61 protein-coding genes and 1 pseudogene (1 of these 62 cut by a window edge) are annotated in these 55,114 nt (G+C 58.7%); 38 read left to right on the forward strand and 24 right to left on the reverse strand.

Annotated elements, in window-relative coordinates:
• The 8 genes from BK662_RS03815 to BK662_RS03855 all read left to right on the forward strand — a co-directional run.
• Nucleotides 1-96, forward strand: a 96-nt coding sequence (locus tag BK662_RS03815) for an NAD(P)(+) transhydrogenase (Re/Si-specific) subunit beta (RefSeq protein WP_148057908.1), incomplete at its 5' end; no start/stop codon positions are given.
• A gap of 188 nt (nt 97-284) precedes the next feature.
• On the forward strand, nt 285-1,778 hold the full coding sequence (gene scpC / locus BK662_RS03820; protein WP_123356853.1) for a succinyl-CoA:acetate CoA-transferase ScpC: 1,494 nt from the start codon (nt 285-287) through the stop codon (nt 1,776-1,778).
• A 319-nt stretch (nt 1,779-2,097) separates the two neighbouring features.
• Nucleotides 2,098-2,313 carry a DUF1127 domain-containing protein gene (locus BK662_RS03825; protein ID WP_030129620.1) on the forward strand — a complete coding sequence of 72 codons (216 nt, stop codon included), beginning with the start codon at nt 2,098-2,100 and terminating at the stop codon, nt 2,311-2,313.
• 261 nt (nt 2,314-2,574) lie between these two features.
• Complete coding sequence (locus tag BK662_RS03830; RefSeq protein ID WP_123356855.1) at nt 2,575-2,784, forward strand: DUF1127 domain-containing protein; 210 nt, start codon at nt 2,575-2,577, stop codon at nt 2,782-2,784.
• A gap of 136 nt (nt 2,785-2,920) precedes the next feature.
• The gene (locus BK662_RS03835) at nt 2,921-3,238 is read left to right on the forward strand and encodes a DUF2388 domain-containing protein (protein ID WP_123356857.1); all 318 of its coding nucleotides are present in this window, start codon (nt 2,921-2,923) and stop codon (nt 3,236-3,238) included.
• 222 nt (nt 3,239-3,460) lie between these two features.
• Nucleotides 3,461-3,778: a DUF2388 domain-containing protein gene (locus BK662_RS03845; protein ID WP_123356859.1), complete on the forward strand. Its 318-nt coding sequence runs from the start codon at nt 3,461-3,463 to the stop codon at nt 3,776-3,778.
• Between the two features lie 28 nt (nt 3,779-3,806).
• Nucleotides 3,807-4,127 (forward strand): DUF2388 domain-containing protein, encoded by a 321-nt coding sequence (locus tag BK662_RS03850; RefSeq protein ID WP_123356861.1) that lies wholly within the window; start codon nt 3,807-3,809, stop codon nt 4,125-4,127.
• Entirely contained in the window at nt 4,124-6,085 is a 1,962-nt protein-coding gene (locus BK662_RS03855; RefSeq protein ID WP_123356863.1) for a DUF7844 domain-containing protein, read from the forward strand. The genes BK662_RS03850 and BK662_RS03855 overlap by 4 nt, the downstream gene beginning before the upstream one ends.
• A 166-nt stretch (nt 6,086-6,251) precedes the next feature.
• Here BK662_RS03855 and BK662_RS35980 read toward each other — a convergent pair.
• The 3 genes and pseudogenes from BK662_RS35980 to trpB form a co-directional block, all read right to left on the reverse strand.
• Nucleotides 6,252-6,344: pseudogene (locus BK662_RS35980) on the reverse strand (anti-virulence regulator CigR family protein); the annotation flags it as partial.
• A 101-nt stretch (nt 6,345-6,445) separates the two neighbouring features.
• Nucleotides 6,446-7,258: a tryptophan synthase subunit alpha gene (gene trpA / locus BK662_RS03860; RefSeq protein WP_123356865.1), complete on the reverse strand. Its 813-nt coding sequence runs from the start codon at nt 7,256-7,258 to the stop codon at nt 6,446-6,448.
• Entirely contained in the window at nt 7,258-8,493 is a 1,236-nt protein-coding gene (gene trpB, locus BK662_RS03865) for a tryptophan synthase subunit beta (protein ID WP_007902766.1), read from the reverse strand. Before trpB ends, trpA begins: the two co-directional genes overlap by 1 nt.
• Before the next feature lie 112 nt (nt 8,494-8,605).
• Here trpB and BK662_RS03870 point away from each other — a divergent pair, with 112 nt between their 5' ends.
• Entirely contained in the window at nt 8,606-9,499 is an 894-nt protein-coding gene (locus BK662_RS03870) for a LysR family transcriptional regulator (protein ID WP_123356867.1), read from the forward strand.
• On the opposite strand, the gene BK662_RS03875 is transcribed toward BK662_RS03870, so the two are convergent.
• The gene (locus BK662_RS03875; RefSeq protein WP_007902771.1) at nt 9,496-9,822 is read right to left on the reverse strand and encodes an ElaB/YgaM/YqjD family protein; all 327 of its coding nucleotides are present in this window, start codon (nt 9,820-9,822) and stop codon (nt 9,496-9,498) included. The two genes, BK662_RS03870 and BK662_RS03875, sit on opposite strands and share 4 nt — an antisense overlap.
• Nucleotides 9,823-9,976: 154 nt before the next feature.
• Between BK662_RS03875 and BK662_RS03880 the strand changes: the two genes are divergently transcribed.
• On the forward strand, nt 9,977-10,192 hold the full coding sequence (locus BK662_RS03880; protein ID WP_007902773.1) for a dodecin: 216 nt from the start codon (nt 9,977-9,979) through the stop codon (nt 10,190-10,192).
• Between the two features lie 130 nt (nt 10,193-10,322).
• Nucleotides 10,323-10,547, forward strand: coding sequence for a DUF1161 domain-containing protein (locus BK662_RS03885; protein ID WP_123356869.1), 225 nt, complete (start codon nt 10,323-10,325; stop codon nt 10,545-10,547).
• Nucleotides 10,548-10,611: 64 nt separating this feature from the next.
• Here the strand turns inward: BK662_RS03885 and BK662_RS03890 are convergent, their stop codons facing one another.
• Nucleotides 10,612-11,613 carry an LLM class flavin-dependent oxidoreductase gene (locus tag BK662_RS03890; protein WP_123356870.1) on the reverse strand — a complete coding sequence of 334 codons (1,002 nt, stop codon included), beginning with the start codon at nt 11,611-11,613 and terminating at the stop codon, nt 10,612-10,614.
• Nucleotides 11,614-11,851: 238 nt separating this feature from the next.
• Between BK662_RS03890 and BK662_RS03895 the strand changes: the two genes are divergently transcribed.
• Nucleotides 11,852-12,283, forward strand: coding sequence for an OsmC family protein (locus BK662_RS03895; RefSeq protein ID WP_123356872.1), 432 nt, complete (start codon nt 11,852-11,854; stop codon nt 12,281-12,283).
• A 171-nt stretch (nt 12,284-12,454) separates the two neighbouring features.
• On the forward strand, nt 12,455-12,688 hold the full coding sequence (locus BK662_RS03900; protein ID WP_048397315.1) for a DUF1161 domain-containing protein: 234 nt from the start codon (nt 12,455-12,457) through the stop codon (nt 12,686-12,688).
• Nucleotides 12,689-12,694: 6 nt separating this feature from the next.
• Here BK662_RS03900 and BK662_RS03905 read toward each other — a convergent pair whose 3' ends face one another.
• Nucleotides 12,695-13,114: a PA0061/PA0062 family lipoprotein gene (locus BK662_RS03905; protein WP_123356874.1), complete on the reverse strand. Its 420-nt coding sequence runs from the start codon at nt 13,112-13,114 to the stop codon at nt 12,695-12,697.
• Nucleotides 13,115-13,154: 40 nt separating this feature from the next.
• Complete coding sequence (locus BK662_RS03910) at nt 13,155-13,571, reverse strand: PA0061/PA0062 family lipoprotein (protein WP_008008024.1); 417 nt, start codon at nt 13,569-13,571, stop codon at nt 13,155-13,157.
• Nucleotides 13,572-13,629: 58 nt separating this feature from the next.
• Between BK662_RS03910 and BK662_RS03915 the strand changes: the two genes are divergently transcribed.
• Nucleotides 13,630-14,721, forward strand: a complete 1,092-nt coding sequence (locus BK662_RS03915; RefSeq protein WP_123356876.1) for an aminopeptidase — start codon at nt 13,630-13,632, stop codon at nt 14,719-14,721.
• 90 nt (nt 14,722-14,811) lie between these two features.
• Here the strand turns inward: BK662_RS03915 and BK662_RS03920 are convergent, their stop codons facing one another.
• Both BK662_RS03920 and BK662_RS03925 read right to left on the reverse strand, forming a co-directional pair.
• Nucleotides 14,812-15,462 (reverse strand): HAD family hydrolase, encoded by a 651-nt coding sequence (locus BK662_RS03920; RefSeq protein ID WP_123356878.1) that lies wholly within the window; start codon nt 15,460-15,462, stop codon nt 14,812-14,814.
• A gap of 45 nt (nt 15,463-15,507) precedes the next feature.
• Nucleotides 15,508-16,053 (reverse strand): gamma carbonic anhydrase family protein, encoded by a 546-nt coding sequence (locus tag BK662_RS03925; RefSeq protein ID WP_007902790.1) that lies wholly within the window; start codon nt 16,051-16,053, stop codon nt 15,508-15,510.
• Between the two features lie 62 nt (nt 16,054-16,115).
• Here BK662_RS03925 and prlC point away from each other — a divergent pair, with 62 nt between their 5' ends.
• Both prlC and BK662_RS03935 read left to right on the forward strand, forming a co-directional pair.
• Nucleotides 16,116-18,206, forward strand: coding sequence for an oligopeptidase A (gene prlC / locus BK662_RS03930; protein WP_185047074.1), 2,091 nt, complete (start codon nt 16,116-16,118; stop codon nt 18,204-18,206).
• Complete coding sequence (locus tag BK662_RS03935; protein WP_007902793.1) at nt 18,203-18,490, forward strand: YheV family putative zinc ribbon protein; 288 nt, start codon at nt 18,203-18,205, stop codon at nt 18,488-18,490. Before prlC ends, BK662_RS03935 begins: the two co-directional genes overlap by 4 nt.
• Nucleotides 18,491-18,536: 46 nt before the next feature.
• Here the strand turns inward: BK662_RS03935 and BK662_RS03940 are convergent, their stop codons facing one another.
• Together BK662_RS03940 and BK662_RS03945 are read right to left on the reverse strand one after the other, a co-directional pair.
• On the reverse strand, nt 18,537-19,181 hold the full coding sequence (locus BK662_RS03940) for a dual specificity protein phosphatase family protein (protein WP_123356883.1): 645 nt from the start codon (nt 19,179-19,181) through the stop codon (nt 18,537-18,539).
• Nucleotides 19,182-19,384: 203 nt separating this feature from the next.
• Nucleotides 19,385-19,690 (reverse strand): hypothetical protein, encoded by a 306-nt coding sequence (locus BK662_RS03945; RefSeq protein WP_123356885.1) that lies wholly within the window; start codon nt 19,688-19,690, stop codon nt 19,385-19,387.
• A gap of 210 nt (nt 19,691-19,900) precedes the next feature.
• Here BK662_RS03945 and BK662_RS03950 point away from each other — a divergent pair, with 210 nt between their 5' ends.
• The 3 genes from BK662_RS03950 to BK662_RS03960 all read left to right on the forward strand — a co-directional run bounded on the left by BK662_RS03950 (nt 19,901) and on the right by BK662_RS03960 (nt 23,540).
• On the forward strand, nt 19,901-20,959 hold the full coding sequence (locus BK662_RS03950; protein WP_123356887.1) for a PA0069 family radical SAM protein: 1,059 nt from the start codon (nt 19,901-19,903) through the stop codon (nt 20,957-20,959).
• Between the two features lie 242 nt (nt 20,960-21,201).
• Entirely contained in the window at nt 21,202-21,933 is a 732-nt protein-coding gene (locus tag BK662_RS03955) for a carbonic anhydrase (RefSeq protein WP_123356889.1), read from the forward strand.
• 80 nt (nt 21,934-22,013) lie between these two features.
• Nucleotides 22,014-23,540, forward strand: a complete 1,527-nt coding sequence (locus BK662_RS03960; protein ID WP_123356891.1) for a SulP family inorganic anion transporter — start codon at nt 22,014-22,016, stop codon at nt 23,538-23,540.
• Between the two features lie 119 nt (nt 23,541-23,659).
• On the opposite strand, the gene BK662_RS03965 is transcribed toward BK662_RS03960, so the two are convergent.
• The gene (locus tag BK662_RS03965) at nt 23,660-24,310 is read right to left on the reverse strand and encodes a hypothetical protein (protein WP_123356893.1); all 651 of its coding nucleotides are present in this window, start codon (nt 24,308-24,310) and stop codon (nt 23,660-23,662) included.
• 371 nt (nt 24,311-24,681) lie between these two features.
• On the opposite strand from BK662_RS03965, the gene coxB reads away from it, so the two are divergent.
• The 4 genes from coxB (at nt 24,682) to BK662_RS03985 (ending at nt 29,128) form a co-directional block, all read left to right on the forward strand.
• Nucleotides 24,682-25,809, forward strand: a complete 1,128-nt coding sequence (gene coxB, locus BK662_RS03970; protein WP_123356895.1) for a cytochrome c oxidase subunit II — start codon at nt 24,682-24,684, stop codon at nt 25,807-25,809.
• Nucleotides 25,810-25,891: 82 nt separating this feature from the next.
• The gene (ctaD, locus tag BK662_RS03975; protein WP_123356897.1) at nt 25,892-27,484 is read left to right on the forward strand and encodes a cytochrome c oxidase subunit I; all 1,593 of its coding nucleotides are present in this window, start codon (nt 25,892-25,894) and stop codon (nt 27,482-27,484) included.
• Between the two features lie 165 nt (nt 27,485-27,649).
• Nucleotides 27,650-28,207: a cytochrome c oxidase assembly protein gene (locus BK662_RS03980; RefSeq protein ID WP_123356899.1), complete on the forward strand. Its 558-nt coding sequence runs from the start codon at nt 27,650-27,652 to the stop codon at nt 28,205-28,207.
• Nucleotides 28,208-28,240: 33 nt separating this feature from the next.
• Nucleotides 28,241-29,128, forward strand: coding sequence for a cytochrome c oxidase subunit 3 (locus BK662_RS03985; RefSeq protein WP_123356901.1), 888 nt, complete (start codon nt 28,241-28,243; stop codon nt 29,126-29,128).
• Nucleotides 29,129-29,144: 16 nt separating this feature from the next.
• Here BK662_RS03985 and BK662_RS03990 read toward each other — a convergent pair whose 3' ends face one another.
• Nucleotides 29,145-29,348, reverse strand: a complete 204-nt coding sequence (locus tag BK662_RS03990; protein ID WP_030129650.1) for a twin transmembrane helix small protein — start codon at nt 29,346-29,348, stop codon at nt 29,145-29,147.
• Nucleotides 29,349-29,418: 70 nt separating this feature from the next.
• Here BK662_RS03990 and BK662_RS03995 point away from each other — a divergent pair, with 70 nt between their 5' ends.
• Genes BK662_RS03995 through BK662_RS04015 form a run of 5 tightly spaced genes read left to right on the forward strand, consistent with a single transcriptional unit; the run spans nt 29,419 to nt 33,327 of the window.
• Nucleotides 29,419-30,159, forward strand: a complete 741-nt coding sequence (locus BK662_RS03995; RefSeq protein ID WP_123356904.1) for an SURF1 family protein — start codon at nt 29,419-29,421, stop codon at nt 30,157-30,159.
• Entirely contained in the window at nt 30,125-30,718 is a 594-nt protein-coding gene (locus BK662_RS04000; protein WP_123356906.1) for a PA_0111/PP_0108 family redox-active disulfide protein, read from the forward strand. The genes BK662_RS03995 and BK662_RS04000 overlap by 35 nt, the downstream gene beginning before the upstream one ends.
• Nucleotides 30,719-30,728: 10 nt before the next feature.
• Nucleotides 30,729-31,808 carry a COX15/CtaA family protein gene (locus tag BK662_RS04005; protein WP_123356908.1) on the forward strand — a complete coding sequence of 360 codons (1,080 nt, stop codon included), beginning with the start codon at nt 30,729-30,731 and terminating at the stop codon, nt 31,806-31,808.
• Nucleotides 31,796-32,695: a heme o synthase gene (gene cyoE / locus BK662_RS04010; RefSeq protein WP_123356910.1), complete on the forward strand. Its 900-nt coding sequence runs from the start codon at nt 31,796-31,798 to the stop codon at nt 32,693-32,695. The genes BK662_RS04005 and cyoE overlap by 13 nt, the downstream gene beginning before the upstream one ends.
• Nucleotides 32,692-33,327 (forward strand): SCO family protein, encoded by a 636-nt coding sequence (locus BK662_RS04015; protein WP_123356912.1) that lies wholly within the window; start codon nt 32,692-32,694, stop codon nt 33,325-33,327. Before cyoE ends, BK662_RS04015 begins: the two co-directional genes overlap by 4 nt.
• Before the next feature lie 172 nt (nt 33,328-33,499).
• Here the strand turns inward: BK662_RS04015 and BK662_RS04025 are convergent, their stop codons facing one another.
• Genes BK662_RS04025 through BK662_RS04035 form a run of 3 tightly spaced genes read right to left on the reverse strand, consistent with a single transcriptional unit; the run spans nt 33,500 to nt 36,015 of the window.
• Nucleotides 33,500-34,273, reverse strand: coding sequence for a MetQ/NlpA family ABC transporter substrate-binding protein (locus BK662_RS04025; RefSeq protein WP_123356916.1), 774 nt, complete (start codon nt 34,271-34,273; stop codon nt 33,500-33,502).
• Between the two features lie 60 nt (nt 34,274-34,333).
• Nucleotides 34,334-35,008 (reverse strand): methionine ABC transporter permease, encoded by a 675-nt coding sequence (locus BK662_RS04030; protein WP_052963571.1) that lies wholly within the window; start codon nt 35,006-35,008, stop codon nt 34,334-34,336.
• The gene (locus tag BK662_RS04035; RefSeq protein WP_123356918.1) at nt 35,008-36,015 is read right to left on the reverse strand and encodes a methionine ABC transporter ATP-binding protein; all 1,008 of its coding nucleotides are present in this window, start codon (nt 36,013-36,015) and stop codon (nt 35,008-35,010) included. Before BK662_RS04035 ends, BK662_RS04030 begins: the two co-directional genes overlap by 1 nt.
• A 264-nt stretch (nt 36,016-36,279) precedes the next feature.
• Here BK662_RS04035 and katE point away from each other — a divergent pair, with 264 nt between their 5' ends.
• A complete protein-coding gene (gene katE / locus BK662_RS04040) occupies nt 36,280-38,418 on the forward strand; it encodes a catalase HPII (protein ID WP_123356920.1) in 2,139 nt (712 codons plus the stop codon).
• A gap of 94 nt (nt 38,419-38,512) precedes the next feature.
• Here katE and BK662_RS04045 read toward each other — a convergent pair whose 3' ends face one another.
• Genes BK662_RS04045 through zur form a run of 4 tightly spaced genes read right to left on the reverse strand, consistent with a single transcriptional unit; the run spans nt 38,513 to nt 41,315 of the window.
• On the reverse strand, nt 38,513-39,229 hold the full coding sequence (locus BK662_RS04045) for a PA5502 family lipoprotein (RefSeq protein ID WP_123356922.1): 717 nt from the start codon (nt 39,227-39,229) through the stop codon (nt 38,513-38,515).
• 37 nt (nt 39,230-39,266) lie between these two features.
• Nucleotides 39,267-40,055, reverse strand: a complete 789-nt coding sequence (gene znuB / locus BK662_RS04050) for a zinc ABC transporter permease subunit ZnuB (protein WP_123356925.1) — start codon at nt 40,053-40,055, stop codon at nt 39,267-39,269.
• Nucleotides 40,048-40,833, reverse strand: a complete 786-nt coding sequence (znuC, locus tag BK662_RS04055) for a zinc ABC transporter ATP-binding protein ZnuC (RefSeq protein WP_123356927.1) — start codon at nt 40,831-40,833, stop codon at nt 40,048-40,050. The genes znuB and znuC overlap by 8 nt, the downstream gene beginning before the upstream one ends.
• Complete coding sequence (gene zur, locus BK662_RS04060; protein WP_123356929.1) at nt 40,833-41,315, reverse strand: zinc uptake transcriptional repressor Zur; 483 nt, start codon at nt 41,313-41,315, stop codon at nt 40,833-40,835. Before zur ends, znuC begins: the two co-directional genes overlap by 1 nt.
• A 66-nt stretch (nt 41,316-41,381) precedes the next feature.
• On the opposite strand from zur, the gene BK662_RS04065 reads away from it, so the two are divergent.
• Nucleotides 41,382-42,302 (forward strand): zinc ABC transporter substrate-binding protein, encoded by a 921-nt coding sequence (locus tag BK662_RS04065; RefSeq protein ID WP_123357279.1) that lies wholly within the window; start codon nt 41,382-41,384, stop codon nt 42,300-42,302.
• Between the two features lie 120 nt (nt 42,303-42,422).
• Here BK662_RS04065 and BK662_RS04070 read toward each other — a convergent pair whose 3' ends face one another.
• Both BK662_RS04070 and BK662_RS04075 read right to left on the reverse strand, forming a co-directional pair.
• The gene (locus BK662_RS04070) at nt 42,423-43,373 is read right to left on the reverse strand and encodes a homoserine kinase (protein WP_123356931.1); all 951 of its coding nucleotides are present in this window, start codon (nt 43,371-43,373) and stop codon (nt 42,423-42,425) included.
• 61 nt (nt 43,374-43,434) lie between these two features.
• The gene (locus BK662_RS04075) at nt 43,435-43,722 is read right to left on the reverse strand and encodes a DUF2782 domain-containing protein (RefSeq protein ID WP_123356933.1); all 288 of its coding nucleotides are present in this window, start codon (nt 43,720-43,722) and stop codon (nt 43,435-43,437) included.
• Nucleotides 43,723-43,796: 74 nt separating this feature from the next.
• On the opposite strand from BK662_RS04075, the gene polA reads away from it, so the two are divergent.
• On the forward strand, nt 43,797-46,565 hold the full coding sequence (gene polA / locus BK662_RS04080) for a DNA polymerase I (protein WP_123356935.1): 2,769 nt from the start codon (nt 43,797-43,799) through the stop codon (nt 46,563-46,565).
• Between the two features lie 414 nt (nt 46,566-46,979).
• Here polA and yihA read toward each other — a convergent pair whose 3' ends face one another.
• Nucleotides 46,980-47,624 (reverse strand): ribosome biogenesis GTP-binding protein YihA/YsxC, encoded by a 645-nt coding sequence (gene yihA, locus BK662_RS04085; protein WP_123356937.1) that lies wholly within the window; start codon nt 47,622-47,624, stop codon nt 46,980-46,982.
• A gap of 191 nt (nt 47,625-47,815) precedes the next feature.
• On the opposite strand from yihA, the gene BK662_RS04090 reads away from it, so the two are divergent.
• The 7 genes from BK662_RS04090 (at nt 47,816) to BK662_RS04120 (ending at nt 55,088) form a co-directional block, all read left to right on the forward strand.
• Nucleotides 47,816-48,106, forward strand: a complete 291-nt coding sequence (locus BK662_RS04090) for a c-type cytochrome (protein ID WP_123356939.1) — start codon at nt 47,816-47,818, stop codon at nt 48,104-48,106.
• Nucleotides 48,107-48,152: 46 nt separating this feature from the next.
• Entirely contained in the window at nt 48,153-48,764 is a 612-nt protein-coding gene (locus tag BK662_RS04095; RefSeq protein WP_123356941.1) for a c-type cytochrome, read from the forward strand.
• A gap of 198 nt (nt 48,765-48,962) precedes the next feature.
• Nucleotides 48,963-49,604: a thiol:disulfide interchange protein DsbA/DsbL gene (locus tag BK662_RS04100; protein ID WP_123356943.1), complete on the forward strand. Its 642-nt coding sequence runs from the start codon at nt 48,963-48,965 to the stop codon at nt 49,602-49,604.
• Between the two features lie 14 nt (nt 49,605-49,618).
• On the forward strand, nt 49,619-50,479 hold the full coding sequence (locus tag BK662_RS04105; protein ID WP_123356945.1) for an endonuclease/exonuclease/phosphatase family protein: 861 nt from the start codon (nt 49,619-49,621) through the stop codon (nt 50,477-50,479).
• The gene (locus BK662_RS04110) at nt 50,480-52,513 is read left to right on the forward strand and encodes a GGDEF domain-containing protein (RefSeq protein ID WP_123356947.1); all 2,034 of its coding nucleotides are present in this window, start codon (nt 50,480-50,482) and stop codon (nt 52,511-52,513) included. It begins immediately after the preceding gene.
• Nucleotides 52,514-52,618: 105 nt separating this feature from the next.
• Complete coding sequence (locus tag BK662_RS04115) at nt 52,619-53,398, forward strand: N-acetylmuramoyl-L-alanine amidase (RefSeq protein WP_123356949.1); 780 nt, start codon at nt 52,619-52,621, stop codon at nt 53,396-53,398.
• 73 nt (nt 53,399-53,471) lie between these two features.
• The gene (locus BK662_RS04120) at nt 53,472-55,088 is read left to right on the forward strand and encodes an EAL domain-containing protein (protein ID WP_123356951.1); all 1,617 of its coding nucleotides are present in this window, start codon (nt 53,472-53,474) and stop codon (nt 55,086-55,088) included.
• A gap of 12 nt (nt 55,089-55,100) precedes the next feature.
• Here the strand turns inward: BK662_RS04120 and BK662_RS04125 are convergent, their stop codons facing one another.
• A protein-coding gene (locus BK662_RS04125; protein WP_123356953.1) for an ATP-binding protein crosses the window boundary here: on the reverse strand, nt 55,101-55,114 show its 3' end. 1,777 nt of this gene lie beyond the right edge of the window; the window shows 14 of its 1,791 coding nt (coding positions 1,778-1,791); its start codon lies beyond the right edge, outside the window; it ends in the stop codon at nt 55,101-55,103.

The following is a 55,114-nucleotide window of genomic DNA, read 5'->3' on the forward strand; positions in this document are numbered from 1 at the left end:
GGTCTGGATAACGAGCTGTTCTACCTGGACAAGACCATGATGGTGTTTGGCGACGCCAAGAAAGTCATCGAAGACATGGTTAAAGCCGTCGAGTAACACCCTTCGGCAACCTGAACGCCCCGACTCGTCGGGGCGTTTTTGTTTGTGGCTGTTACCGATCCTGTAACGGTGTTTTGTCTGAAATACCCAGAATAGACGCCTCGAATGCGACCTTGGTAGCGGGACGCAGGCTCATCAAATTCACTAGACTGCGCACCTGCTTCCGTTGCCCCGAGAAAACAATTATGTACCGTGACCGTATTCGCTTGCCTTCATTGTTGGACAAGGTGATGAGCGCCGTCGACGCTGCCGCTCTGATTCAGGACGGCATGACCGTCGGCATGAGCGGCTTTACCCGAGCCGGCGAAGCCAAGGCTGTGCCTCATGCACTGGCCGAGCGCGCCAAGGTCACGCCGCTGAAAATCACCCTGATGACCGGTGCCAGCCTGGGCAACGACCTCGACAAACAATTGACTGAAGCCGGCGTACTGTCGCGACGCATGCCGTTCCAGGTGGACAGCACCCTGCGCAAGGCGATCAATGCCGGCGAAGTGATGTTCATCGACCAGCACCTGTCGGAAACCGTAGAGCTACTGCGTAACCAACAACTCAAGCTACCGGACATCGCGGTGATCGAAGCCGTGGCAATCACCGAGCAGGGCCATATCGTGCCGACCACCTCGGTAGGCAACTCGGCCAGCTTCGCGATTTTCGCCAAACACGTGATCGTCGAGATCAACCTGGCTCACAACCCGAATCTCGAAGGTCTGCACGACATCTATATCCCGACCTACCGGCCGACCCGCACACCTATTCCGCTGGTGAAGGTCGACGACCGCATCGGCAGCACCGCCATCCCGATACCGCCCGAAAAAATCGTCGCGATCGTGATCACAAATCAGTCCGACTCGCCGTCCACTGTCTTGCCGCCGGACAGCGACACACAGGCCATCGCTGACCACCTGATCGATTTCTTCAAACAAGAAGTGGCTGCCGGTCGCATGACCAACAAGCTCGGCCCGCTGCAAGCCGGTATCGGCACTATCGCCAATTCGGTGATGTGCGGCTTGATCGACTCGCCGTTTGAAGACCTGAGCATGTACTCCGAAGTGCTGCAGGATTCGACTTTCGACCTGATCGACGCCGGCAAGCTGAGCTTTGCTTCCGGCAGTTCGATCACCCTGTCGAGCCGGCGCAATGCCGATGTATTCGGGAATCTGGAGCGCTATAAGGACAAGCTGGTGCTGCGCCCTCAGGAAATCTCGAACCATCCCGAAGTGGTGCGGCGCCTGGGCATCATTGGCGTCAACACTGCGCTGGAATTCGACCTGTACGGTAACGTCAACTCCACCCACGTCTGCGGCACGCGGATGATGAATGGCATCGGCGGCTCCGGCGATTTCGCGCGCAATGCGCACCTGGCGATCTTTGTCACCAAGTCGATTGCCAAGGGTGGTGCGATTTCCAGCGTGGTTCCCATGGTCAGCCACGTTGACCACACAGAACATGACGTCGACATTCTCGTGACCGAGATAGGCCTGGCCGACTTGCGTGGCCTGGCACCGCGTGAGCGCGCCCGGGTCATCATCGACAACTGCGTTCACCCGGACTATCGACCAGCCTTGAATGACTACTTCACTGCCGCTTGCGCAGTCGGCGGGCATACCCCCCACATCCTTCGCGATGCCCTGAGTTGGCACATAAACCTGGAAGAAACCGGGCGCATGCTGGCGGTGTAATTGATACAGATTGCAGCTGACGCAAACACAGTTTCGTCAGCTCGCGACAATAACACTCCATCACGTCAAAAACTGTACTGCTGTACCGGTCTTTTCCTACGGTATTTTCCTACCTTTTGTGCTGAATTGAGCAAAAATGCACCGCATTAGTGCGGACAGGTACAGTTGCCTCAATTTCGACCAGTACACTGCCTTTTAACAGTTAACTGGTCTCTCACAATACAGGTGAACTGTATCTACAGAGACTGGCCAAACGAGAGGATCATTGGCATCAGTTAAACCACTACCTAATCCCGCCATAAGCGGAAGGATGTCAACCATGGAACGTACACTCAGTTCCGAACTGTTCTTCGAAGATACTGCTGCAAAAACCCAGGCTTCCATGCCTCTGCGCGTTATCGCCAACCTGATGCTGTGGCAGCGCCGCATCACCAGCCGCCATCAACTGGCTCGTCTGGATTCGCGTCTGCTGGCTGACGCCGGGATTAGCGAAGCACAACGCTACGAAGAGCTGAGCAAGCCGTTCTGGCGCTAAGTTAGCGTCGCTGGCTCTGATCCTCCGGATCCACCGCCAGCACCCCGAATTGAACAAACAAAACCCGTCGTGGGAAACCACGACGGGTTTTGTCGTTTTGGAGCTTTCATACTGGGGCCGTACAGAAGAGATAACTACTAACAGGTACAGTTTATAATTTATACAAATTTAACCAGTACAATTTCATCGGAGTGTGTCTGTGCCCGCAGGTGCAGGGGGGTGATCATTGAATCCCGACAAGTTGCAAAAAGGACCGCGCCCATGAATAACTTACTAAATGTTTCCATCGTCACACCGCAAGCGAAGCCCCGCTTGGCCACGCTTCGAGGATTACTGCAAGCGTTCGCTGACAGCCTGGAAAGGGCTCGCACCCGACGGTTACTGGGCCAACTCAATGATCAACAGCTCTCGGATCTGGGCATCAGCCATGCCGACCGCCTCAACGAAGTGGACAAACCGTTCTGGCGCTAGCTTTCTCCATTAACAGACGGGACTGTTCTAATCGAGATGCACAGGCCTAATATCCAGATAGAACGTGGCGAACGCTTTACGACAGGCGTCTGAACCTGAGCCACCTCTAAATCGGTCTATCCAAAGGAGCTACCCCATGTCCCGTCTACGTCTGCTCAGCGCTGCCGCCCTGCTTGCCGTTGCTGCCAATTCCCACGCCACCAGTTTTATCGTGACCACCGATACCATTGTTGACGGACTGAAGGCGTCCTCTGACGCAACGTCGGATGTCTCGTCTTCCTTTCGCGACGACAAAATCGTCCGTGCTGCTCGTGACGATGCCGCCAGCTTCGTCGCCAGTGAAGGCGCCATTCGTGGTGTGAAACTGGAAAGCGCGCTCGACCACATCCGCCAACAGACGCCACAACTGAATGCGACTGATGCACAGCTGGCCCAGGCCATCCTGACGATCTAAGCGACAGCCCCGAAGTGGGACACGCCCTAATGCTGGTCAGTTAAACGCAATCCATGCGGGAGCGGGCTTGCTCTCGAAGGCGTCAGCACATCCAACATTGATGTCGCCTGACACACCGCTTTCGCGAGCAAGCCCGCTCCCACAGGTGTCCCAATGTTTCGGCACTGGCTCTAGCCCGGGCATTGCGCTAGCCTTGGGACTCGCTTTCAGCTAACGAGTCTTATGCGTTTTCTTTCCAATCTGTCAATCACTGCGGTTTTTCTTGCGGCTTGCTGGTCGGGTTCGGCCCATGCCTTCGATGCTTTCAACCTCTCTACGCAAGGCACCGTGGCCAGTGGTTATGCCTCCAGCATGGTGACCTCCGCGCCCTTCGACCATAAACTGCTGATCGCCGCCCGGGATGACGCTGCCGCGTTCATTGCCAGCGACGGTCAACTGCGAGGATCGCAACTGGAGTCCGCCTTGATTTACCTGCGCCGGACCCAGCCAAAACTTCATGCCAGCGACCTTGAACTGGCGCAGGCAATTCTCGTCCAATAGTTATCCCTTGTTCCTCCGGAGTCGTTCCATGCGTAGCCCTCTGATTGTTGCCGCCCTGGGCCTGCTGTTATTGGCCGATGTGGTCCAGGCGCACACCCTGGTCGCCACCAGTAACATCCTCATCAACGCCACCCGGCGCACACTTGATTTCACGTCCGATACCACTACGTCCATCCGCGACTCGAAGATTGTCCGTGAAGCCCACGATGATGCGGCCAGTTTCGTCGCCAGCGACGGGGAAATTCGTGGCGCGCACCTGGAAGCGGCCCTCAACATGTTGCGCACCCGCGTACCGGAAGCCCGCGACGCCAGTGATCAGGTTCTCGCCGAAGCCATCCTCGCACTGTGAAGTCGCTAGGCGCCTGGCTGTTGACCGGGGTTGTGTTGCTGCTTGGCAACACAGCTCAGGCCGGCCTGCAACTACGGCTCAAGACCGACGGTCTGAGCCCCGCGCAACAGCAGGCCAGTCAGGCTCTGCTTGATGAAGCCATGCAGGCGTTACCGCCGCGTTTCATCGAGCAACTGGACCGGCGCATTGATGTCGGCTGGACCGACGACATGCCGAGCGATGCTTACGGTCAGGCATCGCTGGTGTCCGAGCTGGACCTGAATCGCAATCTGCTCGCCAGCCTCACCAACGGCAGCGCCGCGACCCAAAAAACGTATCGTCCCCACGGTACCGTGCGCCGGGAAATGCTCGCCACGGTGCTGCACGAACTCACCCATATTTATGACCGTGCGCGCCTATGGCCAGCCGCCGAGCGCACACTAATCCAGCGTTGCATGCAACGTAACAGCAGCTCCGGGCTGATCGGCATCCCCGATCAATGCCGTGGGCAGACGGAGCGACGCTGGACCCTCAGCGATGACCCTCGTCTATTGGATTTGGCCGGCTGGCCGCAATACGTCGGTCGGCGCGGCGAGCGCGAACAGCACAACCGGCAGATTGCCCGCAGCCCGGACATTTACGAGACGAGCAGCCCGAAGGAGTTCGTCGCGGTCAACATGGAGTACTTCCTCCTCGACCCAAGCTATGCCTGCCGTCGCCCTGCGCTGTATCGCTACTACAAAGAACATTTTGGTTGGGCGCCCGCCGCCAAAGACACATGCGCCCAATCATTCGCCTTCCTCAATGCGGGTAACGACTTCGCCAAGCAGCCCTTGGGTCAAGTCGATCCGGAGCGGGTTTACGCTGTTGACTATCTACTGGCAGAAGCCAACCAGAACTGGGTCAGCCGCTGGGGCCACAGCATGCTGCGACTGGTGATCTGTGCACCGGGTCGGCCTCGCGGGCCGGATTGTCGACTGGATCTGGATCAGCATCTGGTGTTGTCCTACCGCGCCTTCGTCGGTGACTTACAGCTGTCGAGCTGGGATGGGCTGGTGGGTAAATACCCATCCCGCCTGTTTGTCTTGCCGCTGGCCCAGGTGATCGACGAATACACCAAGACCGAACTGCGCAGCCTGGCCTCGGTGCCGCTGAACCTGTCGCACAGCGAGATAGAAGACGTGGTGGAACACGCTGCGGAGATGCACTGGAGTTACGACGGCAACTATTTTTTCCTGTCCAACAACTGCGCAGTAGAAGGCCTGAAATTACTGCGCAGCAGCACCAACAATACGCAACTGGTCGGCCTCGACAGCATCATGCCCAACGGTTTGCTGGAAGTGCTCAAGGGCCGCGGATTGGCAGACACCAGCGTGCTGGACGATCCCCGCGAAGCGTTACGTCTGGGCTATCGCTTCGACTCCTTCCGCGAGCGTTATCAAGCGATGTTCGAAGTGCTGAAGAAGCATTTACCGATCAAGCAGGACAAGGTCGAGGACTGGCTGTCCTTGAAAGCTGAGGAACGCCGCAAATGGATTGACCAGGCTGACTTACGCACCAGCGCGGCATTGCTGCTGCTGGAGCAGGCCAGTTTCCGTCAGCAGATGGTGCTGGCCCAGGACGAAGTGAAACAACGTTATCTGGGCGCTCGGGAATTGAAGAATGGCGGCATGGATAAAGCCAATGCGACCTTGCAGGAGATTCTCGCCAACAGCGGCTTCCTCAGCCGTCCGGCCGAACTGCTTGGCACCGATGGTTATGGTTTACCGCAACCAAGCGAGTGGACGCGTCTGGAGTCGGAAAGCAACCTGCGCCAGAAGCAGCTGCAGGTGCTGACCGGGGATCTCGACAAGGAAGTGAGAGCGTTGCTCGAACCGAGTCGAGCCGCCGAGATGGCCGCCAACGAAGCCAACCTGAAGCAGGTTGGCGAACATTTGCGGAAGCTGCACAAGGCCGCGGGTGGGTTGGAGTTGCCCTGAAACCTAGGACCCCGAAAGAGCTGAAGCCTCTGTGGCGAGGGAGCTTGCTCCCGTTCGACGGCGAAGCCGTCGCTATAAGGTGTCTGGTCGATTCTGGGGCCGCTTCGCGCCCCAGCGGGAGCAAGCTCCCTCGCCACAGTGGGTCGCCTGATTGCTTAGCTGTGGGTCAATACAAAACCCCATCAAGAATCTCATAAACAATCCCGGTGCCTACGGCGATCAGCACAATATCGCCGCCCGCACGACGCCCCTCACAGCCATACAGCAAAAAGGGCTTCAGAACGTAGTTCTGAAGCCCTCGGTCTTGCTATTTAGTCTGTGCTGCGAGGCTCTAATTCCTCTGTATCAGGAACTTTACCTTCAGCTGACCCGCGCTTTACGTACGCCGTCAGACAAGGCTGCGCACAGGCTGAGCACACCTTCCACAGCCTGATCCGGCGTCGAGGCATTGGCGATGTGGTCGATCAGTGCCGACCCCACCACCACACCGTCGGCCAGACGCGCGATGGACGCCGCTTGCTCCGGTGTGCGGATACCAAAACCGATGCTGATCGGCAGATCGGTATGGCGACGCAGACGGGTGACGGCTTCTTCGACATGTTCCAGAGTCGCCGCGCCCGCACCGGTCACACCCGCCACCGACACGTAGTAAACAAAGCCGGAACTGCCGTTCAATACCGTCGGCAAGCGCACGTCATCAGTCGTCGGAGTGGTCAGACGAATGAAGTCCAGGCCCGCCGCCTGTGCCGGGTCGCACAGCTCGCCATTATGCTCGGGCGGCATGTCGACCACGATCAAGCCATCGACACCGGCCTCTTTGGCTTCAGCGATGAAACGCGGCACGCCGTACATGTGAATCGGGTTGAAGTAACCCATCAGCACCAGCGGAGTCTCGTTATTGCCTTCGCGGAACTCGCGAACCATTTGCAGGGTTTTCGCCAGGTTCTGTTTGGCGCCCAAGGCACGAATGTTGGCCAGTTGAATCGCCGGGCCATCGGCCATTGGATCGGTGAAGGGCATGCCCAACTCGATCACGTCGGCACCCGCTCCCGGCAGGCCTTTGAGGATCGTCAGAGACGTGTCGTAGCTCGGGTCGCCAGCGGTCACGAAGGTCACCAGGGCGGCGCGGTTCTGTTCCTTGAGTTCGGCAAAACGCGTTTGCAGGCGGCTCATCAGTGTTTCTCCTGCTTGGATTGCTCTTGTTGAGAGTGTTCCATGTGGTGCATCACGGTCTGCATGTCTTTGTCGCCACGGCCAGACAGGTTGACCACCATCAAGTGATCTTTCGGCAGCGTCGGTGCGCGTTTGAACACTTCGGCCAGGGCATGGGCACTTTCCAGTGCAGGAATAATCCCTTCCAGACGGCAGCATTTGTGGAACGCGTCGAGGGCTTCATCGTCGGTCACCGAGGTGTACTGGACGCGGCCGATGTCATGCAACCAGGCGTGTTCCGGGCCGATACCCGGATAGTCGAGGCCGGCGGAAATCGAATGAGCGTCGATGATCTGGCCGTCGTCGTCCTGCAACAGGAAGGTACGGTTACCGTGCAGAACACCCGGTACGCCGCCGTTCAGGCTGGCCGCGTGCTTGCCGGTTTCGATGCCATAACCGGCAGCTTCGACGCCGATGATCTCAACGCTCTTGTCATCGAGGAACGGGTGGAACAGGCCCATGGCATTGGAACCACCGCCGATGCACGCCACCAGGCTGTCGGGCAGACGCCCTTCCTGGGCTTGCAACTGCTCGCGGGTTTCCTTGCCGATCACAGCCTGGAAGTCACGAACCATCGCGGGATACGGGTGCGGACCGGCGACGGTGCCGATCAGGTAGAAAGTGCTGTCGACGTTGGTGACCCAGTCACGCAGGGCTTCGTTCATCGCATCTTTAAGGGTGCCGGTGCCGGCGACCACCGGGATCACTTCGGCGCCCAGCAGCTTCATGCGAAACACGTTGGCTTGCTGACGTTCGATGTCGGTGGTGCCCATGTAGATCACGCAATCGAGACCGAAACGCGCAGCCACGGTGGCGGTCGCCACGCCGTGCATGCCGGCGCCGGTTTCAGCGATGATGCGTTTCTTGCCCATGCGCCGCGCCAGCAGGATCTGGCCGATGCAGTTGTTGATCTTGTGCGCGCCGGTGTGGTTCAGCTCTTCGCGCTTGAGGTAAATCTTCGCGCCGCCGCAGAACTCTGTCAGACGCTCGGCGAAATACAGTGGGCTTGGACGTCCGACGTAATCACGCTGAAAGTAGGCCAATTCTTCTTTGAATGCCGGATCTTCCTTGGCCGCTTCGTATTCGCGGGCCAGATCGAGGATCAACGGCATCAGGGTTTCGGCAACGTAACGGCCACCGAACGCGCCGAACAGGCCGTTGGCGTCGGGGCCGTTGCGCAGATTAGTCTGGGTCATGGGTCGCTCCAGTTGTATTCGAGAGGTGACGATGGGGTTCACTCTACCCCTGACATCCCGCACTGAAAACCGATAAGATCGCCGCAACCTGTCAGGAAAACTCACAGATCCCATGAGCCACGACCTTCCGCCGCTGAACGCCCTTCGCGCCTTCGAAGCCACTGCCCGCCTGAACAGCGTCAGTCAGGCCGCCGAACAGCTGCACGTTACTCATGGAGCGGTCAGCCGGCAACTCAAGGTGTTGGAAGAACACCTCGGCGTGAGTCTGTTCATCAAGGATGGACGCGGCCTGAAACTCACAGATGCCGGTGTCCGTTTGCGCGATGTCAGCGGTGAAGCCTTCGAGCGATTGCGCAGCGTTTGCGCCGAATTGACCCAAAGCACCGCCGATGCGCCGTTCGTGCTCGGCTGCTCGGGCAGCCTGCTGGCGCGCTGGTTCATTCCGCGCTTGGGGCGACTCAACGCGGATCTGCCGGATCTGCGTTTGCATCTGTCGGCTGGCGAAGGCGACCTTGATCCACGGCGGCCCGGCCTGGATGCCTTGCTGGTGTTTGCCGAGCCGCCATGGCCGGCGGACATGCAAGTCTACGAATTGGCCAGCGAACGCATCGGCCCGGTCATGAGCCCACGATTCGTCGGTTATGAAAGGCTGCAGAACGCACCGGCAAACGCACTGTTGACCGAACCCTTGCTGCACACCACTTCACGCCCGCAAGCCTGGCCGAGTTGGGCACAGCAAAGCGGCCTCGACGCCAAGGCGCTGAAGTACGGTCAGGGGTTCGAACATTTGTATTATTTGCTGGAGGCGGCAGTGGCCGGGCTGGGTGTGGCCATTGCGCCCGAGCCGCTGGTGGCCGAGGATTTGAAAGCCGGTCGCCTGGTTGCGCCATGGGGTTTCTGTGAAACCCCGGCGCAACTGGCGTTGTGGCTACCCAAGCGCGCCGCGGACGGGCGCGCTCGGCAGCTAGCGCAGTGGCTTAAAAACGAACTGCGCCAGGCATCTTAATTACCGCGTTTGCACAGCAAATAGGCCGCCAGAAGACCCAGGGCACCGACTGCGACACCGGCTGTAGTCCAAGGGTGTTCCTGGGCGTAGTCACGTGTCGCGATCCCGGTTTCACGGGTTTTGACCTTGACCTCTTCATAAGCATCGGAGAGCAGATGACGCGAATGCTTCAGCGCATTCTCGGCGTTGATTTTCAGCGTTTTAAGGGTTTTACGCGACTCGTCCGAGGCGTCGTCCTTCAGGCTTTCCAACGATTTCAGCAGACTCTCGATTTCGGCTTCCATGCTTTGCAATGAGGCTTTGCGTAACGAGGTATTGGCCATGGTGGCTCTCCTGCATTGTTTGAGTTGCGTGTGTTGGTTGGGACTTCAAGGGTTCGAGAAAGTGCAGTAAATCTGAACTTCCCCCCGGATTAGTCGACAGAAGAAATAAGAAAAATCACTGCTAGGCTGTATTTCACACCCTTAGGAGAACGCCATGACTGATCATCACACCTACAAGAAAGTCGAGTTGGTTGGCTCATCCACCACCAGCATTGAAGACGCCATCAACAATGCCCTGGCCGAAGCCAACAAAAGCCTCAAGTACATGGAATGGTTTGAAGTGACCGAAACCCGTGGGCACATCAAGGACGGCAAAGCGGCACACTTTCAGGTGACGCTCAAAGTCGGATTCCGGATTGCCAGTAGCTGAGTTTGAGCTAGCCTTCTGAACTTGCGTGCTGGCCGAATGCCATAGGGAATGGCAAAGCGCTACGCGGTGAGCGCATCCAGCCTATAGCTGGATGCCCTCCCCCTATTGATCCGACCAGAGAGTGCAACCCATGAAGAAGTTTATTTTGGCGGTAGGTTTGTTGAGCCTTGTGGGAACAGCCTTTGCCCAGGGCAAGTCGTGCGACGAGCTGAAAGCCGAAATCGCAGCGAAACTGGATGCCAAGGGTGTTTCCAATTACACACTGGAGATCGTCGACAAAGGCGCTGCCGCTGACGGAAAAGTCGTCGGCACCTGTGAAAAAGGCTCCAGGCAAATCATCTACAAGCAGGGCTGACCGCCCTCGAACATGAAAAAGCCGACGCAATGGCGTCGGCTTTTTTGTGGGCGCTGTTTACGCCTCAGCCCTTCATGACCTGCGCCAGCAACTCATAGGAGTGCAGGCGATCGGCATGTTCGTACAGGTCACAGGTAAAAATCAGCTCATCTGCCTGAGTCTGTTCGATCAGCACTTCCAGCTTGGCGCGGATTTTTTGCGGGCTGCCGACCATGGCCAGGCCAAGGAAATCACCGACCGCTTCTTTTTCATGGGGCAGCCATAGGCCCTCCATGGTCTTCACAGGCGGGCGTTGCACCAGGCTCTGGCCACGCATCAACGCGAGAATGCGCTGGTAGACCGAAGTGGCCAGGTAATCAGCCTGCTCGTCAGTGTCTGCGGCCACCAGTGGCACGCCGAGCATCACGTAAGGCTTATCCAATACTGCTGAAGGCTTGAAGTGGTTGCGATAAACGCGAATGGCCTCATGCATGAAGCGCGGTGCGAAATGTGAGGCGAAGGCGTAGGGCAAACCGCGCTCACCGGCCAGCTGCGCACTGAACAGGCTCGAACCCAATAACCAGACCGGGACATTAGTGCCGGTACCCGGCATGGCAATGATCCGCTGGTCTGGCGTGCGCGGGCCGAGATAGCGCATCAATTCGGCCACGTCTTGCGGGAAGTCGTCGGCGCTGCCGGAGCGCTCACGACGCAAGGCGCGGGCGGTCATCTGATCAGAGCCGGGGGCGCGCCCCAGGCCCAGGTCGATCCGTCCCGGGTACAGACTTTCAAGGGTGCCGAACTGCTCGGCGATAACCAGCGGCGCGTGGTTGGGCAGCATTACGCCACCGGAACCGACACGAATAGTCGAAGTGCCACCAGCCAAGTAGCCCAGCAGGACCGAGGTCGCCGAACTGGCGATCCCGTCCATGTTGTGGTGTTCGGCGACCCAGAAGCGGTTATAGCCGAATTTTTCGACGTGCTGCGCCAGGTCCAGGGAATTGTGCAGGGACTGGGCCGCACTGCCGTTCTCCCGCACGGGCACCAGATCGAGGGTCGAGAACTTGATATCAGACAGTCGTTTCATAAACCTGCTTCTCCAATGGGTAAGCAGGTTTTTTCACGAACGAAAACCTGCCGAGTCAATAAGCGTGTTCTATGCAATGAGGGCATATACCCGAGTTTCAATAGGAGAGACAAAATTCCTACGCGATTAGAGGACCGATCAGATGAGGTGAACTTTGCCTGACGGTCTATCCTCAGAACCCTGGTAACCGAAAACCACGAAGGCGCGACGTTTCGCGCCGGATCTTAAGGAGGCAGACATGGCTATCACAAAGAAGGCATCGGCTCATTGGGAAGGTGATCTGAAAACCGGTATCGGCTCGATTTCCACGGAAACCGGCGTCCTCAGAGAAGCGCCCTACGGTTTCAAGGCCCGTTTCGAAGGGGGTAAAGGCACCAATCCGGAAGAGCTGATCGGCGCGGCTCACGCGGGCTGTTTCTCCATGGCGTTTTCAATGATTCTCGGCGAGGCCAACCTTAAGGCCGACAGTATCGACACCACTGCCGAAGTTACCCTGGACCAGGTAGACAGTGGCTTCGCAATCACAGCGGTAAAACTGATTCTCAAGGCGAAAATTCCCGGGGCGACCCAGGCGCAATTCGAGGAACTGAGCAACAAGGCCAAAGAAGGCTGCCCGGTATCCAAAGTGCTGAATGCGAAAATCAGCCTGGATGCGACGTTGGTCAGCTGATAATGGGTTGATACGTTAGCGGGTAAAAGATCGCAGCCTTCGCGGGCTCCCTTGCGCAGGTTGCGGTCTTTTTTTGCCCTGAAACATAACCTGACAGACAAAATTGTGGTCGAATAAATGACAGCAGCTTCAGCGCATCACCATGCGCGCTGCCTTAAGGGAGCTTCAACCATGAAACGTTTTGCCTTGGCGGTTATCTGTTGCACGCTGGCCACATCGGCCCTCGCGGCGCCGAAATCCTGTGAGGAACTCAAGGCCGAGATCGAAGCCAAGATCCAGGCCAACAACGTCTCGTCCTACACCCTGGAAATCGTCACCAACGACGAAGTTCACGATCAGAATATGGTCGTCGGCTCATGCGAAGGCGGCACCAAGAAAATCATCTACCAAAAAAATGACCGTTGATTCGTCTCACATGACGCAATTGGTCAGTCGATCCTCGGCGATAATCTCCCGCTTGGCGTTGTACAGCCGGGCGCTGGGGGTAAATGCTATAGAACGGGCTTCCAGCAGGTAACGCTGGCCGGCCTCGAAATGGTCGTAGTTGATGGTCAGATAGCACAGCCGTTCCAGCGGAGCGTTCATCAAGCCCGAGCCGCCACCAAACACTTCAAAGTCGAAACGAACCCTTAGTTCATGGCTACCCGGGGTGACCTGGAAGTAGCGCCCGTCGCTCAGCCGTTGGTTGTCCAGCCGTTCGGCCATCAGCAGTTTTCCGCCGGGGCTCGGCGTAGCGAAGTCGACCCAGGCCATCTGCGGATCGACCGCCGGCAACGGACTCGTGCAACCGACAAAGGCGCCTGCAGCGAGCAACAGCAACAACCTGCGCATGATGAATTTCCCAAGGACTGATAATTCAGCATAGCGTCGATCAAGTACGTTGGCAGCCTGCCGGTGTGCCCTGTCCAATCACTTTTCGTTGTTGATCGTAGAGCTTCGCCCACGGCCGAAAACCGATATACCCCGCTTGCAGCTGATACCGTTGACCGGCGTTGAAGTCCTTGAATTTCACATTCAATTGGCAGTCGCGCCACAGCGGTTCGGCGTCGGGGCCAATGTTGGTCGGCTGGACTGCGAACAAGTAGCGAACCGTCAGCTCATGGCTACCCGGCTGCACCTCGAAGTAGCGCTTATCGATCGAAGCCTTGTCATCGACTTCCACCGCTTGCAGCGCGGTGTCTTCCTGCCGTGAATCCAGATCGATCCATGCCTGCGAAGGATCAGGGGTGGGCAGTCCAGCACAACCGGCCAGCATCAGCAGGCCTCCCGTCAGCATCAACTTGCGCATAGCGGAGCTCCAATAGGCGGGATAGTCTTGCGGGCAGACTTTCCAGGGATGATTCATTTTGATCAGGCCGCGTCCAAGCCTTGGGTTACTTGATCGCGTTTTACGCATTTTGTTTCCGGGGATGTTTTTTTTGTTATTGAACGGCTGCACCAGCATCAGCTATTACGGCCAATTGGCCAGTGGTCAGCTGCACTTGCTGCGGGCACGGGAGCCGGTTTCCAGCGTGATTGCCGATCCAGGCCGCGATCAGCAATTGCGCGCGCATCTGGCCCAATCGCAAAAGGCCCGGACATTCGCCAGCCAACGCCTGCACCTGCCGGACAACCAGAGCTACCGCCTGTACGCCGACATCGGCCGACCGTTTGTAGTCTGGAACGTCTTTGCCACGCCGGAGTTTTCCCTGAAGCCGCAGAACCATTGCTTCCCCATCGCTGGCTGCGTCGCCTATCGTGGGTATTACAGCCAGAGCGCTGCCCGCGGGGAGGCCGCGTTACAACGATTGCAAGGTATGGACGTGTCGATTGGCGGCGTCGAGGCCTATTCGACGCTCGGTTGGTTCAACGACCCGATCATGAGCTCGATGATGGGTTGGGGCGACGAACGGTTGGCCACGCTGATTTTTCACGAACTCGCCCATCAACGTTTTTATGTGAAAGACGACACCGAGTTCAACGAGTCCTTCGCCACCTTCGTCGAGCAGGAAGGCACTCGGCAATGGCGCGCATACCGAGGCATGCCGCCGGATAATGGAGTTTTGGAGCAGCAACGCGACCAGTTCATCCAATTGATTCTGGACGCCCGCAAAAGGCTGGAACGGCTTTACGCCCTGCCACTGCCCGCCGAGCAAATGCGCGAGCGAAAAGCAGCAGAGTTCGAACAATTGCGCCGTGAATACCGGGCGCTACGCGACAGCCAATGGGCCGGAAACGAACGCTACGATGCCTGGATCAACACCCCGATGAACAATGCCCGGTTGTTGCCGTTTGGTTTGTATGACCAGTGGGTGCCGGCGTTTGCCGCGTTGTTCGGGCAGGTCGATGGAGATTGGGTGCAATTTTATGCGGCGGTGGAGAGGCTGGGCGCGTTGCCGGTTGAGGAGCGTAAGGCGGCGTTGAGGGCGTTGGCAGGATCAAAAAGTAGCGGTGGCTGAGCGGGCCTCTTCGCGAGCAGGCTCGCTCCCACATGGGTCTATGTTCGCAGATCTAATGTGGGAGCGAGCCTGCTCGCGATGGCGATTGAACTAACTCCGCAAAAACGCCTGATGCAATTCATCCAGCGTTTCAAAGTGATACGCCGGTGCTTCGGCGCTCAACTCTTCCCGGCTGCCAAACCCATAACCCACCGCCGCTGCGTCCAGTCCATTGCTGCGAGCGCCGATCAGATCGTGTTTGCGGTCGCCAATCATCAGGGTATTGGCCGGGTCCAGGCCCTCTTCGCTCATCAAGTGCGCAATCAGCTCGACCTTGTTGGTTCGCGTGCCATCCAGCTCGCTGCCGTAAATCACTTTGAAATGCCTGGCGAAGTCGAAGTGCCGGGCGATTTCCCGGGCGAAAATCCAGGGCTTGGAAGTCGCGATGTACAGCTGCCGCCCTTGCCCACCGAGGGTTTCCAGCAGCGGCGTGACGCCGTCGAACACGCGGTTCTCATACAGGCCGGTGACCTTGAAGCGCTCGCGATAGAAGTTCACCGCTTCCCACGCCTTGGGCTCGTCGAAGTCGTAGAACTGCATGAAGGCCTGCAACAACGGCGGGCCGATGAAGTGCTCGAGCTTGGTCAAGTCCGGTTCATCGATGCCCAATTTGCTCAGGGCGAACTGGATAGAGCGGGTGATGCCTTCGCGCGGGTCGGTCAGCGTGCCATCGAGGTCGAACAGTACGGTTTGGTAATGCATGAAAATTCCTGGGCAATAGCGAGACACTTTCCATCATCAAGAGGCTTAGAGCTGGTCGTAGCCTTCGGCCAGATGCAGATCCTTGAGCTTCACGTAATTCGCCGCGCTGTAGGTGAAAAAGGCTTTTTCCTTGTCAGTTAGTGGTCGGATCTGTTTCACCGGGCTGCCGACATAGAGGAAACCGCTTTCCAGGCGCTTGCCCGGGGGTACCAGGCTGCCGGCGCCGATGATCACATCGTCCTCGACTACTGCACCGTCCATGACGATGCTGCCCATGCCGATCAGAATCCGGTTGCCCACGGCGCAACCATGAAGCATGACTTTATGCGCGATGGTCACATCGTCACCGATCAGCAGCGGGAAGCCATCGGGGTTGAATGGCCCGGCGTGGGTAATGTGCAACACGCAGCCGTCCTGCACGCTGGTGCGTGCACCGATTCGGATGCGATGCATGTCGCCGCGGATCACTGTCAGCGGCCAGACGGAGCTGTCTTCGCCGATTTCGACGTCGCCGATCACCACTGCCGAGCCGTCGACAAAGGCGCCTTTGCCCAGCAACGGCGTGTGGTTCTGATACTTGCGAAGGGTCACGATAGGCTCTCTCTCTTTTGCTGATAGCTGCGGTGAGCGTCGATTGTAATTAAGATGGGGCCATGTTTCTTCCCGCATGTTTTCCAGCCAAGGTGCCAACCGTGAGCGTGAACAACCCTCTTCTGCAGTCCTACGACCTGCCGCCGTTCTCGGCGATCCGTGCCGAACACGTGCAACCGGCCATTGAAAAGATCCTGGCTGACAACCGCGCCGCCATTGTCGATATCCTCAGAATCCAGGGTAAACAACCAACCTGGGCCGGCCTGGTGCTGGCGATGGATGAGCTCAACGATCGTCTGGGCGCTGCCTGGAGCCCGGTCAGCCATCTCAATGCCGTGTGCAACAGCGCCGAGTTGCGCGAAGCCTACGAGTCCTGCCTGCCGGCTTTGAGCGCCTACGCCACCGAGCTGGGCCAGAACCGTGAACTGTTTCAGGCCTATGAAGCGCTGGCCAACAGCCCAGAGGCCGCCGGCTTCGACGTGGCGCAGAAAACGATCCTGGAACACGCCCTGCGTGACTTCCGTCTGTCGGGTATCGACCTGCCTGCGCCAGAGCAAAAGCGTTACTCCGATGTGCAGAGCAAACTGTCGGAGCTGGGCAGCCGCTTCTCCAATCAATTACTCGACGCCACCCAGGCCTGGACCAAGCACGTCACCGACGAAGCCGCCCTCGCCGGCCTGACCGAGTCGGCCAAGGCGCAATTGGCCGCCGCCGCGCAAGCCAAAGAGCTGGATGGCTGGTTGATTACCCTGGAATTCCCGAGTTACTACGCGGTGATGACCTACGCCCAGGACCGCGCTCTGCGTGAGGAAGTCTACGCCGCCTACTGCACCCGTGCGTCGGACCAAGGCCCGAATGCCGGTCAGAATGACAACGGTCCGGTCATGGAAGAAATCCTCGACCTGCGTCAGGAACTGGCAAAACTATTGGGTTTCTCCAGCTTCTCCGAGCTGAGCCTGGCCACCAAAATGGCCGAGTCCAACGATCAGGTGCTGAGTTTTCTGCGCGACCTGGCCAAACGCAGCAAGCCGTTCGCCGCCCAGGATCTGCAACAGCTCAAGGCCTATGCCGCCGAACAAGGTTGCCCGGACCTGCAAAGCTGGGACAGCGGTTTCTACGGTGAAAAACTTCGCGAACAGCGCTACAGCGTCGCCCAGGAAACCCTTCGCGCGTACTTCCCGATCGACAAGGTTCTGGGAGGTTTGTTCAGCATCGTCCAGCGCCTGTACGGCATCGAGATCGCCGAGTTGAAAGGCTTCGACACCTGGCACCCGGACGTTCGCCTGTTCGAAATCAAGGAAAACGGCCAGCACGTCGGCCGGTTCTTCTTCGACCTGTATGCCCGCGCCAACAAGCGCGGCGGGGCCTGGATGGACGGCGCCCGCGATCATCGCCGCACAATCAACGGCGTGCTGCAAAGCCCGGTGGCGAACCTGGTGTGCAACTTCACCCCGGCCGATAGCGGTAAACCGGCCCTGCTGACTCACGATGAAGTGACCACCCTGTTCCACGAATTCGGTCATGGCCTGCATCACCTGCTGACCCGCGTCGAGCATGCTGGCGTGTCTGGCATCAATGGCGTGGCTTGGGATGCGGTCGAGCTGCCAAGCCAGTTCATGGAAAACTGGTGCTGGGAGCCGGAAGGTCTGGCGTTGATTTCCGGTCACTACGAAACCGGCGAGCCGTTGCCTCAGGATCTGCTGGAGAAAATGCTCGCGGCGAAGAACTTCCAGTCCGGCCTGATGATGGTCCGCCAGCTGGAATTCTCGCTGTTCGACTTCGAATTGCACGCCACCCACGGCGACGGTCGCAGCGTGCTGCAAGTGCTCGAAGGTGTGCGTGACGAGGTCTCGGTCATGCGTCCGCCAGCCTACAACCGTTTCCCCAATAGCTTCGCTCACATCTTCGCCGGCGGTTACGCGGCGGGTTATTACAGCTATAAGTGGGCTGAAGTATTGTCGGCCGATGCCTTCTCGAAATTCGAAGAAGACGGCGTGCTCAATGCCGAGACCGGTCGTGCGTTCCGTGAAGCGATCCTGGCGCGGGGCGGCTCCCAAGAGCCAATGGTGCTGTTCGTCGACTTCCGCGGCCGTGCGCCATCGATTGACGCACTCTTGCGCCACAGCGGCCTGAGTGAGGACGCAGCAGCATGAGTGAGGGACCTGTGATCACCAAGAAACGCTTTATCGCCGGGGCGGTCTGCCCGGCCTGCAGCGAGCCCGACAAGTTGATGATGTGGAGCGAAGACACCGTTCCGCATCGCGAGTGCGTGGCTTGCGGTTATTCCGATACGCTGAATGAACAGGGTCTGTCGGTGCCCAAGGAATTGGGCACGCGGGTCAATACTTCGGCACTCAAGGTACCGGACGCCAAGGTCCAGGCCGTGCAGTTTTTTCCGAACCCGAAATTGAAGAAGAAGCCAGACGAGCAACACTGAGTGCTGGAAACCACCTTCCACTGCGCAATGCAGTGGGAGGTATCACTTACTCGACATGGGCCGATTTGAACCAGTTCTTCATCGAGCAACTGGCAAATGGACTGGTGCTGCAATCACCATTGGCCAGCGCCGTACGAAGTTTGTCGACATTAGCCTGCATCATGTAACGCACACCATCCTTGAAATGGGTGCTGTCACCAAAGCCGCCTTGGGTCATTTCATTCAAGGCATCTTCCTTGCTCCAGCCCTGCACGACCACTCGGTACATCGCGGCCATCAGGCCAGTGCGGTCAGAGCCGTGCTTGCAATGCATAAGCACAGGGCCTTTGGCTTCGGCGCTCTGAATTGTGCGAAGGGCCTTGAGTACGTCCGCATCATCCACGTGATTGGTGCGGTAGGGCAGCTGTATCTGAGTAATGCCGGGTGTGGACAACCAGCTCGAGTCCGATTCAGGCAGGAAGTTTATGACAGTTGCGACCTTGAGTTTTTTCAGCAACGGCACCGCCCTGCTGTCCGGCAACGCGCTGCGATAAAGGGTCGGTGACATCTGATAGAGGTTGTATTGAACCTCCACCGGTTGAGCCCAGTCCGCCGGCCGGGGCAAAGCGCTTTCGTCAGCAAAAACGGGGGGCAGGTTGAAAAATGCGACCAGCGATAGACATATCACAGGGATAAAGCGCGGTAGGGACATGCTCGGACGACCATTCAGGAAGAGATTGGATGTTAGCGTCCAGATTCAGCCCTGAGCGGTCAAAGGTCTGTGAGCCGTCTGTCAAAGAATCGTGATCGGACAACGGAATAATCCACAAAGCATCACCCGCAGCAAAAAATCCTGCCGAGTACCAGGCCCGACAGGATTTTATTAATTCAACGTCAACTTACTTATAAGTTCGTTCAAGGATTTACAATACGGGCATACGCGCTAGCCAAGGCCAGAAGTTTTGCTTTGTCATCGGTATTGATAACGCCGTTGCCATCGACATCTTTATTGTCTTTACCGAGAGTGAAAGACTTACCGCCATCATTCGACGACGCGACTATCGTAGTGGAGTCCAGCAGGGTTTCAGTAACCATGGCGCTTTCAGCGTCCCAGCCTTCCTCTTTCAATGCAAACTGCATCGATACAAGTACTTCACCGGGATTAACAATGGTTGGGCCAAGCTTCTGTAGAAAAATGCCACGACGGTTAAAAAACGACATAATTAAATCCTTTTAAATGTGCTCTATGTTTATTGTTTGCAGCGACATAAATAGTACCGACACTTTCATTTTATCAGCGAGCTCTTATATGTATCCGTTAGTTGCCCATCGGCACTTTCCCTCTACAAAAAACGAGTAGGTGCCGAACGGCGCTGGTCGGCCGACTTGACTCGATATACTGTATGCACATACAGCCATCAGGATTACCCAATGCATACGCCATTGCCCCCTCGCGGCCGCGGCACCGCCACCAACCCGCACAACCGCTTCGCGCCTAACCGTTCAGTGGCCGAAGACGACGGCTGGTATCAGGAAGCGCCGATCACCCAAGGCACCGAGGTGCGCATCGAGACCGCGAAAACCATCATCACCCGTAACAATTCGCCGGATTTACCCTTCGATCGCTCGATTAATCCCTATCGCGGCTGCGAGCATGGCTGCATCTATTGCTACGCACGGCCCAGCCACGCTTATTGGGACCTGTCACCGGGGCTGGATTTCGAAACCAAACTGATCGCCAAGACCAACGCCGCCGATGTGCTGGAGGAGCAATTGTCCAAGCGCGGTTATCAATGTGCGCCGATCAACCTGGGCTCCAATACTGACCCTTATCAGCCAATCGAACGCGAACACAGAATCACCCGCAAGACTCTCGAAGTGCTGCTGCGTTACCGCCATCCGGTGACCATCATCACCAAGGGCTCGCTGATTCTTCGTGATCTGGACCTGCTGGCCCAACTCGCCGAACAAAGGCTGGTGGCGGTGATGATCAGCCTGACCACGCTGGATGATGAACTCAAACGCATCCTCGAACCGCGCGCCGCGGCACCCAAGGCACGACTGCGGGCGATCCGGGTGATGCGCGAAGCCGGGATTCCGGTGGGCGTTTTGTGCTCACCGATGATTCCAATGATCAACGACAGCGAACTCGAAAGCCTCCTGACCGAGGCCCATGCGGCCGGTGCGCAAAGCGCGGCCTACATGATGTTGCGCCTGCCGCTGGAAGTGGCGCCGCTGTTTGAAGAGTGGCTGGCGGCACATTATCCTCAGCGTGCCGCTCATGTGTTGAGCCTGATCCGGCAAAGCCGAGGTGGCGAGCTCTACGACAGCCGGTTTGGCGCCCGAATGCGAGGTGAAGGGCCGTTTGCCGATCTGCTGGCGCAACGCTTTGCCAAAACCATCAAGCGCCTGGGGCTCAATCTTCGGGAGGGTTTCAATCTGGATTGCGAAGCCTTTTGTCCGCCGGGTCGCCAGATGTCATTGATTTGAGGACAATTGGCCTATGGTGGAGTAGTGGAAAAGGCGTATCGTGTTTTTCTTGGTTACGTATTTTGACCTGGAACACACGCTCTAGAGCGACTGATTCAGTTTGAGTTAAGTTTCAACAGCTACCTTGCTCATCGAGTGACTGACGGGTCTGGCTCTTCGACCTGGATGTTTTTTAAACAGCCACCGGGCTTCATACTGGACAAAACGGGAAAATTCCCTGACTCCGCCAAAGAGGATGAATCATGAGTGACAAGGATAAACAGCCGTTGGCTGCGTCGGCTTCAGCCCAACCCGAGGCGGAAACCGCCGATGCAGCGCTGCAGCATATCGTTGACGGCTTTTTGCACTTTCATCACGAGATCTTTCCGCAGCAGGAAGAACTCTTCAAAAAACTCGCCACGGCCCAACGGCCTCGGGCGATGTTCATCGCGTGTGCCGATTCACGCATCGTTCCCGAACTGATTACCCAAAGCGCTCCCGGCGACTTGTTCGTGACCCGCAATGTCGGCAACGTCGTGCCGCCTTATGGGCAAATGAACGGCGGTGTTTCCACGGCCATCGAATACGCAGTGCTGGCCCTCGGCGTGCAGCACATCATTATCTGCGGGCACTCTGACTGTGGCGCCATGCGCGCAGTGCTCAACCCGCAGAGCCTGGAAAAGATGCCGACGGTAAAGGCCTGGCTGCGTCATGCGGAAGTGGCCAAAACCATGGTTCAAGACAACTGCCATTGCACTGACGAAAACGAGAGCATGCATATCCTCACCGAGGAGAATGTAATCGCTCAGTTGCAGCATTTGCGCACGCACCCGTCGGTGGCCTCGCGCATGGCCAATGGTCAGCTGTTTATCCATGGTTGGGTCTACAACATCGAAACCAGCGAAATCAAAGCTTACGACGCGGATCAGGGGTGTTTCCTGCCGCTCGATGGCAGTCATCCGATTCCGGTGGCGACGCCTAAAGCGCGCTTCTAAATCCTCCGTGTGGTTTAGCCGCGGCTGCTGATCTGGCAGCCTGCTTTGCCATGCCTGAAGAAAACTTCGGGAGAGTCACCATGCGTGCTGCTCAACTAAAAGCTGTTCTGCCACGGGAGCTATTGGCTTCGGTGGTTGTGTTTCTGGTCGCCCTGCCCTTGTGCATGGGCATTGCCATCGCCTCGGGACTGCCACCGTCCAAAGGACTGATCACCGGCATCATCGGTGGCCTGGTGGTCGGCTGGCTTGCCGGGTCGCCGCTGCAAGTCAGCGGCCCGGCTGCCGGTCTGGCGGTATTGGTGTTCGAACTGGTGCGCCAGCATGGTATCGCCATGCTCGGGCCGATCCTGCTGCTGGCGGGTTTTCTGCAGTTGGTGGCCGGACGCTTGAAGCTGGGGTGCTGGTTTCGGGTCACGGCGCCGGCAGTGGTGTACGGCATGCTCGCGGGGATTGGGGTGCTGATCGTGCTGTCACAGGTACATGTGATGCTCGATGCCGTGCCCAAGCCATCGGGGCTGGATAATCTGGCGGCCTTCCCCGCTGCAGTGATTCAGGCTTTGCCTTCGTTTGGCTGGCAAGCAGGTTTGCTCGGACTGTCGACCATTGCCGTGATGTGGCTGTGGGAAAAATTCCGCCCGCATTCCCTGCGATTCGTTCCTGGAGCATTGCTTGGGGTCGGTCTGGCAACGGTCGCCAGCCTTGTACTCGCATTGCAGGTCAAACGTGTAGAGGTCCCGGCCAACCTGGCAGAAGCCATCGACTGGTTGCGCCCGGCGGATCTGCTCAATCTCGCAGACCCGGCCTTGCTGATCGCCGCCTTCGCCGTGGCCTTTATCGCCAGCGCCGAAACCCTGCTCTCGGCCGCCGCCGTGGATCGCATGCACAGCGGTCAGCGCTCGGACTTCGACCGCGAACTGTCGGCGCAAGGTGTGGGCAACATGTTGTGTGGCCTGCTCGGCGCGCTGCCGATGACCGGAGTGATCGTGCGCAGTTCGGCCAACGTCCAGGCCGGCGCTACTACTCGACTATCGACCGTGTTTCATGGTCTGTGGCTGCTGGCTTTCGTGCTACTGCTGTCGAGCGTGCTGCAAAGCATTCCGGTGGCGAGTCTGGCGGGGGTTCTGGTTTACACCGGTTTCAAGCTGGTGGATCTCAAGGCCTTTCGCGGCCTGGGCCGTTATGGCCGGATGCCGATGTTTACGTATGCGGCGACTGCACTGGCAATCATCTTCACCGACCTGCTGACCGGCGTACTGATCGGCTTCGGCCTGACACTGGCCAAACTGGCCTGGAAGGCTTCGCGCCTGAAAATCAGCCTGATCGATCTTCCGGCGGACGGCGAGATGGAACTGCGACTGGTGGGGGCGGCGACCTTCCTCAAGGTACCGGCGCTGACCCAAGTGCTGGGGAGCATTCCGGCAGGCGCAACGGTGCATGTGCCGCTCAATAATCTGAGTTACATCGATCACTCGTGTCTGGAGTTGCTGGAGGAGTGGGGCCGGGCCAATGCGGCCAAGGGTTCGAAGTTGTTAATCGAAGCGCGGGGGTTGAAGCGCAGGCTTGAAGGACGGTTACGTACCACAACCGGAGTAGGCTCAGCCGCTTAAAAACAATGTGAGAGGGGGCTTGCTCGCGAATGCGGTCAATCATTCAACATTAATGTCGACTGATCCACCGATTTCGCGAGCAAGCCCCCTCCCACAGGTGTTCAATTGCTACCGTTGAATCAAGCCGCTGGCTGATCCAGCTCAAGGCCCACGCCCAATTGGCGCGACAGGCACGGCCAGCGCTTCCACGCGGCGCCGGTGTCCGGGCTGTTGAGTTTCTCGCGGTAGGCTTCTACCGACTCCAGCGCGAAACTTTCATCGTTAAGCATCTCGTCCACAGCGTGATGCACCGCCTCGTCCAGTTGATTGGCAAATTCCTCGCCGATCAGTTGGTGAGCAATCAGGTTGGCAACAGTCATGTCCAAGGGGATCAATGGCTGGCCAAAATGCTTGATGTACAGGTCGTTGACCTCCTCGACCAACCGATGCGCCAGATAAGCTTCGTCCAGCAGGCCATCCAGGCCGACATGACCGGCCATGATCGCCGGCGGCTGGAGGAAGAACTGCTCGGCGATTGTCAGTACCGGCTTGATCTGCGATTCGATGCCCGCTTCCCTGGCGACTTCATTGGCTGCGTCCAGCAGGTCCGGCACTTGTTCTATATACGCGGCCACAAAACGCGTCATCACGCCGTTGGCATCGACATCCGGCAATTGGATGGCGGAGTGAAGGTGCGGCAGTTGGGTTTCCAGCTGACGAGTCAACAGGCCGGTCTCGGCCTCATGTTGTTGGGCTTGTTGGATCTGCTCGCGCAATGCGGCGGTGTTCATGAAAACTCCAGGAAACAAAGGCAATGAAATAGGGAAGACATAACTTAGCTGGCTTACGAAAAAGGCTAAGACGCATTTGTCATAATTATTTCATCCTTGAGACGTCTACGTTATATCGATTTGCCACCACTCGTCTGCATCCTTCTCCATTCGTGACCTGGAACGCAAGTCCAACCTGTTTCGGTTGATTTACGCCATCGCGTTGCGAGGTGGCAGTCGCTGTCTATACTCGGTTCTGAATGGAGTTAGCTGATGACGCCCGACTGCACATGCAGCAAGGCTCGGCGATTCAAGTTCGTAGTCTGAAAAAGCCGCTCCCTTGCCGCAGGTGAAAGCCGGCGGGATAAAAAGAACTATAAGGGGAACCCGCAATGATGCGACATCCACATGTCTGGATGGGCCTCCTGTTGTGGTCGATTTTCAGTCAGGCGCAAGCGGCCTGGACTGTGAATATGGCGCCTGGAGCGACTGAAATCAGTCACGCAGTATTCGATCTGCACATGACCATTTTCTGGATCTGTGTAGTGATCGGCATCATCGTCTTCGGCGCCATGTTCTGGTCGATGATCCTCCACCGCCGCTCTACCGGGCAGGTGGCCGCAAAATTTCATGAAAGCACCACCGTCGAAATCCTCTGGACCATCGTGCCCCTGCTTATTCTGGTGGCCATGGCGGTTCCCGCTACCGCGACCCTGATCAAGATGTACGACAACACGGAGCCGGATATCGATATCCAGGTCACCGGTTATCAGTGGAAGTGGCACTACAAATACCTGGGTCAGGACGTCGAGTTTTTCAGCAACCTGACCACCCCCGCCGATCAGATCCACAACAAGGAAACCAAGGGCGAGCATTACCTGCTGGAGGTCGACAAGCCGCTGGTGCTGCCGATCGGTGCCAAGGTGCGCTTTCTGGTGACCTCCGCCGACGTCATCCACTCCTGGTGGGTGCCGGCCTTCGCGGTCAAGCGCGATGCGATTCCGGGCTTCGTCAATGAATCCTGGACCCGTATCGAAAAGCCCGGCATCTACCGTGGCCAGTGCGCCGAGTTGTGCGGCAAGGACCACGGCTTCATGCCGATCGTAGTCGAGGTCAAGGAAAAGGCCGATTACGAAACCTGGCTGGGCGAACGCAAGGCAGAAGCCGCGCAACTTAAAGAGCTGACCAGCAAGGAATGGACCCTGGACGAGCTCAAGGAACGCGGCGACAAGGTCTATCACACCACCTGCGTGGCCTGTCACCAGGCCGAAGGCCAGGGTCTGCCGCCGATGTTCCCGGCACTCAAGGGCTCGAAAATCGCCACCGGACCGATCAAGGATCACCTGAGCCTTGTCTTCCACGGCAAGCCCGGCACCGCCATGGCGGCGTTCGGCAAGCAGCTCTCGGAAGTCGATATCGCAGCGGTCGTGACCTACGAACGTAACGCCTGGGGCAACAATAAAGGCGACATGGTCACCCCTAAAGAAGTGCTGGAGCTGAAACAGGCGGAAAGCAAATGACCCGGTCTATTGCGTACGTAAGGAACCGCTCGGGGCATGACGCCCCGGCCCGCCCAGCCCATCCGTTTGCAGGAGACAGGACATGACAGTTGTAGTCGATGACCATGTTCATACCGGCACCGCCCACGCCCACGGCCCCGCCAAAGGCCTGATGCGCTGGGTGCTGACCACCAACCACAAGGATATCGGCACACTGTACCTGTGGTTTGCGTTCTCCATGTTCCTGCTGGGCGGCTCGTTCGCCATGGTGATTCGTGCCGAGCTGTTCCAGCCGGGACTGCAAATCGTCCAGCCGGAATTCTTCAACCAGATGACCACCATGCACGGCCTGGTGATGGTGTTCGGTGCGGTGATGCCGGCCTTCGTCGGCCTCGCCAACTGGATGATCCCGTTGATGATCGGCGCGCCGGACATGGCCTTGCCGCGGATGAACAACTTCAGTTTCTGGCTGTTGCCGGCAGCGTTCCTGCTGCTGGTATCGACCCTGTTCACCCCCGGCGGCGGGCCGAACTTCGGCTGGACCTTCTATGCACCGCTGTCGACGACCTATGCGCCGGAAAGCGTGACGTTCTTCATCTTCGCCATCCACTTGATGGGGATCAGTTCGATCATGGGGGCGATCAACGTGATCGCGACCATTCTCAACCTGCGCGCCCCCGGCATGACGTTGATGAAAATGCCGCTGTTCGTCTGGACCTGGCTGATCACCGCGTTCCTGCTGATCGCGGTGATGCCGGTATTGGCCGGCTGCGTGACCATGATGCTGATGGACATCCACTTCGGCACCAGCTTCTTCAGTGCCGCCGGTGGCGGAGACCCTGTGTTGTTCCAGCATGTGTTCTGGTTCTTCGGTCACCCCGAGGTGTACATCATGATCCTGCCGGCCTTCGGTGCCGTCAGCTCGATCATTCCGGCCTTTTCGCGCAAGCCATTGTTCGGCTACACCTCGATGGTCTATGCGACGGCGAGTATTGCGTTCCTGTCGTTCATCGTCTGGGCGCACCACATGTTCGTGGTCGGCATTCCGCTGGTGGGCGAGTTGTTCTTCATGTACGCCACGCTGCTGATCGCGGTGCCCACCGGGGTCAAGGTGTTCAACTGGGCCAGCACCATGTGGCAAGGCTCGCTGACCTTCGAGACACCGATGCTGTTCGCCGTGGCGTTCGTCATCCTGTTCTCCATTGGCGGGTTCTCCGGGTTGATGCTGGCCATCGCCCCGGCGGACTTCCAGTACCAGGACACCTACTTCGTGGTCGCGCACTTCCATTACGTGCTGGTGCCGGGGGCGATCTTCGGGATCTTCGCCTCGGCCTACTACTGGATGCCGAAATGGACCGGCCACATGTACGACGAAACTCTCGGCAAGCTGCACTTCTGGCTCTCGTTCATCGGCATGAACATGGCGTTCTTCCCGATGCACTTCGTGGGCCTGGCGGGCATGCCGCGGCGGATTCCGGACTACAACCTGCAATTCGCCGACTTCAACATGGTGTCGTCGATCGGCGCGTTCATGTTTGGTGCCACGCAGATCTTCTTCCTGTTCATCGTGATCAAGACCATTCGCGGCGGCGAGCCGGCACCGGCCAAGCCGTGGGATGGGGCAGAAGGCCTGGAATGGAGCATTCCGTCGCCGGCGCCGTATCACACCTTCACCACGCCGCCGGAAGTGAAATGAACGCGCACCCCTATGTGGGAGCGACCCGATGTGGCGAGGGAGCTTGCTCCCGCTGGGTCGCGAAGCGGCCCCAAAAGCTTTGCGTCTGCTTCGCAGCCGAGCGGGAGCAAGCTCCCTCGCCACAAAGGCCCGCTCCAACAGTGTTATGCGTAGAGGCTGGAAATCATGGCTGATTCGATTTCGATGAAGAAACTGGTCACCCGCCTGTTGCTGGTGGTGGTGGCGATGTTTGTCTTCGGCTTTGCCCTGGTGCCGATCTACGACGTGATGTGCAAGGCGTTCGGCATCAATGGCAAAACCTCCGGGCAGTATGAAGGCGAGCAAACGGTCGACGCCTCGCGGCAGGTTCGCGTGCAGTTTCTGTCGACCAACGCCGCCGACATGACCTGGGATTTCTATCCCAAGAGTGATGAGCTGACCGCTCACCCGGGGGCGGTGAACGAGATGATTTTCATCGCCCACAACCCGACCGATCGCCCGATGAGCGCCCAGGCGGTGCCGAGCATCGCGCCCAGCGCAGCCGCGGCGTACTTCCACAAGACCGAATGTTTCTGCTTTACCCAGCAAGTGCTGCAGCCCGGCCAACGAATCGAGATGCCGGTACGGTTCATTGTTGACCGCGACATGCCCAAGGATGTGAAGCACCTGACGCTGTCCTACACGCTGTTCGATATCACCGCACGTCATCCTCCCGTGGCTGTTGCAGCAAGCACCGGCGGCTAGGCGTTAAAGCGTGCCCGATAAGGAGAACAATAAATGGCAACTCATGAACATTATTACGTTCCAGCCCAGAGCAAATGGCCGATTATCGCCACGGTCGGCATGCTGGTCACGGTGTTCGGCCTGGGCACCTGGTTCAACGACCTGAAGGCTGCGCGGCCGGAATCCCACGGCCCGCTGATCTTTTTTGTCGGCGGACTGCTGCTGGCCTACATGCTGTTCGGCTGGTTCGGTACGGTGATCAAGGAAAGTCGCCAAGGGCTGTACAGCGCACAGATGGACCGCTCGTTCCGCTGGGGCATGAGCTGGTTCATTTTCTCCGAGGTGATGTTCTTCATCGCTTTTTTCGGTGCGCTGTTTTATGTGCGTAACGTCGCAGGCCCGGCGCTGGGCGGTGAAGGCACCAAAGGCATCGCTCACATGTTGTGGCCGGCGTTTGAATTCACCTGGCCGCTGCTGAACAACCCGGACTCGAAACTCTTTCCTCCACCCAAGGAAGTCATCAGCCCCTGGGGTCTGCCGCTGCTCAATACCGTGCTGCTGGTGAGTTCCAGCGTCACCGTGACCATTGCTCACCATGCCTTGAAGAAAGGCCACCGCGGCGCACTGAAAATCTGGCTGGCGCTGACCGTGTTGCTCGGTTGCGCGTTCCTCGGTTTCCAGGCCGAAGAATACCTGCACGCCTACCACGAGCTGGGCCTGACCCTGGGCTCCGGCATCTACGGCGCGACCTTCTTCATGCTCACCGGTTTCCACGGCGCCCACGTGACCATCGGCACGATCATTCTGTTCGTGATGCTGATGCGGATCATGCGCGGTCACTTCGATGCCGACCACCAATTCGCCTTCGAGGCGGCGAGCTGGTACTGGCACTTCGTGGACGTGGTGTGGATCGGTCTGTTCGTTTTCGTCTACGTGCTCTGAGCCTTGGCTTTCATGACTACCAAGGCACGTGAGACACCAACTGGCCGCTGAAAAAACCCCAGGCGATCAAGCCGACAGTGGTGGCGGCCAGCGCAACACGAACACTCAAGGCGATGACCAGGCGATTCGAGTGGCTGTCGTCCTTGACCAGAAAAAACAGGCCGCTGAACAGGCTGACAACCGTGGCAATCAGCATCAGGACGATGGCTGCTTTGAGCATGGTGATACTCCGGGGGACAGGCGATGCATTTGAGTATAGCTATCGCGACTACCGACTTTCTGGCGACGCCATGAAACGCTTCCGGCCGGGCCTCGTGCCGACCCTGGTGGTCGCGATGCTGCTGCCTTTGCTGGTGTCACTCGGGTTCTGGCAGTTGAGCCGGGGCGCGGAGAAAAGCGTGCTGCTGCAAAGCTACGCCGAGCGCCGGGCGGCCGAACCGATGGTCAGCACTGAACTGCAACACACCGAAGATCCGGCCTTCCGCCGGGTTCGCCTGCACGGCCAGTTCGACGCCGAACACAGCCTGCTGCTGGACAACCGTCAGCGCGATGGCAAGGTCGGGGTCGAACTACTACAACCGTTTCAGGACCGGGCAACCGGGCTCTGGCTGCTGGTCAATCGCGGCTGGTTGCCGTGGCCGGATCGCCGCACACCGCCGTCATTCACCACACCGACTCAAGCATTGAGCCTCGACGCCTGGGTCTACGTCTCCCCCGGCGCAACGTTCCAATTGCACGCCGACCCAGACACCACGACCTGGCCACAACTGGTCACCGCCATTGAACCGGCCAGGCTCTGGGCGGCGCTTGACCGTGACGGTTACGCCTACGAATTACGCGCGCAAAGCGGTCCCGCGACCTACCAGGCCGATTGGCCGGTGGTGGCCATGGGGCCGGAAAAACACTTGGCTTATGCCGTGCAGTGGTTCGCCCTGTCGATAGCCCTGCTCGGCCTTTACCTCTATCTCGGCTGGCACAACGCAAAGGAGAAAAATAATGGGAGCGGCCATGAATCCACCCGGCATGTCTGAAGCGAAAACGCCGGTAAACCGTCGGCGCGGGCGCTTGCAGTTGTTACTGATCCTGTTGGGAGTGGTGGGTCCGATGATCCTCGCCACCGGCATGTACAAATTGCAGTTCTGGGTGCCAGAGGGCCGCAGTTATCACGGTGAACTGATCGGCAACGGCCAGACCCGCGCTGACATCGGCGTACCGGCGCAAGAAGACCGCTGGCAGTTGCTGGTGACGGCGCCCAAGGACTGTTCAGTGGACTGCCAGCAACTGGTGTATCTGGCGCGCCAGATCCAGATCGGCCTCGGTCGCGATGCCTCCCGCGCCAGCCATGCGCTGGCCATCGCGCAGCCGCTGAACAGCGATTACGCGACTAAACTTCAACGAGAGTACCCGCAGCTGCAACGTTATTCACTGGACCTGCCGACCTATATCAAAGGCGCTCAGAGCAATGACACGCCGCACCTGTGGATCATCGACCCTCACGGCAATCTGGTGCTGCGCTACGACCCGACGGCGAAGGGCAAGGACCTGCTCAACGACCTGCGCCATTTGCTGAAACTGTCGAACATCGGATAAGGGCATCGTCATGGCCAAACCTGGATTTCGCCTCGCGCTGTTTGCCACCTTGCTGGCACTGATTGTGGTCTTGCTCGGCGCCTACACACGCCTGACTCACGCTGGCCTTGGCTGTCCGGACTGGCCCGGCTGCTACGGCTTTATCAGCGTGCCGAACAGCGAAGCCCAACTGGCCCATGCCGAACTGCATTTTCCCGATACGCCGGTAGAAGCCCACAAAGGCTGGAACGAGATGCTTCACCGCTACTTCGCCGGCACATTGGGGCTGTTGATCACGGTGCTGGCGGGCCGCGCCTGGACCCATCGTCATCACCCGGGGCAGCCGGTGAAATTACCGTTGTTCTTGCTGGCGGTGGTGTTCGCCCAAGCGGCGTTCGGCATGTGGACGGTGACGCTCAAGCTCTGGCCGCAAGTGGTCACCGGGCATTTGCTCGGCGGCTTTGCGACCTTGAGCCTATTGTTTCTGCTGACCTTGCGCCTGTCCGGCGTATTGCCGGCGCTGACCGTGCCCCGGCGTTTGCAGCGCTGGGCGACCGCAGGGTTGCTGCTGGTGATCCTGCAAATTGCCCTTGGTGGCTGGGTCAGCTCCAATTATGCGGCGGTGGCCTGCATCGACTTTCCGACCTGCCACGGACAATGGCTGCCACCCACTGATTTCGCCAACGGCTTTCACCTGACCCAACACATCGGCCCCAATTATCTGGGCGGGCAACTGGACAGCGATGCCCGCACCGCGATTCACCTGACGCACCGTATCGGCGCGCTACTGGTCACCCTCGTTCTGCTCGGTCTGGCCTGGCAACTGAAGGTCGTCGGCATGACGCGTCTGGCCGCCACGGTGCTGATCGCCCTGGCCGCACAAATCACCCTGGGCATCAGCAACGTGGTGTTTCACTTGCCACTGCCGGTGGCTGTCGCCCACAACGCCGGTGGCGCAGCGCTGCTGCTGACGATGGTGCTGGTCAATTATCACGCGCGAACCAGTCTGGTTCGGGTCAAGCATCAGCCCCCTGTGCGCTGGCGTCTCAGCCTTCGTAAACACTCGGCCGGGCCCATAACAATAAAAGGAGAAATGCCATGGCGACCCTGATCGGCGAACGTCACAGTCAGGCAATCTGGCGCGATTACCTGGAGCTGACCAAGCCGAAAGTGGTGGTGCTGATGCTCATCACCTCGCTGGTCGGCATGTTCCTCGCGACGCGCGCCGGGGTGCCGTGGACGGTGTTGGTGTTCGGCAATCTGGGGATTGCCTTGTGTGCCGGCGGTGCGGCGGCGGTCAACCATGTGGTGGACCGGCGCATCGACGCTGTCATGGCCCGGACCCACAAGCGGCCCTTGGCCGAAGGTCGGGTATCTCCGAGCGCCGCGCTGACTTTCGCTCTGGTGCTGGCGCTGCTCGGCCAGGCTTTACTGCTTACCTTCACCAACCCGTTGACGGCATGGTTGACCCTCGCGTCATTGCTCGGTTATGCCGTGGTTTACACCGGGTTCCTGAAACGTGCGACGCCGCAGAACATCGTCATCGGCGGCCTCGCTGGTGCGGCCCCACCGCTGCTCGGCTGGACCGCCGCCACCGGTCATGTCAGTGCCGAACCGTTGCTGCTGGTGCTGATCATCTTCGCCTGGACCCCGCCGCACTTCTGGGCGCTGGCGATTCATCGCAAAGAGGAATACGCCAAGGCTGACATTCCGATGCTGCCGGTGACCCACGGCGAGCACTACACCAAAGTCCACATCCTGCTTTATACCTTTGCGCTACTGGCCGTCAGCCTGATGCCCTACGTGATCCACATGAGCGGCGTGCTCTACCTGATTTGTGCCCTCGCACTGGGCGCGAGGTTTCTGCAATGGGCCGTGGTGCTGTACCGTGGCACTCGGCCGCACGCGGCGATCAACACGTTCAAGTACTCTATTTACTACTTGTTCCTGCTGTTTATCGCGCTGCTCGTAGACCACTACTTACTGTTGAACCTATGACTCGAACCCAGAAAACCGTCTTCATTCTCGTCGCCTTGATCGCGCTGATCCTGGGCCTGACCATCAACAAAGTACTGACCGGAAAAAACCAGGGCGACCCGACGGCACTGATCGATGCGGGAATCATCCTGTTGCCCCAAAGCCGTAACCTGCCGGACGTTAAGATGACCGATCAGGACGGTAAGCCAGTGGCGGTCAACGAGCTCAAAGGCAAATGGAGTCTGCTGTTCTTCGGCTACACCTTCTGCCCGGACATCTGCCCGACCACCCTCGCCCAGCTGCGGCAGATCAAGAGCGAACTGCCAGCGGATTCGGTGGACAAGTTGCAGATCGTTTTGGTCAGCGTCGACCCGAACCGCGACACGCCCAAGCAACTCAAGCAATACCTGGGCTACTTCGATCCGCAATTTATCGGGCTGACTGCGTCCTCGGTCGAAGACCTTCAGAAACTCGCCAATGCGGTGAGTATTCCGTACATTCCGGCTGACACCAGCAAGCCTAATTACACCGTCGACCACAGCGGCAACCTCGCGGTGATCGGCCCGGACGGGACTCAACGCGGGTTCATTCGTGCACCGTTGAACAACCAGAAACTGGTGGCGCAATTGCCGGTGATGCTCAAGCGCGAATAACCAACACAATACCCTGTGGGGGCGGGCTTGCTCGTGAAGAGGCCATAACATCCAACATCAATGTTGACTGTTACACCGCTTTCGCGAGCAAGCCCGCTCCCACAGGTACGGTGTTTCAGGCACAAAAAAGGGGCGCAGTGATTGCGCCCCTTTTTTCGTTTACATCAGCTGATCAGAACGCCGGCAATACCGCGCCTTTGTATTTCTCGAGAATGAAGGCTTTCACTTCCGGGCTGTGCAGGGCAGCAACCAGTTTCTGCATCGCGGCGCTGTCCTTGTCGTCCGGACGGGCAACGAGGATGTTCACGTACGGCGAGTCGTTGCCTTCGATGACCAGCGCATCCTTGGACGGATCAAGCTTGGCTTCCAGCGCGTAGTTGGTATTGATCAGCGCCAGGTCGACCTGGGTCAGCACGCGCGGGATGGTCGCGGCTTCCAGTTCACGGAATTTCAGGTCCTTGGTGTTCTCGGTGATGTCCTTCACGGTCGACAGGATGTTGTTCGAATCCTTCAACTTGATCAGGCCAGCCTTCGCCAGCAGCAACAGCGCACGACCACCGTTGGTGGCGTCGTTCGGAATCACCACGTTGGCGCCGCCCGGCAGCTCGGTCAGCGCTTTGTACTTGCTGGAGTAAGCGCCCAGCGGCTCCAGATGCACACCGGCAACGCTGACGAGGTTGGTGCCCTTGGCTTTGTTGAACTCATCCAGATATGGCTGGTGCTGGAAGAAGTTGGCGTCCAGACGCTTCTCGGCCACCTGCACGTTCGGCTGGATGTAGTCGGTGAAGACTTTGACCTTCAGGTCCACGCCTTCTTTGGCCAGGGCCGGTTTAACAAACTCGAGGATTTCCGCGTGAGGCACCGGGGTGGCCGCGACGGTCAGGGTGTCGGCAGCGTGTGCGGAAAAGGCTGCAACGGCAGCGAACGCGACGAGTAGTTTTTTCATTCAGCTAACTCCTTGTGAGGCGCCCGTTTGGCGCCTGCCAGCGAATGGCCGGCTCATGACTTATTTACGTGAGAAGTGGACAACCAATTTGTCGCCAACGGTTTGCAGCACTTGAACCAGCATCAGCAGCAACACCACCGTCACAACCATCACATCCGTCTGGAAGCGCTGGTAACCGAAACGGATCGCCAGGTCGCCCAGGCCGCCAGCGCCGACCACACCGGCCATTGCCGTGTAGGACACCAGTGTAATCGCTGTCACCGTAATCGCCGCGAAGATGCCCGGTCGGGCTTCCGGCAGCAAGGCATTGATGATGATCTGACGTGTCGTCGCGCCCATGGCCTGGGTCGCCTCGATGATGCCGCGATCCACTTCACGCAGGGCGGTTTCCACCAGTCGTGCGAAGAACGGCGTGGCGCCCACCACCAAGGGTGGAATCGCACCGGCGACCCCCAGGGAGGTGCCTGTGATCAACACGGTGAACGGAATCATCACGATCAGCAAAATGATGAACGGCAGCGAACGCAAAATGTTCACCACCAACGACAGCATCGCGTAGACACCTTTGGCTTCCAGCAACTGGCGCGGGCTGCACAGAAACAACAACACGCCCAGCGGCAGGCCCAACAGCACCGTGAACAACAGCGAACCACCGAGCATCAGCAGGGTGTCGCAGGTGGCCAGCCAGATTTCGTACCAGTCGATATTGGAGAAGAAACTCATCAGGACTTCCATCAGCGCAGCACCTCCATGTGGACGTCAGCTGCAGTGAAGTGAGCAAATGCCGCTTCCATATCGCCACCGGTGACGGCCAGGGTCAATTGCCCGTAAGGCACGTCTTTGATGCGATCGATACGACCGGCCAGAATGCTGTAGTCCACACCCGTTTCCCGGGCGACGGTACCCAGCAACGGCGCGTAGGTCGCTTCGCCCTGGAAGGTCAGACGCACAATGCGCCCCGGTACGTGAGCGAAGTCGTCGCGCTGTTCGCTTTCGTCGATTTGCTCGTCTTCCTGCACGAAGCGCTTGGTGGTCGGATGCTTGGGATGCAGGAACACCTCGGCCACCGAACCTTGCTCGACGATCTTGCCGGCATCCATCACCGCCACCTGATCGCAGACCCGACGGATCACATCCATTTCGTGGGTGATCAGGACGATGGTCAGTTTCAGCTCGCGGTTGATCTCGGCCAGCAGTTGCAGGACCGACGCCGTGGTTTGCGGGTCCAGGGCACTGGTGGCTTCATCGCACAGCAGGATTTTCGGTTTGGTTGCCAGGGCGCGGGCGATGCCGACACGCTGCTTCTGACCACCGGACAGTTGCGCCGGGTACTTTTTCGCATGGTCAGACAGGCCGACCCGCGCCAGCAACTCCGCCACACGCCGGTCGATTTCGCTACGGGACAGTTCACCGGCGAGGGTCAGCGGCAGCGCGACATTGTCGGCCACGGTTTTGGACGCCAGCAGGTTGAAGTGCTGGAAAATCATCCCGACCTGCTGACGGAAGCGCCGCAGGCTGTTGGCGTCCAGCGCGGTGACTTCTTCGTCATCGACGATGATCTTGCCGCCACTGGAGTTTTCCAGGCGATTGATCAGACGCAGCAGGGTACTTTTTCCCGCGCCGGAATGGCCGATCAGGCCAAAGACCTGACCATTCTCAATCGTCAGACTGGTCGGATGCAGGGCGGGAATATCCTTACCGGCGACGCGGTAAGTTTTGTGGACGTTTTGAAACTCGATCACGTAGCGAACCTTGTGGGGCGCGTTAGAAAAGGATCAGCGGTTAGCCGGGCGCGCATTTTAGCCTGTCCGTATAGAGGTTCTTAGCATTTATTTCGCATTCAACCAGCGATTTGGCAATAAGGCGATCAAAGGTCAGAAAAAAGGAACGGCGCAAACTCCCCATCGGTCACTGATTAAGTAACTCGAGAATGCCTGGATGCCGTGTCTGGGCAATGGCTCATAAGCCTTGGTCCGACGGGAATCGCAACGAGGAGTTTACGTCTGATGAATACTAAAAAGCCTGCCGCCCCCAAAAGCGCACTGGCCGGGACCGATACCCTGGACCGCGGCAACACCAATACCAAGCTCGACAGCCTGGAAAAATTTCGCTCCGATGCCACCGAACAGGCCTTGCGTACCAACCAGGGCGTGAAGGTCGCGGACAATCAGAACACGTTGAAGGCAGGCGCCCGCGGGCCGTCGTTGCTGGAAGACTTCATCATGCGTGAAAAGATCACGCACTTTGACCATGAACGCATTCCCGAGCGCATCGTCCATGCCCGCGGCACCGGTGCCCATGGTTACTTCCAGGCGTACGAAACCCATTCCGTACTGACCAAGGCCGGATTCCTACAAGACCCACATCAAAAGACTCCGGTTTTTGTGCGCTTTTCCACGGTGCAAGGTCCGCGCGGGTCAGGCGATACCGTGCGGGACGTACGAGGTTTCGCGGTGAAGTTTTTCACCGACGAAGGCAACTTCGATCTGGTGGGTAACAACATGCCGGTGTTCTTCATTCAGGATGCGATCAAGTTTCCTGACTTCGTACATGCGGTAAAACCCGAACCCCACAACGAGATTCCTACTGGCGGCTCAGCCCACGATACTTTCTGGGACTTTGTTTCCCTGGTGCCGGAATCCGCGCACATGGTGATGTGGACCATGTCCGACCGGGCGATCCCCAAAAGCCTGCGCACCATGCAGGGCTTCGGCGTGCATACGTTTCGCATGATCAATGCCGAAGGCAAAGCACGCTTCGTCAAATTCCACTGGCGCCCCGCCGCCGGCACCTGCTCGTTGGTATGGGATGAGGCGCAGAAACTCGCCGGTAAAGACACCGACTTCCACCGTCGTGATCTCTGGGAGTCCATCGAGACAGGGGACTACCCGGAATGGGAATTGGGCGTACAGGTTATCGAGGAGGAAAACGAACATGCCTTCGATTTCGACCTTCTCGATCCAACCAAGATCATTCCTGAGGAAGTCGTGCCGATCACTCCGCTGGGCAAGATGGTGCTCAACCGCAATCCGGACAACTTCTTCGCCGAGACCGAGCAGGTTGCCTTCTGCCCCGGGCATATCGTGCCGGGGATCGACTTCTCCAATGACCCGTTGCTGCAAGGTCGGTTGTTTTCCTACACCGATACGCAGATCAGCCGACTGGGTGGGCCGAATTTTCATGAGATCCCGATCAACCGTCCGGTTTCACCATTCCACAACGGTCAACGAGATGCGCAGCACCGCACCACCATCGACAAGGGACGCGCTTCCTACGAGCCGAACTCCATTGACAGCGGCTGGCCGAAGGAAACCCCACCGGCAGCGCAGGACGGCGGCTTCGAGACTTATCCGGAGCGGATCGACGCTGCAAAAATCCGTCAGCGCAGCGAGTCGTTCAGCGACCACTTCTCCCAAGCGCGGCTGTTCTTCCACAGCATGAGCAAGCACGAGCAGGAACACATCATCGCCGCTTACAGCTTTGAGCTGGGCAAGGTCGAACGCGAATTTATTCGTGTGCGGCAGGTGAATGAGATCCTGGCCAATATCGATCTGGAACTGGCCAAACGCGTGGCACAGAACCTGGGCTTGCCGGTACCGATGGCCGGAACGGTCGAGGTGCGTAAAACTTCACTCGACCACTCCCCCGCCCTGAGCCAGGCCAACCTGCTGTCAGGAGATATCAAAACCCGAAAAGTGGCCATTCTGGCGGCCAACGGGGTGGATGGTGCCGCGATTGATGCACTGAAGAAGGCTCTGATGGCCGAAGGCGCGCACACCAAACTGCTCGGCCCGACCTCGGCCCCCGTGACAACCGCCGATGGCAAAGCACTGCCGGTGGATGCGTCGATGGAAGGTTTGCCTTCTGTAGCGTTCGACGCCGTGTTCGTGCCGGGTGGCGCGGCGTCGATCAAGGCGCTGAGTGCCGATGGCGTAGCGCTGCATTATCTGCTGGAGGCGTACAAGCATTTGAAGGCCATCGCGCTGCATGGCGAAGCGAAGCAGTTGCTGGATGTGTTGAAGCTAGAGGTTGATGCGGGATTGATCGTGGGTACAGATACCAAGCTGTTCAAGGCGTTTTTTGCCGCGATCGGGCAGCATCGGGTTTGGGAGAGGGAGCCAAAGGCCAAGGCGGTTCCAGCTTAAGGATTTTTATCGAACAGGAGGACGTCTTCGCGGCAAGCCTCGCTCCTACAGGTGCAGCGTAAACCCTGTAGGAGCGAGGCTTGCCGCGAAGCATTTAAGGCTTACGCGGACTCAAAACCACCTGCGCCGGAATGTTGCGCAGAATCTGCTTCTCCAGCTTCAGATCAAACTCCGAATCCAGCTTCTTCACCCGTTTGGTCAGCAGCGTGGCCAACCATGGGTAATCCTGGGTGCGCGGAGCCTGAATGCTCACGTCGCACTGATAATTCACCACATCGGCGGCGATGGCATCCAGTTGGCGACGAAGCTTGCTCATATCGGTGAGGTTCAATGCCACCGTGGTGCTTTCAGCCGTGGGGTCGATGACTTTGGCCTGAGGTTTGGCTTCGGCAGCCTTGAGAGCCGCTTCGGCTTTATCCAGTTCAGCCTTGCGGGCATGGGCAATGGCGCTATTGACGCCACCGGTCAGTGCCGGGGCCTTGGGCATCAGCACCCGGGCACGGCTGAGGGCGGTGGCTGCTGCATTCACATCACCTTTTTGCAACACGATCTGGCTACGCAGCAAATAAGCTTCGGCCAATTGCCGCTGGTATTGCTCGAGGGATTGATCGTTGGGCGACTCGGCCTGTAAGGCTGCCAATTGTCCTTCGGCGGTGGCCAGCTCGCTGCTGGCCAGGCTTTGTTCCAGCTGTGCAATAGCCGTGGCCCGCGCATCGGGGGCCTCGGTGGCCGCCGGTGGCGTGCTTTGGCAAGCGCCCAGCAGCAGCGAAAATGCGACAAGGAGCAGATAACGGGAGGCGAACAGCTTCATTCCTGCGACTCTCTATTTGCGCAAAAAACGAGCAAGTCTACACCCCTCGACGGGGCAGGACAAAACTCAGCAGAAACAGCGCGGCGGCTGTCACCACAATCGACGGGCCTGCCGGGGTGTCCTTGAACCAGGACAACGCCAGCCCGCCACACACTGCGAGTATGCCCAGCAGGCTCGCGCCCAGTGCCATCTGCTCCGGCGAGCGGGCGTGACGCTGTGCCGCAGCCGCCGGAATAATCAGTAACGAAGTAATCAGCAACACGCCGACGATTTTCATCGCCACCGCAATCACCACAGCGATCAGCAACATCAGGGCCAGGCGCAACGCCGCCACTGGCAAACCTTCCACCTTGGCCAGTTCTTCATGCACCGTGATCGCCAGCAAAGGTCGCCACAGCGTGACCAGCAAGGCCAGCACCGCCGCACTACCGCCGAGGATCCAGGCCAGATCGGTCGGGCTGATCGCCAGCAAGTCGCCGAACAGATAGGCCATCAGGTCGATCCGCACTTCATGCATGAAGCTTAGTACCACCAAGCCCAGCGAGAGCGTGCTCGGTGCGAGAATTCCCAAAAGCGTGTCGGACGCCAGTGGCTGCCGTTGTTGCAACGTCACCAGCAATACCGCCAACAACAAGCAGCCTACAGTGACGGCAACGGTCGGGCTGACATCCAGCAGAAAACCCAGCGCCACGCCGAGCAGTGCGGCGTGGGACAGGGTGTCGCCGAAATAGGCCATGCGCCGCCAGACCACGAACGACCCCAACGGGCCCGCGACCAGCGCCAGAGCCAGACCTGCAAGCAGGGCAAAGAGCAGAAAATCAGCCATGCTTGCAGCTATCTCCATGAACGTGAGTAGGGGCCGACGAGGCCGCGCTGACCACCGAGCCATGCAGGTCGTGGGCGTGGTCGTGATGGTGGTGATAAATCGCCAGGCTTTGTGCGTTCTTTCCGAACAACTCGACGAATGCCGGATCGCCGCTGACTTGTTCTGGATGTCCGGAGCAGCAGACGTGGCGATTCAGGCACACCACCTGGTCGGTGGTGCTCATCACCAGATGTAGATCGTGAGAGACCATCAAAACGCCGCAACCATGACGGTCGCGCAAGCGTGTAATCAGGCTGTAGAGCTCGGCTTGACCGGCCACATCGACGCCTTGCACCGGTTCATCAAGCACCAGCAATTCCGGCTCGCGCAGCAACGCTCGCGCCAGTAGCACCCGCTGCATTTCGCCACCGGAAACACTTTGCACCGGGCTGTCGATGACCTGTTCGGCACCGACTTCCTTCAGGGCGGCCAAGGCCCGAGCGCGGTCCACGCCCGGCACCAGACGCAAGAAGCGCAGCACCGACAGCGGCAGGGTCGGATCGACATGGAGTTTTTGCGGCATGTAACCGACGCGCAACTTCGGCTTGCGCCAGACGCTGCCGCTGTCCGGTTTCAGCAGCCCGAGCACCGCGCGCACCAGCGTGGTTTTGCCGGCACCGTTGGGGCCGATCAAGGTGACGATCTGCCCCGGCTCGACGCTCAGCTCGATGTTGTCCAGCACGTTTTGCCCGGCAAAGGTGACAGCCACTTGCTCGAGGCGAATCAGCGCGTTGCTCATCAAGCCCCCTGGCAACCCGAGCAGAGACCGATCACTTCAACGGTCTGTGCCTCGACGATAAATCCGACATCTTTGGCGCTATTGATGATCGCGTCGCTGATGGATTTCTGTTCGAGTTCGATGGCGGCGTGGCATTCGCGGCAGATCAGGAACTGGCCCTGGTGAGCGTGTTCCGGGTGATTGCAGCCGACGAAGGCGTTCAGCGAGGAGATGCGGTGTACCAGGCCGTTTTCCAGCAGGAAATCCAGCGCGCGGTATACGGTTGGAGGCGCGGCGCGGCGGCCGTCCTGCTCACTGAGCACCGCCAGAATGTCATAGGCACCCAACGGTTTGTGGCTTTGCCATACCAGTTCCAGCACCCGCCGGCGCAAAGCGGTCAGGCGCAGCCCCTGACGTGCGCACAAGACATCGGCCTCAGACAATGCGCTATGCACGCAATGAGAGTGGTCGTGGGGACGGCTGGCGATCGGTGTTTTAGGCATGAGCGGCGACGAGTTTTGTGAGAGACGTTATTATGTTACCCGTTCTCGCCTCTTCGAGTGGTCATCGTGTCCCGACTTTTTTCCATCTTTATCGCATTTGTCGCAACTTTTCTGCTGATCGGCTCAGCTCAAGCCGAGGTCAAAGTCCTCACCAGCGTCAAGCCCTTGCAGCTGATAGCCGCGGCGGTGCAGGACGGCGTAGCGGTTCCAGAAGTCTTGCTGCCGCCCGGCGCCTCGCCCCATAACTATGCCTTGCGCCCTTCCGACGTACGGAAAGTGCAATCGGTGGATCTGCTGTACTGGATCGGTCCGGACATGGAAGGTTTCCTGCCTCGCGTACTGAAAGGTCGTACGTTGCCCAGCGTCGCGGTGCAGGATTTGCCTGGCCTGAAACTGCGACACTTCGCCGAAGATAACCACTCCCACGCCGAAGAAGTCGACGAGCATGACCACGATCACCGCCCCGGCAGCCTGGATGCACACTTGTGGTTGTCACCGATCAACGCCCGAGTGATCGCCAGCAAAATGGCCGCCGATCTGAGCGCCGCCGATCCGGCCAACGCGGCGCGCTACCAGAGCAACCTCAAGGTGTTCGATGAGCGTCTGGATGCGTTAGACCTGCGCCTGAAGGCCCGTCTGGCGGGCATCGCGGGCAAGCCTTACTTCGTGTTCCACGAAGCATTCGATTACTTCGAAGATGCTTACGGCCTCAAGCACACCGGCGTGTTCAGTGTCGCAGCTGAAGTGCAACCCGGCGCCCAACACGTGGCAGCGATGCGCACGCGACTGCAGGAAGTTGGCAAGACCTGTGTGTTCAGCGAACCACCGCTGCGCCCACGCTTGGCAGAAACCCTGGTGGCCGGGCTGCCAGTGAAACTGGCGGAACTGGATGCACTGGGCGGGTACACGCCCGCGACCGCTCAGGGGTATGAGCAGGTTTTGGAAAAGCTGGGGAATGATTTGGCGGGGTGTCTGGAGTCGTTGTAACCGTACCGCAGAACTGTGGCGAGGGGGCTTGCCCCCGTTGGGCTGCGAAGCAGCCCCATCTCAATGAATTGCTGGGGGAGCGCTGCGCGCTCCAACGGGGGCAAGCCCCCTCGCCACAATTTAAAGCGCGAACGGCAGCGGCGTGCTGACCTTCTGCCGTTGCGTCAGCCGCAACTGAAACTCCATCGGATCGTGAATCAACACATCCTGCCCGGCGAAAGACTCCGCGGCGATCAACCGCGACAACCAGAACCGTACGCACGCCACGCGCAGCATGGTCGGCCATAGCTCGGCTTCGGCCGCGGTGAACGGTCGCAGCGCGGCATAAGCGCCCAGCAATGCCCGCGCCCGAGCGCCATCAAGCTGCCCTTGTTCGTCCGAACACCAATCGTTCAAGGCAATCGCCACATCATAGAGCATCGGCCCCGAGCAGGCGTTGTAGAAGTCGATCAACCCGGTCAGGTGTGTGCCTTCGAACATCGCGTTATCGCGGAACAGATCCGCGTGGATGTTGGCTCGCGGCAGCGCCAGAATTTTCGTCTTCTGTTGTGTGATTTCATCCAGCGCCCGTTGCAGCAAATCGCTTTGCTCGGCATTCAGATGCGAAAGCAACTGCGTGCCCTCCTCCAGCATCCAGTCCAGGCCGCGATCGGTTTTGCGTTTGATCATGTTGGCCTGGGTTGCCAAGTGCAGATGAGCCAGCAGCTCGCCGACCTGAGCGCAATGCTGCGCGTTGGCATCCTTGATGTGCTTGCCCGCCAGACGTGGCTGCAGCAGTGCAGGTTTACCGGCCAGTTCGCGCAAGGCGACGCCGTCGGTGGTGCGCAGTGCATAAGGCACCGGCAGGTTGGCGTCGTGTAGAACGTCGAGCAGCTCGATGAAGAACGGCATCTCCTGCACCGGACCACGCTCGACCAGGGTCAGGACAAATTCGCCCTGCTCCAGGCTGATAAAGAAATTGGTGTTTTCGCTACCGGCGGCGATCCCCTGGAAATCAAGCAGGCGGCCAAGCCCGTAAGGGGCGAGAAAGGTTTCCAGCTCGGGCCGAGCCAGGGGGGTGAACACAGACATGGTTAAAACTGCCAGTACGGGCGCCGCGGTTGAGCCAGCGCCGATTAAAGTTAAGAACGGCTTACCACTTAAAGATTTCCCACGCAGGAATCAGCATATCCGGCTGATCCGAGCGAATGTAGTTTCCGTCCGAGCCATCAGCGCGTATCAGAAAGTACGGTTTTCCGACCTTCGGGGTGACCTTGATCGCGTACACGAAGCCGTTCTGGCGGTACTCCTGAATGGTTTTGTCGCCTTCCGTGCGGATCGTTACTTCCGGATCCGCCGAGGGCGCGTCGTCCGCCGCCATGACAGCCAATGGAGTGATTGCAAACAAGCCAGCCAGCAACAAGCGATTTAGTGTGCGCATGATAACCTTGTCCCTTTGTCGTCAACGGTCCCGCTATTCTAGCGCCGGACCCGCCGAAAAGGTTGATCCTGCTCATGAGCCAAGCCCCCCTCGTCCTGGTGGACGGTTCTTCTTATCTATACCGCGCCTTTCACGCGCTGCCACCGCTGACTACGTCCAAAGGCCTGCCGACCGGAGCGGTCAAGGGCGTCTTGAACATGCTCAAAAGCCTGCGCAAGCAGTACCCGGACAGCCCGTTCGCCGTGGTATTCGACGCCAAGGGCGGGACGTTCCGCGACGCGATGTTCGCCGAATACAAAGCCAATCGCCCAAGCATGCCCGACGACATGCGGGTCCAGATCGAGCCGCTGCACGCCAGCGTCAAGGCCCTGGGCTTTCCATTGCTGTGCGTGGACAACGTTGAAGCCGACGACGTGATCGGCACCCTGGCCCGCAGCAGCGCGGCCGCCGACCGCCCGGTGGTGATCTCCACCGGCGACAAGGACATGGCGCAACTGGTCGACGGGCACATTACCTTGGTCAATACGATGACCGGTAGCGCGCTGGACGTGGAAGGCGTGAAGGAGAAATTCGGCGTCGCTCCCGAGCAGATCATCGATTATCTGGCACTGATGGGCGATTCGTCCGACAACATCCCGGGCGTTCCGGGTATCGGCCCGAAAACCGCTTCCGGTCTGCTGGTCGGCGTGAACGGTGGCCTGACCGAACTCTATGCCCAGCTCGACATCGTGCCGACCCTGCCGATTCGCGGCGCCAAAACCCTGCCGGCCAAGCTCGAAGAGCATAAGGAGATGGCGTTCCTCTCCTATCAACTGGCAACCATCAAGATCGACGTACCGCTGGACATCGGTCTCGATGACCTGCAAATGGGCAAGCCGGATCACGACAAACTCGCCGAGCTCTACACCCTGCTGGAATTCAAAAGCTGGTTCGAAGAGAACCAGCGCGACGCGAAGCGATCGGGTCAGGAAATTGTCGAGGTCGCCCAGGAACAGCCGGGCGCCGCCGAAGCGAAATACGAAACCATCCTCGACCAGAAGCACTTCGAGGTTTGGCTGGACAAGCTCGACAAGGCGCCGTTGATCGCCTTCGTCACCGAAACCAACGGCAGCGATGCGCAACATGCACACTTGGTGGGTCTGTCGTTTTCCGTCGCGGCCAACGAAGCGGCCTACATTCCGCTGACCCATTCCTACATGGGCGTGCCGGAGCAACTGGATCGCGACACGGTGCTGCTGGCGTTGAAGCCGCTACTGGAAAACCCGAACAAACTGAAAGTCGGCCAGCACGCCAAGTTCGAAACCAATATCCTCGCCAACTGCGCCATCGGTGGCGATCAGAGCAACGGAATTATTGTTCAGGGTATTGCCTACGACACCATGCTCGAGTCTTACGTCCTGGACTCGACGGCCACCCGCCACGACATGGACAGCCTGGCGCTCAAGTACCTGGGCCAAAGCAAGACCGACATTCAAGGGATCGCGGGCAAAGGCGTCAAACAGCTGATTTTCGACCAGATCTCTCTTGAGCTGGCCGGCCCCTATGCTGCCGAAGATGCCGATGTCACCTTCCAGTTGCACCTGGCTTTGCAGGAAAAACTGGCAGCAACGCCAAGCCTGGGCAAAGTGCTCAACGAGATTGAAATGCCGCTGATGCCGGTTCTGGCCCGTATCGAGCGCCAGGGCGCGCTCGTGGATGCCAACCTGCTGGGCATCCAGAGCGTCGAGCTGGGCGAGAAACTGGTCGCCCTTGAGCGTGAGGCGTTCGCCATTGCCGGTGAAGAATTCAACCTCGGTTCGCCGAAGCAACTGGGCGTGATCCTCTACGAAAAGCTCGGTTTGCCCGTACTCAGCAAAACCGCCAAGGGCCAGGCCTCGACTGCCGAAGCGGTGTTAGCCGAGTTGGCCGAACAGGACTACCCGCTGCCCAAGGTGCTGATGCAATACCGCTCGCTGAGCAAGCTCAAAAGCACCTATACCGACCGTTTGCCAGAGCAGATCAATGCTCGTACCGGGCGCATTCATACGTCTTACCAGCAAGCCGTCGCCGCCACCGGACGTTTGTCGTCCATCGACCCGAATCTGCAGAACATTCCGATTCGCACTGCCGAAGGTCGCCGGATTCGTCAGGCGTTCGTCGCACCGAAAGGCTACAAGCTGCTGGCCGCGGACTACTCGCAAATCGAACTGCGGATCATGGCGCATCTAGCCAAGGACGAAGGCTTGCTGCACGCCTTCCGCAACAATCTCGATGTACACCGGGCAACGGCCGCAGAGGTGTTTGGCGTCGAACTGGACGCAGTCACCAACGATCAGCGTCGTAGCGCGAAAGCCATCAACTTCGGCCTGATCTATGGCATGAGCGCGTTTGGCCTGGCCAAGCAGATCGGCGTTGACCGTAAACAATCCCAGGCCTACATCGACCGCTACTTCGCCCGTTATCCCGGCGTACTGGAATACATGGAGCGCACGCGCGCCCAGGCCGCCGAGCAAGGTTTCGTCGAAACCATCTTTGGTCGTCGCTTGTACCTGCCGGAAATAAACGCAAAAAACCAGGCCCTGCGCAAAGCTGCCGAGCGCACGGCAATCAATGCCCCAATGCAAGGCACCGCGGCGGACATCATCAAGAAAGCCATGGTAACGGTGGATAACTGGCTGACATCGTCAGGCCTGGACGCCAAAGTCATCCTGCAGGTACACGATGAATTGGTGCTTGAGGTGCGCGAGGACCTGATCGACCAGGTGCGTGAGGAGATTCGCGTCCACATGAGCAGCGCCGCACAACTGGATGTACCGCTTCTGGTCGAGGTAGGCGTAGGCAACAACTGGGATGAAGCGCACTAATCGCCCTGAAAGACGCCTGTGCTGCGGCCTTATGCCGCAGCACCAAATAAAGAAGGGCTATAGTGCGGAAAATGACATCGATTATTTCCAATGGTTTTTGAAAATAGTCTGAACTAAATCCGTGAACCGCCACTCAGAGATACTGAATGGCTGGTGAAGCCCTTCGATGCTCCTATGTTGTGTTAAGTGTTGGCAGATATCTGGACCCCGCCCTAGCGGTCCGGAGCTTGAACCCCGGAACTTCTCCCTCCCCATATGAAGTCCGGGGTTTTTTTTGCCTGAAAACTGTCTGTGGCGAGGTCATGCTGCGTTAAAAGCGCGGCTCGAAATGCTCATTTAGGCCCCTAAACTCCGCTTTCGAGCCGCACTTTTGCCTTGCCTGACCGTACCACAAACAGTTTTTGATACCCCAACTTACTCAGCGGCAGTCTCGCTGCCCTTGTCCGCCAACTCCATCCAGCTCGCCAGAACAGTGTAGGCGTCTTCCAGGCCCATTCGTTTCGGTGCCGAAAACAGCTGGATAGTAATCGTATCGCCCCAGCCCTTGCGGATTTCCGCCTGAACCTTGAGCAGCGCGTTTTTCGCCGCGCCGTAGGTCAGCTTGTCTGCCTTGGTCAGCAAAATATGCATCGGCATGCCACTGGCCATGGCCCAATCGAGCATCAGCAGGTCGAAATCGGTCATTGGATGACGGATGTCCATCATCAGAATCAAACCTTTCAAACTCTCGCGACCGCCCAGATAGGCTTCCAGGTGACGCTGCCAGTGCAGCTTCAACGGAATTGGCACTTTCGCGTAACCGTAACCCGGCAGGTCGACCAGACGGCGTTCATCGTCTAGCTTGAAGAAGTTCAATAGCTGCGTGCGACCCGGTGTTTTCGAGGTCCGCGCCAGGCTGGCGTGTGTCAGGGTGTTCAACGCGCTGGACTTACCGGCGTTGGAACGCCCGGCGAAGGCCACTTCAAAGCCTTCGTCGTCGGGGCATTGGTCGACTTTGGCGGCGCTGAGCATAAAGGTGGACTGTTGGCACAGGCCGAGGATGGGGTTCTTGAGTTGCATGGGATTTCCGATGTGGGCGGCGCCGGGAATGGACGCGGCAAGCAGTGTCGTTTCCGTTTCAGTGACGCCAGTATATAATGCCGCAGATTTTGTGTGCGCTTTGTCCCAGCGTAGGATGAAGTTCACGAGAGCGATTGACCTTGATTGCGCACTAGAACGCAGCACGCTCTCAACCCTGAAAAGGTCGTTTTATGACGAAATGGCTGCTAGCTGCCGGTGTCTTGATGCCGCTTTACAGCGCTCAGGCTACACAGGATCCGGAAGCTGTGTACAACCGTGTTTGTGGTGCCTGTCATTCCGGCCAACTACCCATGGCGCCTCAAAAGGGCGATCAGGAAGCTTGGACGCCGAGGTTGGCGAAAGGTATGGAGACGCTGGTGCAACACGTGACCCAGGGTTTCAAGGCGATGCCGCCGCGTGGTTTGTGCATGGACTGCAGTGCCGAGGATTACCGAGCCATCATCCAGTGGATGAGCGAGTAAACCCGGCCCATAACTCTTTAACCCTTAGCCGTAGTTGGATTAGCTGATGAACAAATTGATCGTGAGTCTGCTGTTGACCGTGGGGATCTCCGGCATTGCCCATGCTGCAGGTGATGCGACTGCTGGTCAGGCGAAAGCCGCAGTATGTGGCGCCTGTCATGGCCCGGATGGTAATAGCATGGCGCCTAACTTTCCGAAACTGGCAGGCCAGGGCGAGCGTTATCTGAACAAACAGCTGCACGACATCAAGTCCGGCAAACGCACGGTACTGGAAATGACCGGCCTGCTGACCAACCTGAGCGATCAGGACCTGGCTGATATCTCCGCCTACTTCGCCAGCCAGAAAGGCAGTGTTGGCGCCGCCGACCCGAAAGTCGTGACTCGCGGTGAAGCACTGTTCCGTGGTGGCGACCTGGCCAAAGGGTTGCCAGCCTGCACTGGTTGCCACTCGCCTAACGGCACCGGTAACGCCGCTGCCGGCTTCCCGCATCTGGGCGGCCAACATGCTCAGTACGTTGGCAAGCAACTGACCGACTTCAGAAAAGAAGAAGGTGGCCGCACCAACGACGGAGATACCAAACCAATGCAAAGCATCGCTAAAAAGCTGAGCGACGAAGATATCGCCGCAGTCTCCAGCTATATTCAAGGCCTGCACTAAGGCCTTTGATCGAGCGTTGCGAGTGGTGTACATCTCTTGCAACGTTAACACTCGATTAATCCGTCGATGCAAACATAAAAAGGGTAGCTTTGGCTGCCCTTTTTTGTGGCCGCTGCCGTTACACTACAAACTCAAGCCCGCCAGGATCTGTCTGAAAACAGGTCGCGCGAGGCGACCCAATTTGTCCAGGAGTAAAGCATGCGTAATCTGATCATCAGCGCCGCACTCGTCGCTGCCAGCCTGTTCGGCATGACCGCCCAAGCCGCCGAAAAACCTGAAGCGCCCTTTGTCGAGCTGAGCAATCCGGTCCCGGTGGCCGTGCCTGGCAAGATCGAAGTCGTGGAGCTGTTCTGGTACGGTTGCCCGCATTGCTATGCCTTCGAACCCGTCATCAACCCATGGGTTGAAAAACTGCCTTCCGACGTGAACTTCGTGCGCATTCCGGCCATGTTTGGCGGCCCTTGGGACGCACACGGCCAGATGTTCCTGACCCTCGAAGCCATGGGCGTCGAAAGCAAGGTTCACGCCGCAGTTTTCGAAGCGATTCAGAAAGAACACAAGAAACTGACCGACAAAGAAGACATGGCGGACTTCCTGGCGACCCAAGGTGTAGACAAGGACAAGTTCCTGGCCACCTTCGACTCCTTCGCCATCAAGGGCCAGATCAACAAAGCCAAAGAACTTGCAAAGAAATATGAAATCTCCGGCGTGCCTACCATGATCGTCAACGGCAAGTATCGCTTTGACATCGGCTCTGCCGGCGGTGCCGAACAAGCGCTGAAACTGGCCGACCAACTGGTAGCCAAAGAGCGAGCGGCAACCAAGGCCGTCGCCAACTAAGCGCGGCACCTGCCATGCGCCGCTGGGGAACTGAACGCATCGTTGGCCTGCATGATCCGCGGGTCAACGAGCATCACCTCGAATCGACGGGGTTGCCCGTGGACAGTCGTCTGCGTTTGCTCAGTTTCAATATCCAGGTCGGTATCAGTACCGAGCGCTATCGGCACTATCTGACCCGCGGCTGGCAGCATCTGTTGCCGCACACCGGGCGTGCCGACAACCTGCAAAAAATCGGTAATCTGCTGGGCGACTTCGATCTGGTCGCCTTGCAGGAAGCCGATGGCGGCAGCCTGCGATCAGGCTACGTCAATCAGGTCGAACACCTGGCGCAACTCGGCGCCTTCCCTTACTGGTATCAACAACTCAATCGCAACCTCGGTCATCTCGGCCAGCACAGCAATGGCGTGCTCAGCCGCCTGCGCCCATGGGCGATTGAAGATCATCCGCTGCCGGGCCCCAAGGGTCGCGGGGCCATTCTGGTGCGCTTCGGCGAAGGTCCGGAGGCGCTCGTGGTGGTGATGATGCACCTGGCGCTGGGCGCTCGGGCCCGAAGCCTGCAACTGGCCTACATCCGCGAGTTGATCGGCGGTTATAAACACCAGGTGCTGATGGGTGACATGAACACCCATGCCAGTGACTTGCTGCAAAACTCCCCGTTGCGTGATTTGGGCCTGCTCGCGCCGCAACTGGAAGCGACCTTCCCCAGCTGGCGCCCACAGCGTTGCCTGGACCATATTCTGCTCAGCCCTACCCTGACCCTTGAAAAGGTCGAAGTGCTGGCACAGCCCATTTCCGATCACCTGCCGGTCGCGGTAGAGATTCGTCTGCCGGGTTCGCTCACGGCCGATGCATTGCCCGCGTTGAGTCCTGCCTGAATGAGCGACGAAGCACAGCGCTGGAAAGAGAAATACCTTAAAAGCATCGAACAACAAGAAAAGCTGGAACGTCGATGGGACGCCCGGCTCGACTTGCTGCGTCGCGGGCTGGTGCGCAGCACCCTGGCCGCAGAAGGTACCGATCGCGCCGTTGACCAATGCATGAAGGAAATGCGCGAAGTCGTACGCACCGATGACATGGACGCCGGCCTGGCCGCCTTGCTGCCGCGCCTGGAAAAAGCCGTGCTCGATTCCGAGCAACGCCGGGAAACCCGGGTCAATCAAGTCAGCGCCGCCCTGACAGCGCTGGTCTCTCAGCTGCAAGCGTTACCCTTGCCCCGGGAAGTAAGCCGGCCGCTGAAGAATTTCGCCAAACAGCTGGACGGACGCGTAAGTCAGGCTCGCGAAATACCGTTGCTGCTCAGCGAGCTGAGTGGCTTGCAGGGCAAAGCCTTGAACCTGCTGGAGAACCCGGCCGAACCTGATCGTCCGGGTTTCCTGCAGCGGTTGTTCGGTAGGGAAACGGAAGAGACCGCGCCACAGCTCGCCGCCGCCGAATCGCAACTGCCTGCCCCGCAACCCGTCGAACTGGTTGCAGCACCGCCGGCCGGGCCCCTACAAGCGACGGTCAATCTCACGCCAGTCGCCGATCAACCGCTAGTGACGTTGCCAACCGTAGAAGCCACCCTGCCCGCCGCTGCGCACCCTGAGCCAGCGCAAATTCAGGTGCCAACATCAATGGCATCTGTGGCTGAAGTCGTGGCGTTTGTCCCGCCCGTCCTTGAGCCAGAAGCTACGAGCAGCCAAGTCCCGGAGTTACAAACCCGACCGAATGTCGAACAACCACAAGAGCCGACTCCAGCGATCGCCCTACCGGCCACTCAGGCTCCGTCGGCAATCAATCCCGATGAACTGACCCCGACGGCCATCGATCCAGAGCCATCCGAGCACGATATTCTGTATGCCCTGCCGGACTCACCGGAACCGTCCTACAGCTCTGTCGCCAAGCACATCGAAGATACGCTGCTGGGCCTTCTCGATGACCTGGCGTTGCCCGAGCGCCATCGTCCGCAAGCCGAAGCGATGCGCGATCGCCTTCAAAATGGCTTGAACTGGTACGAATTGCTGCCGATCCTCGATGATCTGGCCACGTTAATGCTGGCGATCACCGACAGCGGGCAGCACGAATTCGAAGCATATTTGCAGCAACTCAATGAACGCCTCGAGTCATTCCAGAGCAACCTGCAAGCGGCGAGCGACGGCCACGCCGACAACCGCTCGGCCGCACGGGAGATGGACACGCAGATTCGCGAGCAAGTCGACGGCTTGCAAAGCAGCATGCAGGAAGCGGCGGATCTTGATGATCTCAAGCATGTGCTGGAGAACCATCTCGAAGGCTTGCTCGGCACCATGGACCAACACCAGAAGCAGCGTGACGAGCGTGAGCAGGAAGTAGCAGCCCGCCTGCAAAGCCTGGCCGAAAGGGTTGCCCACATGGAGGAGGAAGCCCTGGGCTACCGCGAGCATCTCGAAGAGCAGCGCCAAAAGGCGTTGATCGATCCATTGACCAGCCTGCCGAATCGAGCAGCCTGGAGCGAACGCCTGGAGCATGAAGTCGGCCAATGGCAGCAACATGGCAATACCCTGTTGCTGGCAATGCTCGACCTCGACCATTTCAAACGCATCAATGACAACTATGGCCATCTGGCGGGCGACAAGGTGCTGAAAATCATCGCCAGCGTGCTGCGCAAGCGTCTGCGCGGGACTGATTTCATTGCCCGATTTGGCGGTGAGGAGTTTGTGCTGTTGATGCCTGCCACGGTGCCGGCGGTGGGCGCGAAACTGCTGGAAACCTTGCGCGCATCGATCGAAGCCTGCCCGTTCCACTTCAAGGGCGAGCGAGTCACCATCACCATTTCCATGGGACTGACCGCCTTCAGATCGGGCGAACATAGCGATCTGGTACTTAAAAGAGCCGATCAGGCACTATATCGGGCGAAAAACAATGGCCGGAATCGAGTAGAACTGGGCTGATAGCTAATTGTTCCATTTTGTTTAAAACAGCATTTTTTGCCGTCTGCGCGCAAGGCAATACCGTTACACTGTTGCATTATTGTCTTGCGTGTACTGCCTCCCGCCATGAAATGTCTTGTTCTTATTGCGTCGCTGCTTCTATTAGCCGGTTGTGCCAGCGGCCCCCGAATTGATACCAGCCACCCTTCAGCCAATCACGACAGTCGTATTCAGTTCGTGGTGATGCATTACACCTCCGCATCCCTGGAGACCTCGCTGCAATTGCTGACCCATGGCGAGGTCAGCAGCCACTACCTGATCAGCGACGACAAGCGCGCCACTATTTATAAGCTGATGGATGAAAATTTCCGGGCCTGGCACGCAGGCGAAAGCGAATGGCAAGGCCGGACCTGGCTGAACTCCAGTTCCATTGGTATCGAAATCGTTAATCAGGGTTTTGAGGACACCCCGAACGGGCGTCTTTGGTATCCCTACAGCGAAGCCCAGATTCAGTCGATGATCTTCCTGCTCAAAGACATCAGTAAGCGCCAAGGGATCAGCCCCCGCCATATCATTGGTCATAGCGACATCGCACCGATGCGCAAACTCGACCCCGGTCCGCTGTTTCCCTGGAAGCGCCTGGCTGCCGAAGGCCTGGGGATCTGGCCGAACGAGCAGGCCGTGGCGCGGCAGCAAGCGCAGTTCGCCGTGCAACTGCCAAGCATCAGTTGGTTTCAGGGACAGCTTGCCCGCTTGGGCTATGCCACGCCGCAAACCGGCGAACTGGATGTAGAGACACGCAATGTGCTGGCGGCCTTTCAGCTGCATTTTCGCCCTTCCCGTTTTGACGGTACACCGGACGCACAAACAGCAGCGATTCTTCAGGTGTTGAATCAGACAAAATAATGACGCCCGCCCGACGGTAAGCGCTTTTTCCAAATCAGCAGCTATAACTCATTGGTAATTCTTCGGATATTCCATGATGCCTGCTGCTCGAGAGAGACTGCATAGCTGGTTCTATCGCCCTTGGTTTTTGGCGATGCTGGCTACTGCCTTGAGCGCAACGCTGCTAACGGTCGGCAGTTTGTTCGTGGCGATGAATCAAGTCGAGCACAACGAAAGCCAGGAAATGAATGCCCAGGGAGAACGCTTCCTGGTCCGCCTGGAGCAGCTGTTCGGGCAGTTGCGCGAAAGCCTCGATGACCTGGAAGCCCAACCGCTGCGAGGTTGCGATGACGAAATGATCGCCACCCTGCAGCAGGTCAGCTTCAATTACCGCTTCGTTTATGAAGCCGCTTATATGGACACTTCGCGGACCTGCTCCAACCGCCCCCGCCAGGAGGGGCTGTCGCTGATCCGACCGCCGGACATCACGGGCCCCACCTACAGCTATTGGCTGAACACCACCACCGAACCCGATGAGAACCGCGCCGCATTGATGCTTGGGCGTGGCAACTTCCGGGTGGCGACGTCGCGCGGGCATTTGACCGACATGGTCGATCTGTCTCCGGGGAGCAGCCTGTTGGTGGTGCTCGATCACGGTACCCGGGCGATTCCGGTACTCGGTGTCGCGCAGCCCTGGCCCCCCGCGGAACCCTGGCCCCCGAAAAGCCCCGATGCGTTACAAATCACCCATACCCGCCTGATTTACCGAATGCCTACTAACGCCCCTGAATACCAACTGGTACTGATCACACCGCGCACCGGGATGCATGTGCCGGCGGTATGGTGGTGGCTACTGCCAGCCAGCCTGGCGCTGAGTGCCTGTGTCGGCATTCTGGTGTTTTTGCTGGTACGCCAGCGTCAGTCGCTGGATGCCGAACTGCAAGGCGCCATACGGCGAGGCGAGCTACAGGTGTTGTATCAACCGATCTTCGACCTCGACAGTCGCAACTGCGTCGGCGCCGAAGCCCTACTGCGCTGGCGAAGGCCGGACGGCACGTTGACCAGTCCTGACCTGTTCATTCCAATGGCGGAGAATACCGGCCAGATCCGCCAGATGACCGACTTCGTATTGCAGCGCCTGCTGGAACAGCTCGGGCAACTGTTGCGGTCCAATCCGCAGCTGTACATTTCGGTCAACCTGGCGGCCTGCGATGTCATGGTGCCGCGTATCGGTCAGGTGATAGCGCGTCTGCTGAGTATGCACCGGGTCGCGGCCAGGCAGATTGCCTTCGAGGTGACCGAGCGCGGATTGGTGGATGTGGTGGTGGCCAGAGAAAACCTGCAAGCCCTGCGGGATGTCGGGCATCAGGTGCTGATCGACGACTTTGGCACCGGCTATTGCAGCCTCGCCTACCTGCAAACCCTACCGGTGGACTGCCTGAAAATCGACAAGGCGTTTATCGACGCACTGGGCCATGATGCCGCCAGCAGCGGCGTAGCACCGCACATCATTCGCATGGCTCAGGCCCTACAACTCAAGGTGATTGCAGAAGGCATCGAACATGAAGCTCAAGCGGTGCTTCTCAGCAGCGAGGGAGTGAAGTTTGGTCAGGGCTGGCTGTTCGCCCATGCACTGAGCGCCGTGCAGTTCATCGAACTGATTACCCGTGGCCGCCGACTGACCACGCGACGTCTGGATGACGAAGCCTGAGATGGCTCCGGCTTATATCGCCAGCG

The sequence above is a fragment of the Pseudomonas frederiksbergensis genome (assembly GCF_003732275.1).
Lineage (GTDB): Bacteria > Pseudomonadota > Gammaproteobacteria > Pseudomonadales > Pseudomonadaceae > Aquipseudomonas > Aquipseudomonas frederiksbergensis_H.

Coding starts and splice junctions, on each gene's coding strand:
- BK662_RS03965 (WP_123356893.1), bottom strand. CDS start 24,310: ATGAACACCGCCGCATTGCGCGAGCAGATCCAACAAGCCCAACAACAT.
- BK662_RS03950 (WP_123356887.1), top strand. CDS start 19,901: ATGCATACGCCATTGCCCCCTCGCGGCCGCGGCACCGCCACCAACCCG.
- BK662_RS03960 (WP_123356891.1), top strand. CDS start 22,014: ATGCGTGCTGCTCAACTAAAAGCTGTTCTGCCACGGGAGCTATTGGCT.
- BK662_RS03995 (WP_123356904.1), top strand. CDS start 29,419: ATGAAACGCTTCCGGCCGGGCCTCGTGCCGACCCTGGTGGTCGCGATG.
- BK662_RS04030 (WP_052963571.1), bottom strand. CDS start 35,008: ATGGAAGTCCTGATGAGTTTCTTCTCCAATATCGACTGGTACGAAATC.
- polA (WP_123356935.1), top strand. CDS start 43,797: ATGAGCCAAGCCCCCCTCGTCCTGGTGGACGGTTCTTCTTATCTATAC.
- zur (WP_123356929.1), bottom strand. CDS start 41,315: ATGCCTAAAACACCGATCGCCAGCCGTCCCCACGACCACTCTCATTGC.
- BK662_RS03905 (WP_123356874.1), bottom strand. CDS start 13,114: ATGCGCAGGTTGTTGCTGTTGCTCGCTGCAGGCGCCTTTGTCGGTTGC.
- BK662_RS03880 (WP_007902773.1), top strand. CDS start 9,977: ATGACTGATCATCACACCTACAAGAAAGTCGAGTTGGTTGGCTCATCC.
- BK662_RS03985 (WP_123356901.1), top strand. CDS start 28,241: ATGGCAACTCATGAACATTATTACGTTCCAGCCCAGAGCAAATGGCCG.
- BK662_RS03955 (WP_123356889.1), top strand. CDS start 21,202: ATGAGTGACAAGGATAAACAGCCGTTGGCTGCGTCGGCTTCAGCCCAA.
- trpA (WP_123356865.1), bottom strand. CDS start 7,258: ATGAGCCGCCTGCAAACGCGTTTTGCCGAACTCAAGGAACAGAACCGC.
- BK662_RS03825 (WP_030129620.1), top strand. CDS start 2,098: ATGGAACGTACACTCAGTTCCGAACTGTTCTTCGAAGATACTGCTGCA.
- BK662_RS03845 (WP_123356859.1), top strand. CDS start 3,461: ATGCGTTTTCTTTCCAATCTGTCAATCACTGCGGTTTTTCTTGCGGCT.
- BK662_RS03850 (WP_123356861.1), top strand. CDS start 3,807: ATGCGTAGCCCTCTGATTGTTGCCGCCCTGGGCCTGCTGTTATTGGCC.
- BK662_RS03875 (WP_007902771.1), bottom strand. CDS start 9,822: ATGGCCAATACCTCGTTACGCAAAGCCTCATTGCAAAGCATGGAAGCC.
- BK662_RS03935 (WP_007902793.1), top strand. CDS start 18,203: ATGAGTGAGGGACCTGTGATCACCAAGAAACGCTTTATCGCCGGGGCG.
- BK662_RS03980 (WP_123356899.1), top strand. CDS start 27,650: ATGGCTGATTCGATTTCGATGAAGAAACTGGTCACCCGCCTGTTGCTG.
- BK662_RS03870 (WP_123356867.1), top strand. CDS start 8,606: ATGAGCCACGACCTTCCGCCGCTGAACGCCCTTCGCGCCTTCGAAGCC.
- BK662_RS04110 (WP_123356947.1), top strand. CDS start 50,480: ATGAGCGACGAAGCACAGCGCTGGAAAGAGAAATACCTTAAAAGCATC.
- BK662_RS04120 (WP_123356951.1), top strand. CDS start 53,472: ATGATGCCTGCTGCTCGAGAGAGACTGCATAGCTGGTTCTATCGCCCT.
- BK662_RS04090 (WP_123356939.1), top strand. CDS start 47,816: ATGACGAAATGGCTGCTAGCTGCCGGTGTCTTGATGCCGCTTTACAGC.
- BK662_RS03990 (WP_030129650.1), bottom strand. CDS start 29,348: ATGCTCAAAGCAGCCATCGTCCTGATGCTGATTGCCACGGTTGTCAGC.
- BK662_RS03920 (WP_123356878.1), bottom strand. CDS start 15,462: ATGCATTACCAAACCGTACTGTTCGACCTCGATGGCACGCTGACCGAC.
- BK662_RS03940 (WP_123356883.1), bottom strand. CDS start 19,181: ATGTCCCTACCGCGCTTTATCCCTGTGATATGTCTATCGCTGGTCGCA.
- yihA (WP_123356937.1), bottom strand. CDS start 47,624: ATGCAACTCAAGAACCCCATCCTCGGCCTGTGCCAACAGTCCACCTTT.
- BK662_RS04075 (WP_123356933.1), bottom strand. CDS start 43,722: ATGCGCACACTAAATCGCTTGTTGCTGGCTGGCTTGTTTGCAATCACT.
- BK662_RS03835 (WP_123356857.1), top strand. CDS start 2,921: ATGTCCCGTCTACGTCTGCTCAGCGCTGCCGCCCTGCTTGCCGTTGCT.
- BK662_RS04045 (WP_123356922.1), bottom strand. CDS start 39,229: ATGAAGCTGTTCGCCTCCCGTTATCTGCTCCTTGTCGCATTTTCGCTG.
- BK662_RS03910 (WP_008008024.1), bottom strand. CDS start 13,571: ATGCGCAAGTTGATGCTGACGGGAGGCCTGCTGATGCTGGCCGGTTGT.
- prlC (WP_185047074.1), top strand. CDS start 16,116: ATGTTTCTTCCCGCATGTTTTCCAGCCAAGGTGCCAACCGTGAGCGTG.
- BK662_RS03890 (WP_123356870.1), bottom strand. CDS start 11,613: ATGAAACGACTGTCTGATATCAAGTTCTCGACCCTCGATCTGGTGCCC.
- cyoE (WP_123356910.1), top strand. CDS start 31,796: ATGGCGACCCTGATCGGCGAACGTCACAGTCAGGCAATCTGGCGCGAT.
- BK662_RS04000 (WP_123356906.1), top strand. CDS start 30,125: ATGGGAGCGGCCATGAATCCACCCGGCATGTCTGAAGCGAAAACGCCG.
- znuC (WP_123356927.1), bottom strand. CDS start 40,833: ATGAGCAACGCGCTGATTCGCCTCGAGCAAGTGGCTGTCACCTTTGCC.
- BK662_RS04100 (WP_123356943.1), top strand. CDS start 48,963: ATGCGTAATCTGATCATCAGCGCCGCACTCGTCGCTGCCAGCCTGTTC.
- katE (WP_123356920.1), top strand. CDS start 36,280: ATGAATACTAAAAAGCCTGCCGCCCCCAAAAGCGCACTGGCCGGGACC.
- BK662_RS04025 (WP_123356916.1), bottom strand. CDS start 34,273: ATGAAAAAACTACTCGTCGCGTTCGCTGCCGTTGCAGCCTTTTCCGCA.
- BK662_RS03830 (WP_123356855.1), top strand. CDS start 2,575: ATGAATAACTTACTAAATGTTTCCATCGTCACACCGCAAGCGAAGCCC.
- scpC (WP_123356853.1), top strand. CDS start 285: ATGTACCGTGACCGTATTCGCTTGCCTTCATTGTTGGACAAGGTGATG.
- BK662_RS03885 (WP_123356869.1), top strand. CDS start 10,323: ATGAAGAAGTTTATTTTGGCGGTAGGTTTGTTGAGCCTTGTGGGAACA.
- BK662_RS04005 (WP_123356908.1), top strand. CDS start 30,729: ATGGCCAAACCTGGATTTCGCCTCGCGCTGTTTGCCACCTTGCTGGCA.
- BK662_RS04070 (WP_123356931.1), bottom strand. CDS start 43,373: ATGTCTGTGTTCACCCCCCTGGCTCGGCCCGAGCTGGAAACCTTTCTC.
- BK662_RS03895 (WP_123356872.1), top strand. CDS start 11,852: ATGGCTATCACAAAGAAGGCATCGGCTCATTGGGAAGGTGATCTGAAA.
- BK662_RS04115 (WP_123356949.1), top strand. CDS start 52,619: ATGAAATGTCTTGTTCTTATTGCGTCGCTGCTTCTATTAGCCGGTTGT.
- BK662_RS04095 (WP_123356941.1), top strand. CDS start 48,153: ATGAACAAATTGATCGTGAGTCTGCTGTTGACCGTGGGGATCTCCGGC.
- BK662_RS03900 (WP_048397315.1), top strand. CDS start 12,455: ATGAAACGTTTTGCCTTGGCGGTTATCTGTTGCACGCTGGCCACATCG.
- coxB (WP_123356895.1), top strand. CDS start 24,682: ATGATGCGACATCCACATGTCTGGATGGGCCTCCTGTTGTGGTCGATT.
- BK662_RS04015 (WP_123356912.1), top strand. CDS start 32,692: ATGACTCGAACCCAGAAAACCGTCTTCATTCTCGTCGCCTTGATCGCG.
- BK662_RS04105 (WP_123356945.1), top strand. CDS start 49,619: ATGCGCCGCTGGGGAACTGAACGCATCGTTGGCCTGCATGATCCGCGG.
- ctaD (WP_123356897.1), top strand. CDS start 25,892: ATGACAGTTGTAGTCGATGACCATGTTCATACCGGCACCGCCCACGCC.
- trpB (WP_007902766.1), bottom strand. CDS start 8,493: ATGACCCAGACTAATCTGCGCAACGGCCCCGACGCCAACGGCCTGTTC.
- BK662_RS03945 (WP_123356885.1), bottom strand. CDS start 19,690: ATGTCGTTTTTTAACCGTCGTGGCATTTTTCTACAGAAGCTTGGCCCA.
- znuB (WP_123356925.1), bottom strand. CDS start 40,055: ATGGCTGATTTTCTGCTCTTTGCCCTGCTTGCAGGTCTGGCTCTGGCG.